The organism is Sulfitobacter sp. R18_1, assembly GCF_017743915.1.
GTDB lineage: Bacteria > Pseudomonadota > Alphaproteobacteria > Rhodobacterales > Rhodobacteraceae > Sulfitobacter > Sulfitobacter faviae.
In genome coordinates, this window is sequence record NZ_JAGHRG010000001.1 from 1 (window position 1) to 54,577 (window position 54,577).

General features: G+C 50.1%; 67 protein-coding genes and 2 tRNA genes. 46 read left to right on the forward strand and 23 right to left on the reverse strand.

Going from position 1 to position 54,577, the window contains the following annotated elements; translation table 11 throughout:
* Both J7392_RS00005 and J7392_RS00010 read right to left on the reverse strand, forming a co-directional pair.
* The coding region (locus J7392_RS00005) for a hypothetical protein (RefSeq protein ID WP_209215476.1) at positions 1-762 on the reverse strand (762 nt) is incomplete at its 3' end.
* Positions 763-978: 216 nt separating this feature from the next.
* Positions 979-1,731: a hypothetical protein gene (locus J7392_RS00010; protein ID WP_209215478.1), complete on the reverse strand. Its 753-nt coding sequence runs from the start codon at positions 1,729-1,731 to the stop codon at positions 979-981.
* A gap of 526 nt (positions 1,732-2,257) precedes the next feature.
* Here J7392_RS00010 and J7392_RS00015 point away from each other — a divergent pair.
* From J7392_RS00015 to J7392_RS00025, 3 genes are read left to right on the forward strand one after another with little or no spacing between them, the layout of a single operon-like run.
* A complete protein-coding gene (locus J7392_RS00015) occupies positions 2,258-2,935 on the forward strand; it encodes a hypothetical protein (protein WP_209215481.1) in 678 nt (225 codons plus the stop codon).
* 11 nt (positions 2,936-2,946) lie between these two features.
* Positions 2,947-3,228: a hypothetical protein gene (locus J7392_RS00020; RefSeq protein WP_209215484.1), complete on the forward strand. Its 282-nt coding sequence runs from the start codon at positions 2,947-2,949 to the stop codon at positions 3,226-3,228.
* A complete protein-coding gene (locus tag J7392_RS00025; protein WP_209215486.1) occupies positions 3,225-3,740 on the forward strand; it encodes a YgjV family protein in 516 nt (171 codons plus the stop codon). Before J7392_RS00020 ends, J7392_RS00025 begins: the two co-directional genes overlap by 4 nt.
* A 51-nt stretch (positions 3,741-3,791) precedes the next feature.
* Here J7392_RS00025 and J7392_RS00030 read toward each other — a convergent pair whose 3' ends face one another.
* The 3 genes from J7392_RS00030 to J7392_RS00040 all read right to left on the reverse strand — a co-directional run bounded on the left by J7392_RS00030 (position 3,792) and on the right by J7392_RS00040 (position 6,264).
* Positions 3,792-4,835 (reverse strand): hypothetical protein, encoded by a 1,044-nt coding sequence (locus J7392_RS00030; RefSeq protein ID WP_209215488.1) that lies wholly within the window; start codon positions 4,833-4,835, stop codon positions 3,792-3,794.
* Between the two features lie 121 nt (positions 4,836-4,956).
* A complete protein-coding gene (locus J7392_RS00035) occupies positions 4,957-5,367 on the reverse strand; it encodes a hypothetical protein (RefSeq protein ID WP_209215489.1) in 411 nt (136 codons plus the stop codon).
* A 36-nt stretch (positions 5,368-5,403) separates the two neighbouring features.
* The gene (locus tag J7392_RS00040) at positions 5,404-6,264 is read right to left on the reverse strand and encodes a hypothetical protein (protein WP_209215490.1); all 861 of its coding nucleotides are present in this window, start codon (positions 6,262-6,264) and stop codon (positions 5,404-5,406) included.
* 115 nt (positions 6,265-6,379) lie between these two features.
* Between J7392_RS00040 and J7392_RS00045 the strand changes: the two genes are divergently transcribed.
* Positions 6,380-6,607, forward strand: coding sequence for a hypothetical protein (locus tag J7392_RS00045; RefSeq protein WP_209215491.1), 228 nt, complete (start codon positions 6,380-6,382; stop codon positions 6,605-6,607).
* A 5-nt stretch (positions 6,608-6,612) separates the two neighbouring features.
* Here the strand turns inward: J7392_RS00045 and J7392_RS00050 are convergent, their stop codons facing one another.
* Positions 6,613-7,017 carry a hypothetical protein gene (locus tag J7392_RS00050; RefSeq protein WP_209215492.1) on the reverse strand — a complete coding sequence of 135 codons (405 nt, stop codon included), beginning with the start codon at positions 7,015-7,017 and terminating at the stop codon, positions 6,613-6,615.
* A gap of 180 nt (positions 7,018-7,197) precedes the next feature.
* On the opposite strand from J7392_RS00050, the gene J7392_RS00055 reads away from it, so the two are divergent.
* The 7 genes from J7392_RS00055 to J7392_RS00080 all read left to right on the forward strand — a co-directional run bounded on the left by J7392_RS00055 (position 7,198) and on the right by J7392_RS00080 (position 15,063).
* A complete protein-coding gene (locus tag J7392_RS00055; RefSeq protein ID WP_209215493.1) occupies positions 7,198-11,634 on the forward strand; it encodes a hypothetical protein in 4,437 nt (1,478 codons plus the stop codon).
* Positions 11,597-12,277 carry a hypothetical protein gene (locus tag J7392_RS00060; RefSeq protein WP_209215494.1) on the forward strand — a complete coding sequence of 227 codons (681 nt, stop codon included), beginning with the start codon at positions 11,597-11,599 and terminating at the stop codon, positions 12,275-12,277. The genes J7392_RS00055 and J7392_RS00060 overlap by 38 nt, the downstream gene beginning before the upstream one ends.
* Positions 12,278-12,550: 273 nt before the next feature.
* On the forward strand, positions 12,551-12,802 hold the full coding sequence (locus tag J7392_RS00065) for a hypothetical protein (protein ID WP_209215497.1): 252 nt from the start codon (positions 12,551-12,553) through the stop codon (positions 12,800-12,802).
* Positions 12,803-12,805: 3 nt separating this feature from the next.
* A complete protein-coding gene (locus J7392_RS00070) occupies positions 12,806-13,603 on the forward strand; it encodes a hypothetical protein (RefSeq protein WP_209215500.1) in 798 nt (265 codons plus the stop codon).
* A gap of 22 nt (positions 13,604-13,625) precedes the next feature.
* Positions 13,626-13,751, forward strand: coding sequence for a hypothetical protein (locus J7392_RS24340; protein WP_280634592.1), 126 nt, complete (start codon positions 13,626-13,628; stop codon positions 13,749-13,751).
* Between the two features lie 78 nt (positions 13,752-13,829).
* A complete protein-coding gene (locus J7392_RS00075; protein ID WP_209215503.1) occupies positions 13,830-14,768 on the forward strand; it encodes a lipid A-modifier LpxR family protein in 939 nt (312 codons plus the stop codon).
* 103 nt (positions 14,769-14,871) lie between these two features.
* Positions 14,872-15,063 (forward strand): hypothetical protein, encoded by a 192-nt coding sequence (locus J7392_RS00080; RefSeq protein WP_209215504.1) that lies wholly within the window; start codon positions 14,872-14,874, stop codon positions 15,061-15,063.
* A 39-nt stretch (positions 15,064-15,102) separates the two neighbouring features.
* Here the strand turns inward: J7392_RS00080 and J7392_RS00085 are convergent, their stop codons facing one another.
* Complete coding sequence (locus tag J7392_RS00085) at positions 15,103-15,555, reverse strand: hypothetical protein (protein WP_209215506.1); 453 nt, start codon at positions 15,553-15,555, stop codon at positions 15,103-15,105.
* A gap of 15 nt (positions 15,556-15,570) precedes the next feature.
* Positions 15,571-15,975: a hypothetical protein gene (locus J7392_RS00090; protein WP_209215508.1), complete on the reverse strand. Its 405-nt coding sequence runs from the start codon at positions 15,973-15,975 to the stop codon at positions 15,571-15,573.
* A gap of 176 nt (positions 15,976-16,151) precedes the next feature.
* On the opposite strand from J7392_RS00090, the gene J7392_RS00095 reads away from it, so the two are divergent.
* On the forward strand, positions 16,152-16,979 hold the full coding sequence (locus J7392_RS00095) for a metallophosphoesterase (protein WP_209215510.1): 828 nt from the start codon (positions 16,152-16,154) through the stop codon (positions 16,977-16,979).
* A 128-nt stretch (positions 16,980-17,107) separates the two neighbouring features.
* Entirely contained in the window at positions 17,108-17,671 is a 564-nt protein-coding gene (locus J7392_RS00100) for a hypothetical protein (RefSeq protein ID WP_209215512.1), read from the forward strand.
* A 14-nt stretch (positions 17,672-17,685) separates the two neighbouring features.
* Here J7392_RS00100 and J7392_RS00105 read toward each other — a convergent pair whose 3' ends face one another.
* Positions 17,686-18,228: a hypothetical protein gene (locus J7392_RS00105; RefSeq protein ID WP_209215513.1), complete on the reverse strand. Its 543-nt coding sequence runs from the start codon at positions 18,226-18,228 to the stop codon at positions 17,686-17,688.
* Positions 18,229-18,494: 266 nt separating this feature from the next.
* Between J7392_RS00105 and J7392_RS24420 the strand changes: the two genes are divergently transcribed.
* Together J7392_RS24420 and J7392_RS00115 are read left to right on the forward strand one after the other, a co-directional pair.
* Positions 18,495-20,042 (forward strand): HAMP domain-containing sensor histidine kinase, encoded by a 1,548-nt coding sequence (locus J7392_RS24420; RefSeq protein WP_209215515.1) that lies wholly within the window; start codon positions 18,495-18,497, stop codon positions 20,040-20,042.
* Positions 20,043-20,226: 184 nt separating this feature from the next.
* Positions 20,227-20,616, forward strand: a complete 390-nt coding sequence (locus J7392_RS00115) for a hypothetical protein (RefSeq protein ID WP_209215517.1) — start codon at positions 20,227-20,229, stop codon at positions 20,614-20,616.
* 84 nt (positions 20,617-20,700) lie between these two features.
* Here J7392_RS00115 and J7392_RS00120 read toward each other — a convergent pair whose 3' ends face one another.
* The gene (locus J7392_RS00120; RefSeq protein WP_209215519.1) at positions 20,701-21,789 is read right to left on the reverse strand and encodes a hypothetical protein; all 1,089 of its coding nucleotides are present in this window, start codon (positions 21,787-21,789) and stop codon (positions 20,701-20,703) included.
* Between the two features lie 150 nt (positions 21,790-21,939).
* On the opposite strand from J7392_RS00120, the gene J7392_RS00125 reads away from it, so the two are divergent.
* The 6 genes from J7392_RS00125 (at position 21,940) to J7392_RS00150 (ending at position 24,105) form a co-directional block, all read left to right on the forward strand.
* The gene (locus tag J7392_RS00125) at positions 21,940-22,446 is read left to right on the forward strand and encodes a hypothetical protein (protein ID WP_209215522.1); all 507 of its coding nucleotides are present in this window, start codon (positions 21,940-21,942) and stop codon (positions 22,444-22,446) included.
* 87 nt (positions 22,447-22,533) lie between these two features.
* Positions 22,534-22,779, forward strand: coding sequence for a hypothetical protein (locus J7392_RS00130; RefSeq protein WP_209215524.1), 246 nt, complete (start codon positions 22,534-22,536; stop codon positions 22,777-22,779).
* 530 nt (positions 22,780-23,309) lie between these two features.
* Positions 23,310-23,386 (forward strand) — tRNA-Ile (locus tag J7392_RS00135).
* Positions 23,387-23,412: 26 nt separating this feature from the next.
* Positions 23,413-23,489 (forward strand) — tRNA-Arg (locus J7392_RS00140).
* 66 nt (positions 23,490-23,555) lie between these two features.
* Complete coding sequence (locus J7392_RS00145; protein ID WP_209215526.1) at positions 23,556-23,852, forward strand: hypothetical protein; 297 nt, start codon at positions 23,556-23,558, stop codon at positions 23,850-23,852.
* A 73-nt stretch (positions 23,853-23,925) separates the two neighbouring features.
* A complete protein-coding gene (locus J7392_RS00150) occupies positions 23,926-24,105 on the forward strand; it encodes a hypothetical protein (RefSeq protein ID WP_209215528.1) in 180 nt (59 codons plus the stop codon).
* A gap of 25 nt (positions 24,106-24,130) precedes the next feature.
* On the opposite strand, the gene J7392_RS00155 is transcribed toward J7392_RS00150, so the two are convergent.
* On the reverse strand, positions 24,131-25,366 hold the full coding sequence (locus J7392_RS00155) for an RNA-guided endonuclease TnpB family protein (RefSeq protein WP_209215529.1): 1,236 nt from the start codon (positions 25,364-25,366) through the stop codon (positions 24,131-24,133).
* Positions 25,367-25,373: 7 nt separating this feature from the next.
* On the opposite strand from J7392_RS00155, the gene tnpA (J7392_RS00160) reads away from it, so the two are divergent.
* Complete coding sequence (gene tnpA / locus J7392_RS00160) at positions 25,374-25,790, forward strand: IS200/IS605 family transposase (protein WP_209215531.1); 417 nt, start codon at positions 25,374-25,376, stop codon at positions 25,788-25,790.
* Between the two features lie 1,201 nt (positions 25,791-26,991).
* Here tnpA (J7392_RS00160) and J7392_RS00165 read toward each other — a convergent pair.
* The 5 genes from J7392_RS00165 to J7392_RS00185 all read right to left on the reverse strand — a co-directional run bounded on the left by J7392_RS00165 (position 26,992) and on the right by J7392_RS00185 (position 31,540).
* Complete coding sequence (locus J7392_RS00165) at positions 26,992-28,683, reverse strand: DEAD/DEAH box helicase (protein ID WP_209215533.1); 1,692 nt, start codon at positions 28,681-28,683, stop codon at positions 26,992-26,994.
* 254 nt (positions 28,684-28,937) lie between these two features.
* Positions 28,938-29,912, reverse strand: coding sequence for a hypothetical protein (locus tag J7392_RS00170; RefSeq protein WP_209215536.1), 975 nt, complete (start codon positions 29,910-29,912; stop codon positions 28,938-28,940).
* A gap of 26 nt (positions 29,913-29,938) precedes the next feature.
* Entirely contained in the window at positions 29,939-30,433 is a 495-nt protein-coding gene (locus J7392_RS00175; RefSeq protein WP_209215539.1) for a type I-E CRISPR-associated protein Cas6/Cse3/CasE, read from the reverse strand.
* Positions 30,423-30,917 (reverse strand): hypothetical protein, encoded by a 495-nt coding sequence (locus J7392_RS00180; protein ID WP_209215542.1) that lies wholly within the window; start codon positions 30,915-30,917, stop codon positions 30,423-30,425. The genes J7392_RS00175 and J7392_RS00180 overlap by 11 nt, the downstream gene beginning before the upstream one ends.
* Entirely contained in the window at positions 30,914-31,540 is a 627-nt protein-coding gene (locus tag J7392_RS00185; protein WP_209215545.1) for a hypothetical protein, read from the reverse strand. The genes J7392_RS00180 and J7392_RS00185 overlap by 4 nt, the downstream gene beginning before the upstream one ends.
* A 171-nt stretch (positions 31,541-31,711) precedes the next feature.
* Here J7392_RS00185 and J7392_RS00190 point away from each other — a divergent pair, with 171 nt between their 5' ends.
* The 3 genes from J7392_RS00190 (at position 31,712) to J7392_RS00200 (ending at position 35,323) form a co-directional block, all read left to right on the forward strand.
* Positions 31,712-32,275 carry a hypothetical protein gene (locus J7392_RS00190; protein ID WP_209215547.1) on the forward strand — a complete coding sequence of 188 codons (564 nt, stop codon included), beginning with the start codon at positions 31,712-31,714 and terminating at the stop codon, positions 32,273-32,275.
* A gap of 67 nt (positions 32,276-32,342) precedes the next feature.
* Complete coding sequence (locus tag J7392_RS00195; protein ID WP_209215548.1) at positions 32,343-34,034, forward strand: type I secretion system permease/ATPase; 1,692 nt, start codon at positions 32,343-32,345, stop codon at positions 34,032-34,034.
* Positions 34,034-35,323, forward strand: coding sequence for an HlyD family type I secretion periplasmic adaptor subunit (locus J7392_RS00200; RefSeq protein WP_209215550.1), 1,290 nt, complete (start codon positions 34,034-34,036; stop codon positions 35,321-35,323). The genes J7392_RS00195 and J7392_RS00200 overlap by 1 nt, the downstream gene beginning before the upstream one ends.
* 553 nt (positions 35,324-35,876) lie before the next feature.
* Here J7392_RS00200 and J7392_RS00205 read toward each other — a convergent pair.
* Positions 35,877-37,112 carry an RNA-guided endonuclease TnpB family protein gene (locus J7392_RS00205; RefSeq protein ID WP_209215552.1) on the reverse strand — a complete coding sequence of 412 codons (1,236 nt, stop codon included), beginning with the start codon at positions 37,110-37,112 and terminating at the stop codon, positions 35,877-35,879.
* A 7-nt stretch (positions 37,113-37,119) separates the two neighbouring features.
* On the opposite strand from J7392_RS00205, the gene tnpA (J7392_RS00210) reads away from it, so the two are divergent.
* The 16 genes from tnpA (J7392_RS00210) to J7392_RS00285 all read left to right on the forward strand — a co-directional run bounded on the left by tnpA (J7392_RS00210) (position 37,120) and on the right by J7392_RS00285 (position 46,847).
* Complete coding sequence (gene tnpA / locus J7392_RS00210) at positions 37,120-37,536, forward strand: IS200/IS605 family transposase (RefSeq protein ID WP_247744440.1); 417 nt, start codon at positions 37,120-37,122, stop codon at positions 37,534-37,536.
* Positions 37,537-37,633: 97 nt separating this feature from the next.
* Positions 37,634-37,861 carry a hypothetical protein gene (locus J7392_RS00215; RefSeq protein WP_209215556.1) on the forward strand — a complete coding sequence of 76 codons (228 nt, stop codon included), beginning with the start codon at positions 37,634-37,636 and terminating at the stop codon, positions 37,859-37,861.
* Positions 37,862-38,189: 328 nt separating this feature from the next.
* The gene (locus tag J7392_RS00220; RefSeq protein ID WP_209215557.1) at positions 38,190-38,669 is read left to right on the forward strand and encodes a hypothetical protein; all 480 of its coding nucleotides are present in this window, start codon (positions 38,190-38,192) and stop codon (positions 38,667-38,669) included.
* A 147-nt stretch (positions 38,670-38,816) separates the two neighbouring features.
* Complete coding sequence (locus J7392_RS00225) at positions 38,817-39,518, forward strand: HNH endonuclease (protein WP_209215558.1); 702 nt, start codon at positions 38,817-38,819, stop codon at positions 39,516-39,518.
* A 52-nt stretch (positions 39,519-39,570) separates the two neighbouring features.
* Positions 39,571-40,077, forward strand: coding sequence for a hypothetical protein (locus tag J7392_RS00230; RefSeq protein ID WP_209215559.1), 507 nt, complete (start codon positions 39,571-39,573; stop codon positions 40,075-40,077).
* Positions 40,078-40,182: 105 nt separating this feature from the next.
* Entirely contained in the window at positions 40,183-40,602 is a 420-nt protein-coding gene (locus J7392_RS00235) for a hypothetical protein (protein WP_209215560.1), read from the forward strand.
* Complete coding sequence (locus tag J7392_RS00240; RefSeq protein ID WP_209215561.1) at positions 40,595-41,101, forward strand: hypothetical protein; 507 nt, start codon at positions 40,595-40,597, stop codon at positions 41,099-41,101. The genes J7392_RS00235 and J7392_RS00240 overlap by 8 nt, the downstream gene beginning before the upstream one ends.
* 92 nt (positions 41,102-41,193) lie before the next feature.
* Positions 41,194-41,826 carry an RNA ligase family protein gene (locus tag J7392_RS00245; protein WP_209215562.1) on the forward strand — a complete coding sequence of 211 codons (633 nt, stop codon included), beginning with the start codon at positions 41,194-41,196 and terminating at the stop codon, positions 41,824-41,826.
* Between the two features lie 18 nt (positions 41,827-41,844).
* The gene (locus J7392_RS00250) at positions 41,845-42,405 is read left to right on the forward strand and encodes a hypothetical protein (protein WP_209215563.1); all 561 of its coding nucleotides are present in this window, start codon (positions 41,845-41,847) and stop codon (positions 42,403-42,405) included.
* 60 nt (positions 42,406-42,465) lie between these two features.
* Positions 42,466-42,855, forward strand: coding sequence for a hypothetical protein (locus tag J7392_RS00255; protein WP_209215565.1), 390 nt, complete (start codon positions 42,466-42,468; stop codon positions 42,853-42,855).
* A gap of 59 nt (positions 42,856-42,914) precedes the next feature.
* On the forward strand, positions 42,915-43,112 hold the full coding sequence (locus J7392_RS00260; RefSeq protein ID WP_209215567.1) for a hypothetical protein: 198 nt from the start codon (positions 42,915-42,917) through the stop codon (positions 43,110-43,112).
* A gap of 459 nt (positions 43,113-43,571) precedes the next feature.
* Positions 43,572-44,459, forward strand: a complete 888-nt coding sequence (locus tag J7392_RS00265) for a hypothetical protein (RefSeq protein WP_209215569.1) — start codon at positions 43,572-43,574, stop codon at positions 44,457-44,459.
* Positions 44,460-44,550: 91 nt separating this feature from the next.
* Complete coding sequence (locus tag J7392_RS00270) at positions 44,551-45,018, forward strand: hypothetical protein (RefSeq protein WP_209215571.1); 468 nt, start codon at positions 44,551-44,553, stop codon at positions 45,016-45,018.
* 61 nt (positions 45,019-45,079) lie between these two features.
* Entirely contained in the window at positions 45,080-45,508 is a 429-nt protein-coding gene (locus J7392_RS00275) for a hypothetical protein (RefSeq protein ID WP_209215573.1), read from the forward strand.
* A 109-nt stretch (positions 45,509-45,617) separates the two neighbouring features.
* A complete protein-coding gene (locus tag J7392_RS00280; protein WP_209215575.1) occupies positions 45,618-45,911 on the forward strand; it encodes a hypothetical protein in 294 nt (97 codons plus the stop codon).
* Between the two features lie 465 nt (positions 45,912-46,376).
* Entirely contained in the window at positions 46,377-46,847 is a 471-nt protein-coding gene (locus tag J7392_RS00285) for a protein-disulfide reductase DsbD domain-containing protein (RefSeq protein ID WP_209215576.1), read from the forward strand.
* Here J7392_RS00285 and J7392_RS00290 read toward each other — a convergent pair.
* Genes J7392_RS00290 through J7392_RS00310 form a run of 5 tightly spaced genes read right to left on the reverse strand, consistent with a single transcriptional unit; the run spans position 46,844 to position 50,455 of the window.
* Positions 46,844-47,131 (reverse strand): hypothetical protein, encoded by a 288-nt coding sequence (locus J7392_RS00290; RefSeq protein ID WP_209215577.1) that lies wholly within the window; start codon positions 47,129-47,131, stop codon positions 46,844-46,846. The genes J7392_RS00285 and J7392_RS00290 overlap by 4 nt on opposite strands.
* Complete coding sequence (locus J7392_RS00295; RefSeq protein ID WP_209215578.1) at positions 47,121-48,164, reverse strand: hypothetical protein; 1,044 nt, start codon at positions 48,162-48,164, stop codon at positions 47,121-47,123. Before J7392_RS00295 ends, J7392_RS00290 begins: the two co-directional genes overlap by 11 nt.
* A complete protein-coding gene (locus J7392_RS00300; RefSeq protein WP_348540681.1) occupies positions 48,161-48,577 on the reverse strand; it encodes a hypothetical protein in 417 nt (138 codons plus the stop codon). The genes J7392_RS00295 and J7392_RS00300 overlap by 4 nt, the downstream gene beginning before the upstream one ends.
* Entirely contained in the window at positions 48,574-50,058 is a 1,485-nt protein-coding gene (locus J7392_RS00305) for an FAD-binding protein (RefSeq protein WP_209215579.1), read from the reverse strand. The genes J7392_RS00300 and J7392_RS00305 overlap by 4 nt, the downstream gene beginning before the upstream one ends.
* A gap of 58 nt (positions 50,059-50,116) precedes the next feature.
* Positions 50,117-50,455, reverse strand: a complete 339-nt coding sequence (locus J7392_RS00310) for a hypothetical protein (RefSeq protein WP_209215580.1) — start codon at positions 50,453-50,455, stop codon at positions 50,117-50,119.
* Positions 50,456-50,656: 201 nt separating this feature from the next.
* Between J7392_RS00310 and J7392_RS00315 the strand changes: the two genes are divergently transcribed.
* Genes J7392_RS00315 through J7392_RS00330 form a run of 4 tightly spaced genes read left to right on the forward strand, consistent with a single transcriptional unit; the run spans position 50,657 to position 51,904 of the window.
* Positions 50,657-51,037 carry a Lar family restriction alleviation protein gene (locus tag J7392_RS00315; protein ID WP_209215581.1) on the forward strand — a complete coding sequence of 127 codons (381 nt, stop codon included), beginning with the start codon at positions 50,657-50,659 and terminating at the stop codon, positions 51,035-51,037.
* Positions 51,038-51,069: 32 nt separating this feature from the next.
* The gene (locus tag J7392_RS00320; protein ID WP_209215582.1) at positions 51,070-51,480 is read left to right on the forward strand and encodes a hypothetical protein; all 411 of its coding nucleotides are present in this window, start codon (positions 51,070-51,072) and stop codon (positions 51,478-51,480) included.
* A complete protein-coding gene (locus tag J7392_RS00325; RefSeq protein ID WP_209215584.1) occupies positions 51,473-51,700 on the forward strand; it encodes a hypothetical protein in 228 nt (75 codons plus the stop codon). Before J7392_RS00320 ends, J7392_RS00325 begins: the two co-directional genes overlap by 8 nt.
* Positions 51,701-51,712: 12 nt before the next feature.
* Positions 51,713-51,904 carry a hypothetical protein gene (locus J7392_RS00330; RefSeq protein WP_209215586.1) on the forward strand — a complete coding sequence of 64 codons (192 nt, stop codon included), beginning with the start codon at positions 51,713-51,715 and terminating at the stop codon, positions 51,902-51,904.
* A gap of 1,224 nt (positions 51,905-53,128) precedes the next feature.
* Here J7392_RS00330 and J7392_RS00335 read toward each other — a convergent pair.
* On the reverse strand, positions 53,129-53,587 hold the full coding sequence (locus tag J7392_RS00335) for a hypothetical protein (RefSeq protein WP_209215588.1): 459 nt from the start codon (positions 53,585-53,587) through the stop codon (positions 53,129-53,131).
* A 116-nt stretch (positions 53,588-53,703) separates the two neighbouring features.
* On the opposite strand from J7392_RS00335, the gene J7392_RS00340 reads away from it, so the two are divergent.
* A complete protein-coding gene (locus J7392_RS00340) occupies positions 53,704-54,549 on the forward strand; it encodes a hypothetical protein (RefSeq protein ID WP_209215589.1) in 846 nt (281 codons plus the stop codon).
* The last annotated feature ends 28 nt before the right edge of the window (positions 54,550-54,577 follow it).

The window sequence follows — 54,577 nt, forward strand, 5'->3', positions numbered from 1 at the left end:
ACCGGTGTTCGGCTTGCTAACGTCTCTTCTGGAAACCGGAGGCTTAACGATTTCTCTTGAAACCGGAGGCTTAACGTAACCGGTGTTCGGCTTGCTAACGTCTCTTCTGGAAACCGGAGGCTTAACGTAACCGGTGTTCGGCTTGCTAACGTCTCTTCTGGAAACCGGAGGCTTAACGATTTCTCTTGAAATCGGAGGCTTAACGTAACCGGTGTGCGGCTTAGTGGGTTTCTTAAACGTCCAAGGCTTCTCTGTACCTGTCTTGTCGTCCTTATAGCGCGGGTTGACATATCTTGTGTCTGACTTCCAGGTATCCACCTTACGAGTGTCTGGTTCGCTTGGTTTTTTGAATGTCCACGGCTTTTCCGTGCCGGTTGGGTCATCCTTATAGAGAGGGTTTACGTATCTCGTATCAGACTTCCAAGTTTCCTGCTCGCGAGAGGTGGCTCCATTCCAGTGGGGATTGACGCCTTCTATACTTCTTCTCCAGGCCTCCCGTTTCTGGGCCACATCTTCAATTTGCTTTCTACTTTCATAGTAATTATTGCTAGCTCTCTCACGCATTTCGGCTGCCTGAATAACGTTTAAGCAGACACGACGCTTTTCTGCAACTTCACGCGGTGAATAGTTTTGTAGGCGTTCTTGGCCATACATCACGCGTTTACAGTAAGAAACATCTTCGGATGAACCGGCGGTCGCTGACCCCGCTATCCATGAAATTGAGGAAATAATCGTGGCCGCAGCCATCACAAATCTATTCATATTTTTCTCCAGGTCTATAAGGTCCGCGAAATGGGGCTCTATTCAATATATGCTGATCTAAGAAAGATATGGTAAATCCGTTTACAAGTAACTTCATTCAGCCTCGTTAGTGGATTTTAATTCCTATTATGAGATATCGAAAGTACTCAAGATAATAAATATAGTGTTTTTGGAGATATGGCGTTAGGACATCAACGCCATATCTCAGCCTACCGATCAGTCGGTATCTGTGCGCTGCCAAGATGGACGGGATCCGTCGTGATTGCCATTGTTACGGCGCCGTTCCCGCATCCTTTGGCCATCCTCATCATGCTCTCTAAAGCCGCCCCATTTTTCTTTGCGGGAACCTGCATTGTCCTGCCACTGCTGCCGACGGTTATCTTTACGATCACCCCAGGATTCTTTCCGCTCAGAGCGGTGATCCTGCCACTTTTGCTTGTGCTCGTCGCGTTTTGCGCCCCAAGCCTCTTTGCGTTGAGATTTGTGTTCTTCCCAGCGCTGCTTGTGCTGTTCTCTATCTTCACGATCCCAGGAACCACCGTTCTGCGCTTTGTGATCCTGCCAGCGCTGTCTATGTTTCTCTCTTTCCTCACTCCAAGATTGCTTTTTATCGGCGCGATTATCCTGCCATTGCTGTTTGTGTTCGGCACGCTTTGCGCTCCATTCATCACGCTTCTGAGACTTCTGCTCTTCCCGGAGCTGTTTGTGCTCCTCACGTCTTTCCTCCCCACCAAGTCGCCCTTTGTGCTTGGCCTCTGCCAATACACTGGCGCAAACACGACGTTTCGCGTCTATTGCTTCAGGTGAGTATTTCTCCTGACCTCTACCGGACATAACCCCTTTGCAGTAAGCAATATCGGCGGCATGGTTTGGTTGCCTCTCTCCTCCGTAGAGCTCTGCCGCCGCCGGGCCAACAAACCAAGCAACAGCCGTTATAATTGTGGCGGTGACCACTACGAATTTTTTCATATTTCCTCTCCCAAAGTGCATCCAATAGACGGATCTGATTGATAAATAGTGTGTGGAAAACTACGCATGCATAAAATGTGGACATCTTGCGCCTGTGTTCATGAAATATTTCTTGGCATTTGATCTTACCGCCTTTCACGCCCTCAGAGGAGCGAGTGCGTAGTCACCCTATTTACCCCTCGTTGACCCGCTGGACCTATCTGGGCAGCATGACGAGAAGAGCTTCAGATACCAGGCTTTTACAGGTCCGGCACGTAGGCCTTGCACGTGGCGGTATAACAAACCAATGGGCGTTCACCCTGCCCTGCCATCCGCGTGAAGAAGTCCTGCCTCCGCCAACCTTGTACAACTTCCAATGTGTGAAGTGTCCAAAGTGCGGTCGCCCTTACTATGTAGACTACAATGAAATTTTGGACACTCTCGGGTGTTGAACTTTGTTGACTTGCAAGCTTAGCAAGTATAATTATGAACAAATTGTGGTCGAAAGACTATTAACCATAAAAATATCAAGAATATCGAGTGCCCTATGTCCGATTCAAAAGTATTACCATCCCCACGTCACACGGTCGTCGACCAGTTCAATAAATTTGAGCAGTTCATCGATAGTGTTCTTGTCAGCGATCCAAACCTGAATGTGCGCGATACCGGTGGTGTCATGGCGCCTGCTTTTCATGCGGTCAACACACCGTTCACCCGAGATTTTGTTGCGGGTCCGTTGAAGCGGAAGGCTGAAGCCCTGCTCGCCGAAGTCGATAGACTTGAAGAGGTGGCCGTGAGCATGGCGGTGACGCCTGATGAAATGTCGCTGCTATCGCCAAAAGTAGCAGTCGACGGAGACCTCAACAAACCGGCTGTGATCATGGCACGGTATATTTCGGTCATGCGTGATTTTATCGAATATACCCTTATCGACAACCCAGGCTTTAAGGCCGGTGTCGACGAGGATGGCAGCCCCGTAGAGGCGGAGCTTTTGTCACTGTATCCGATGACGAACAGCTATCTTCGCGACCTTCTTCCTCGTCAGGCCCAGGAGATCCAGCGGATTGTCGCGAATGCCTGCGGAGTATGCTCAGTGATGGCCTTGTCAGGAGATGAGAGGCTCATCCTGAATGAGATGATCTCCAAACTCGAGGACCTTACAGAGTTCTCTCGGGATCAAGAAGACGAGCATCAGTTCCACGACGCTCCGGCCCCCGGATTCTAAGGACACTAAATATGAGCACGAGTGAACCTAAAGAACGCATTGTTGCGGCCGCCATCCAATGTGAGGGTGTAACAGTGAGCCTTCCTCAACCGGCTCGGCATGCACAGATTATGTGGTGCGCTCACTCCCTCATGGAGGAAGATAGAGTTCACAACGCTGTCCAAGGTTTTCTGACCAGTGAGGGGCGGTTCGTTAACCGGATCGAGGCCAAGTTTATTGCTCACCGAGCAGGCCAGAAGATTATCCGAGAAAACCCTCATGAGATCGAGGCGTTCAGCGAAGATTTCTGGTGAGTTTCACTGAGCTAATCTTAGGGGTCATTCTACTCTTCATGGCGGTTATACGGTTTCAGGTTAAGGGCGTCCGCCCTTTCCTGATCTGCCATGCAGCTACGTCCGCTCTGGTAGGCATAACCTATGCTATTGGTGGTGCCACCACAGGTGCTCTAGTGTCGGCAGGTACTGTCACGACTGTTGGCGTACAGGCGGCTATCGGACATAAGATTGCGCTGCACTGGAGATTGCTGATTGCAGCCCCGGCTGTGGTGCTCGCGCTCATGCTCTCAGAAGGCGGATGGGCATCCGCCCTACCCTTCATTGCCTTTACCCTAGCGAGGGTAGCAGAAGCCCTCCATAAAGACCTGGTGATGCGCCTTCTGTTCCTGATGTGCACTCTGATGTGGCTAGGATATGGGATAGCCTCTGGCTTGATTTTCATCGTTGCCATGGAAGGTCTTGGGTTGATCTCTAATCTTGTTGGGATTTGGCGCCATCATTTAAGGAAAGCCGCTTCGGTCACCAACTGAACCGGTTAAGGTACCCTGCGCTCAGATCGATACCTAAGCACAGGGAGATTGTCACATATTGGGGGTCGCAGTTGGCTCCGCTGACCATTCGTCTTCTTTGGTCGTTCTGTGGAAGGAAACCTTATGCTTCCAGCTGCTCTCAAGTACCTCTTTCCGGATATCGTGATCAAGTGTCTCACAAATCTTGTAGAGGTAAGCCAGATCCTTTTCCGGAAGCCCCATCAACATACGGCGCATGTCTTGTCGGTTCTCAAAAGATGCATCCTCACCGTTGACGCTTTTGAGGATCAGTTCTCCGTCGATGTGGCCCATTTCGTAGCCATCGACATCATCGCCCGGCCAAGTGCTCATATTTTCCGTGAATTCCTCAATGACGTCTTCATAAATCTGACGCGATAGATCGGCTCCCCGGCCTTCTATGTAGCCAGCCCAGCGCCCATCGAAATCCTCTGATAGCTCCGGATCATCTTTTGCAGCAACCTCCAGTGACATGTCGCTCATGATGTCGAAGTTCCATGACAAGTAAACACGGTTGGCGACCTGGACTTGGCGATTAGAGATAACATCAATCGCCGTCATGCGGCCGATCTTGCCGAAGGTGTAAGGGCAGTCCTTCCTATCATCAGCGGCGATCATATCGTCCGTACGGATATCCTTTTCATCATCGATTGTCAGATAGCCAAGATCATACAGGTTTGCCGCACAACCCTCTTCGGGGGCGTCATAATCATCATCGAGATCTTCCACACCAAACTGGTAGGCAATATTTCTGTAGATCTCCTTCAACTTGGTCCAGTCGGCTTCGAGTATCTTCTGGAACGCTGCCTGAGCATCTTCAAGGTTATCAAATGCCTCATGGCGGAAAGCTACGAACATTTCCGGGTAGTCTTCCCGGCCGAGATCAGAGACGGCTACGTGGTAGTAAGGATGTTGCTCTCCTAATTTGTTGTAGTCTACCACTTTTGACAGGATGACCTCGAAGACACGCGGCGTATACTCGGTCTCGAAAGACAACGGCTTCTTGTCCAAGACCTCATGGGTTCCGTTGAAGTAACGGCTCATTGATCGTTTGTATCTTTGCTGAATTTCGCTCATGGTTTTCCCCTTGGTACGCTTACCGGGAACATGCAAAGATCGTCGAAACTATCAATCCGGAACCCAGATGGTGAATGGGTCTGGTATTCCGTGATGGGATAAGCTCTCTCCAGCCCTGGGTTTAATCGCCCGGGGCTGGTTGCGCAGTACCCGCACGGAGGTTTCTGAGGCTATTTGCAGGATCACCTTCTAATCCACTCCATCCCATTCTTTCGCAGGCGAATACCTTGTCCGTGTCATGTTCGATAATAGCATCGCCTACTGAGGTAGAGCGCAGCTGGCCTGCGGACCAAACCGGTGGGTTAACCTCATCCCAGCTTTCGTCGATATGCTGGGTTTTCGAAAACAATTCTTCGGGATCGGCAGCCTCTACAACCGAAGTGGGCTTGTAGAGGCCATGCTCAACGGCTCTGCTTACGTCCTTGCCAAAGGCGGCGTCTAGGTAAGCTTCTTTGACATTCGCCGGGAGTTCATCCCGATTACCGTCAAAGTCTTCCCCCATGCTTAGCGATAGAATGGTGTATTGAGGCATGTCGAACTCCGTTATTTTATTAGCACTTTAGGCAGCTTAGAAACGTGCTGCAATATATCCTTCATCGAGGGCCCCAAGATCCTTATCGCTGGTTGCCCAGTCCTCGAGATCTTCAATGGTGTAGATACCCGCCGCATTTCGGTCTTGGTCCATCGGATTTACCCAGACAACGACAGGATGCTCAGTATCACTATTTTTGGGGGTCCATTGAGGAGTGATTGCAAAAACTTGTTTTCCAGCCTTACGAAGGTTGTCGACAATCCCGGTTTTACGCAGAGCTTCCCCACGCTTCATGACATCAATGTCCTGCTCAAGCCAGTCGCGCTTGAACTCGTCCGAGACCCTTGACGCAATCATCATCGACGGGCCGCTGTAGTAGGACGCATTGCGCATCTTGCCTTCTTCGACGTAGTACACGTCACCATTCTCAAGTGCGCTATGCAGGTCACGCAGGAACTGGCGGCATTGATCGTCATTTCTGGCACGCATCATGAAGCCATTATAATCCCATCGGATCTCCATGGGGCCCGGCTGTGTCATCAGCAGGCTGGAGCTACGAACATCCAGTTCGGCCTCTTTTTCGAATGCCAAAAGACGGGTTTCCTTTTCCATCTCGATCAACTCAAAGATCATCGGCGTATGGCTGGTTTTGAACTGTGCGAGACCAATTTCACTGTCCCGTCCAATGCCGTGTTCACCCACTACGGAATTGTGCAGGTCATCGCTTCGGAAGTGCGGCCGAAACATCTTGTTGAACTCATAGGCGCAGTGACCGTGCTGATCCGATCCCGAACCAAACCGAATGGCGGCAGGCGTATCGCCTTCCTGCATAATTGCCATATCCGAATTTAGAAAACCGTAGGTACCCTCGATGCTGCTCCACAAAAACTTGGTCATAAATTATTCCTTATGTATTGGCAGGCGGCAGGCCCATGCAGCCCAAAATCACAGATAAAAAGTATCTACTCTTATACGTATATTGCTGGATGAATGCAAGCCAAGGCAAGATTATATGAAGGATATCACCCTATCTGTACTTACGGCGCGGAACCGGAGGAAGGCGAACAAGAAGCTTTCTTTGCTGGTTACAGATGTCTTGAATATCGTCTGCCGCCGCACCATCACCAGAGACCAATCGGCCAGTAACGGCCTTCATTCTTCGGTGAAGGCCTTCCATTTTTTCGTTTTCCTCGCGGCTAGCCATGGCTCCCTGCCTATATTTATTTCAGATATCGAGTGATCATATTAGTTGGGAGAGCCTTTTTCTGGGCGTTCGCGTGGCTGGTGCTCACCGACCTTCATAAACTTTCTCACGCTTTCCCATTTGGTCTTATCCTTAGTGTAATCGATAACGAAATAAGCTGGGCAGAGACCCTCATCGACATTCTCTGGCTTTCCTAGGGTCGTCCATACGGTCGCGCCTTCGATGAGACTACGTGTATAGATGCAGCCGGAATCCGGATCTGCCCAACGGTCTCTCTCATAGCCAGCTGGGGGAGTGGCGCCAGTTTTGATGATCCACTCTGGCTCGACTTCTTCTGACATTCCGTTCTTGATGTCAGTGAGGACATTTTCCGCATATATGCCTGCTGAACATGCCCCGACCATAGCGGCCGCCCCTAGAGATAGAATAGCCTTCAATACGTTCATTTTGATACCCTTTATAATCCTATTGTTCCTAATTAGACGCAACTGATTAAAGAGTGTTTTTGCTTTGTATTAAGGTAACGAAATAATAGACGAGTCCGACCTCGCGACAGCCATTTGGTACTTTCAATTTTCCTGCAATATTCGGGATCATATAATGCTAATATTTAATGGAAACCAAATATGTCGAAGCACCTACGCACCAGCACAGACCCCGATGCTTTGTTTGTTGCCCACAACCTGAGTGAGGAAAAGCTTCGGCATGTGATTAAGCTTGGCGGCCTGGCAGCTCCCAGCCTCGCAGTAGTCCGTAACGATGTAGGATTCGACCGTTTTGGGGAAATCACGCTGCTCGCTTCACCCGATATGGCCAATCCCAGAAAACGTGGTGTCCGTGCTTTTGCTTCTGATATCTACTCTCCTAGGCAACCGCGTGCAGAATATGACATTGATCGGAAAGCCTATGCGGACCTTGAAAAGGCTCTCGGCAAGGCGGCCGGTACGCTTGGATGTCAGATAGATGAATGCGTGACGCCTTCTGACTTGGCACGCGAAGGGTTGCAGTCTTTGCTTGATGCCGACCTGGTAAAGATGGCCTACCTTATGGAGATGGGCGACGCTCCACGCATCCGATACCGGGAAGCACAGCGCCCAGATAGTCGTCTTCTGAAGTTCCGTTCAGCTCCCGATAAGCTGGTAAAGACTGACGCCTTCAAAGCTGTCGTATCTGAAATCGTGTCTGATCTTATCGCGAAAGCAAAACCTGAGTCTGGAGAGATCATCAAAAGCAGGCTTTTGGAAGCGGATGAGAATGGCACGCTGAGGCCGTCTGCTAAGACGCTCGCCACCTATGCAAAGCAGCTAGAAAGCTACAGGAAACCTCGGCAGCCGGACGGCATCGAGATGTCACGGGCCATCCGCAAGAAAATGCTGTCCCCAAAGCGGAGGCGCGACTTCCGGGGTTGGGTTTCCCATAAATTTGGACCTGTTCTTAAGAAATCATATTTTCGTACCGAACGCGGTCAGCGTAAAGCCTACCAGTTGGAGCTTCTGGTCCGAGAAATGACCCGAACACTACGGGATGGTGAGGGCTGGCAGTATGGCCTTGGTTCAGTGCGATCAGTCATGGCGCCTGAGTTTGCCAGCGTTTCCGAGATAAAGGAAAGCCGGGATAAGGTCGTTTCAACGAGCGATTTCGAAGGCCTCAAGAAAGATATGGATGCCAAGCTCTTTGAGTTGGCCGACAAGTTCGCCCCTCATCATGGATCCAGCAAAGACTTCGGTTGGCTCGATATATTTTGTGAATTCTTGAAAGAGCTTCATCAAGGAAAGCTGCAAAACTGGCAGAAAAACATCTTTGATACGCCGGTAAGCGATGATCTTGTCGCCGAAGCTAGGAAGTTCAATGATGCCTTGCGGGCTATGCCTACCGAATATTTCGAGATCAAGATGCAGAGGCCTGTTGCCATAGATGAGTTTTCTGCTGCTCTGGTGCCGACCACCACCTCTAAGGACACCATAGATTACCTGAAGAATGCTGGTCTACAGGTGGTACGCTACAAGCATGATCCGGAGACCGATAATCGGAGCGAGGCGCTCAGCAAGATCAAGGATGAGGTATTCTTCCAGCGACCCGTATTCGAGGGCAAGTCCAAGCTTCTGGAGGCCGTGGAGAAGGCCAAGCAGCCTAAGGCAACGGCGGCTGACTGGAAGAGCATTGTCCGCAAGATGGTCCAGAAGTTCCCTGGTGTGACGAATGATGAAGCTGACTTCATTGGTCTCTATGATTGGCTCGATCAAATGGGCAGAGAAAGCCTGACCAGAGAGGATGTCGCCAAATACATCGAAGGCCATAAGATTGAGATAATTGAGAAAACTTACTCTGGAGAAGAGCCTGCTGAAAATTCATACGGCTTAGAGATTGGTGGGTGGATAGAGCCCTCGGATGCATATGTGAATGAGCTTGTTGATGAATTCGAAGACGAGGCAAGGGAGGCTCTCAGATCAGAAGCTGAAGATCTATCCACGGAAGATGAGGTGGATGCAGTAGAGGTAGAGCTGTCAAAAATACGGGAACGCGCTTGGAGTATGGCGTATGATTTCGCTAAGGGTGATGACTATTATGCCAAGCTTGTTGATCATAACGGTGATGGGGATGACATAGATTGTATCTACAACCAAGAAATGGGAACTGTATGGATTGAAGATGAAGGCATGCGGGTTCAAATGGGCGTCACTGACGCACTGGACGAAGACAGCGCCACCCAGATCGCAAACGCGTATGCGGAAGATAATTCCTATCCGGATGGCATAGATGGGCCCGCACAATTCAGCGAGTATACTGAAGATGGGGGTGATGAATACTTAGAGATAGTTCTGACGGTCCCCAATCTCGATAATCGTGGGAAAAACGCTCGAGACATAGAAGACGCGATGAAGGTAGGTGAGAGCAGAAAAAGATTGCAATCCCTAACAGAAGAGTACCATTCGAATCCTAGCGAGGAGCGAAAGTTAGAGTTAACTGAGGAAATGACTGAAGTTCAGGACCTAATGAATCGCTTTCAGCAGAAACACCCTTTCGTGGAAGATGCGCATTTCAGTGAGCCAAATATTGTCGTGCATGCACGCGTAAAAATCAGGCGAGATCTCCACGGTAGAAAGCTGCTCTTCATCGAGGAGGTGCAGTCTGACCTGTCATCTGCACATCGAGAATCCGGAGAGAGTCCGGAAGTGTCCAGGCAACGTCAAACTCTTCATACAGGAATATCATATCTCCAGAACAAGATAGCCGAAACCGCGAGAGGGCTTGTGTTTTCGGACCCAAATAGCCAAGCTGCAATGATATCCCCCATAAATTCCGTATCTGGCGTAAAAAGAGCTTTTGCTTTCTTGAACAATGAGGTGATGGAAAGCGATGTGCATCCTTATCTGAGAATGCTCTCTGTGTCGATATCGAAGCCAGAAAATGAAAGCATAAAGAGCGCTCTAGAGATTGACATGCAAGCTCTTCGCACCCTCGAAGAAGAACTTCTTAGATTGGGGCCTGAGAAGCGCAATGATCCGGATCTTCCAGACACCCCTTGGATGGGCAGGCAAGCCGTGAATCTGATGATGAAGCATTTGGTGCGCATAGCTGATGAGCATGGGTGCGATCAAATGAGCTGGACTACGGCCGCACAGCAGGCAGCTCGCTGGGATGCCGAAGCCGAGAATGTCGTGGAAGAGTTCAGTTGGACGACATCTGATAATGGGATCAAGAAAGTGCAGCTGGCCATGTCCCATGGGGGAGCTTTCGATGTTGATGTCGATGCCCATGGAAAAATTGTATGGGCACAAGATCAGGCTGAGAGGCTGACAGGAAAGTCCTTGTCAAAGCTTCTAGGCGCAAAGGTTGCAACCGAAATATTAAGCTTTGATAACGGTAAGAATGACGGCAGTAAGATCACCTTCTCCGATTCCGGGTACTCAATTGTCTATGATCAGCAAATGCGATCTTTCATGAGCAAGTTGGGTAAGAAATATGACGTTCAGGTCAAGTCAGATACCTCCCTGCCGGATTTCGGAGCGACATATATCGATATGAACCCTGACTTGGATGCAATCTCCTATGATGAAATCCGCAATAAGCTGGTTTCGGCACATGGTGAAAGCACTGTGGTCGAGACCGAACAGATTGCAGGCCGAGATCTTGAGAGAAAGCGCGAGGAGATCGAATACAACATATGGTCTCTGAAAGAAGAAATCAGCAGTGTTAAAACTAATCCGGCCGATTGGGTGAAAGACGCTGATGAGCTGGTTGGGAAATACGAGGTGAAGATAGCAGAATATGAGGAAATTCTGGATTCCTTCGAGGTGCAGGCTGAGAAATCAAAAAAGGCGCGCTTGCTTAAGGGGCTGAGTAAACGCGAAAGGGATACGATGTTCCCAGGCCTTAGACGCATCATTCCCGGTGAAGCCGTATGGACTATCGATCTTCCTAAGGAGATGAAGGCAGATCTTCGTGATAATTTGACTATGTTCAGAGCGCCCGGTCTCTCGGACCTGAAGATAAAGAAGCAGGTTATGGAGGACATCCTCCCTGCCCTAGAAGACCAGCTAAAGGGGCTCAAGATAACTGGTGTGGACCTATCAGTGGATACTGGAGCCAAGAACCAGGGCCAGGTCACCTTCAAGGGTAATGGAGATATCTCAATCCTCATTGGCAACAGCTTGGATCATTCCCACACCCTAAATCATGAGGCCATACACGTTCTGCGACGCAGGAACCTATTCACGGATCAGGAGTGGGATGCTCTACGCCAGGAGGCCGAGAAGGACTGGATCGCTCGCTATCAAATTGAAAAGAGATACCCTGAATTCAGCAGAGAGACCCACATTGAGGAGGCAATTGCTGAGGCTTACGCGGATAAGGCAACAGGTAGGAAGCCCAAGGGGATCATCGTGCAGGCTTTCCTGAAGATCAAGAAGGTCCTCCAAGCCGTGCACGCAGTCCTCACCCAGGAGAACATTACGACACCTGAACAGGTATTTGAGCGCGTGTCCTCTGGTGAGGTTGGCTCACGCTTTGACGACGAGGATGTCGATGAAGCAGACCTGCCGTCTGGCTTGTCTTACGCCTAACATCCAGCAGTATTTTATAAGGAATTTTGAATTGAACTCTATTAGCCTCCCCTCCAACATCGCTATGAACGAATTCGACAAGCATGTTCGTACGCTACTCCTAATGGGTCCGATCATATTTTCGGAACGCCTAGATGTGATGGTACACATGTTCTTAAGTCAGGGAGGTGGCGGATTTAAGTGGAATGAAGATGGCATCCTGTTGAGTAATACTGACATCTCACCAGAAGCTGAGTTGCTATACCGCGAAAAATTCTTCGAAGACATCGATGAAATGGAGAGACTGACAACTCAGAGAGCATCTCGCACATCGTCTTTGTTTGAATGCGGAGAAAACTACTACACGTTAGAGAGAGCAAAGAGGAACTTTAATCTGGTCAACATCGATCTGATAGCGACCACTAGCCCCCCTACACTGAACCTCAATATGAAGGCTGATCGGTTGATCGATAGCTATTGCAGAGATGGATGGAATTGCTTGAACATTCCTGACAATGCAAACATCCATTATCGAAAGGCAGCCCTTGAAATGATCGCACGGGTTATGGTCACTCTTAATGATCATAAGGACACAGAGATGTATTCAGAGATCACTGATGTTCTAAAGGCGCAAGCAGAGCAGAACTCAAATCCCAAGATGTAAGAGGCAGCTTGAGGCGCCTACCCTAGCAGGTAGCACCCCAAGCTGATCAGAACGACGAAAGCTGCCCCTACTGGAGGGATGATATCGTGCAGGTGATAGAAGCGGTTGAAGATGTACATGTCGAATGCCCTTATTATCAGACTGTCCTTGTAAACCTCAGATTTACACGACATCAACCTTTGAATTGTAAGGTTTATTCAGTCACTGTCATTGACAGTCCTTCTGATTTGGTGCAGTTTATAACGATAAATTTAGGAAAATCTTGGTATCGATATGCAGCTTACCCGCGAAGAGAAAAAATGGTTGGAAGACGTGCAAAATCTGCTGGACAAGTGCCCGTCAGATCGCCTTGGCTTCTTCACCATCGGAGATGCCAATCTCACTGTGTACGACCGGCGGAAGGACCTGGAGATCGACGATATCCAAGACACCAAGAGGCGAGATTTCTGCAATGCAGTTGAAGACGTAGATGCGCGCATTACGCAGCTGACGTTCCCTTCAAGCGTTCACTCTACATCGGGCTAAGTTATGAGTTTTCTAGATATCCAGTTTGAGCATTTAAATACGATCATGAACGATGTTCGTGCGCCTTTTTCGCCGGAACGGTTTTCGAAGACCCGGCTGCCGGTCAAAGTGACTGATCTAAGCTCGTTAGGCACGTTTGCAGATCTTCCAAGCTGTCTCGATATGCTTATCTATATGCCTGGACCCAAATCGGGCCTGAAGCTTCCTCAGCCCTATTCGTGCGACCCCCATGTTTTGAGTTTTCTGGCAAACGCCATCAACTTTGAAGACTCCTTGATGCCGAACTGGCGTGAAACCCACTACGCCTATTTGACGGTCGATCAGCGCCATGTGGTGCCAGGTGGGACGCATCGCAATGAGGGCCTTCACTTTGACGGTATGCAAGGTGCGCGGCATCATCCCAAGCTACCCGCCTGCCATCAGTATGTGGTCTCTGATCGTCTTCCTACAGAGTACAGCGACAAACCAGTGAATGCCACGGATCTCGACGAGAACAAGCACAATTGGTTTAAGGAGCTTGGTAGCCAGGTTCCGGATGACCACCCCATGTATCAGGCAAACCCCTTCGAGGTCGTACTAATGAGTGCGTACCAGCTGCATCGCAGTCCAGTCGCCGGGCCCAAAGATGCAGGACGCCGGACTTTTATGCGCTTAGATTTCTCGATGAAGCAACAAGATCGCTTGGGAAACACCATCAACCCCCTCATGCCCGCGCCCTGGGAGTTTGTGGAACGCAACCTTCCGGCCGGTCTTCAGGAGCCTGAGAAGTCGGCCTCTTGGAACAGTGCAAAGAAATTTTGATAATCTATTACAGGAAAGAAACATGCAAATTATTTGGTTCGTACTCGGCGTATTTGTCGGTGTTGCCTCTCAGAACGAGCAGGTAGCTGAAAAAGCATTCGATCTCGGCCGCTCCACACGCTGTGCTGTGATGGATTGCGCAGAGTAAGCCCATAGCGCCGGTCTCAGAAACGTTCCAGTAACCGCGAAGTGCCAGCTGTCTTATCATTAGCATAGGACACAAAGCATGAAACTATCAGGGTTACTATTGGCCGGAGCACTGGCCATGACGTCGTTAACAACAACTGCAAGCGCAGGGATGCTCTCAGGAGCGTTCCTCGGCAAGTCTGCTGGCAGGGCTGATGCCTTTACCAATGACTTCATCGGGGATGGTCAGGACAGATGGTCTACATTCTCAAGTATGAACTCGTCGATGTACCAAGGCGGTCTTATCGGTGGTAAAAGTGAGTTCAGGTTTCGCTCCGAACTCATCACGCCATGGGGTGATGGACGCCAACCCAGAAATGCTGATCGCATTCATGCTCAGGTGATGGGTTTTGGCCTTTTTAATGAACGCGAGGTTGGCAATCTGAACCTTAAGTTCGGCGGCGAAGCCATTATAACAGGTGACATAACTGGATTAGCCGCCACGCAATCTTTCGTTCACAACGTATTCGGCTTCGGTAACGGGTATAACCGCGCTGAGGATAACCCCAGGGAGCTTGATACAGGGTTACATGGTCAAGGCCACTTCGAGGCCTCCTATGACTTCAATGCAGGAGAATACCTGCTAGTGCGCCCCTTTGCAGGCTATAAGCACGGGTTTGAAACCGGCGCCACCGTGGGGGCGGATGTGGTCCTAGGAAACCTCTCTCGAGCAAACCATTGGTCAAGAGATCCTGTATCTGGCTTTCTGATCCCTGCGGAGCGTGCTGCGGCCGATACGCTTAAGTTTGGAAACGTTGCGATCATCGCGGGATATGACATCACCTCGATGTCTAGCTCAGAACTCTTTCCTGAAGATGGCGTCAGCATGACAGATAGCTACACCCGCACTCGCCTGGGCGCGCAGATTGATATTGGTATCGGTCAATGGTTTATCGGGGGATCCCAGATCGGTGAGCAGTTCAATGGTCAGTATGAACCACAAACTGTTGGTGTGATCAGCTTTGACTTCGTTTTCTAAACCTCTAAAGTGGATGCCTAAATAATGGCTATCCTTGCCTTTTATTCTTGCAAGCATCCTTGATTAGTGATCTTGTGAAGGAAAGTATTTTAGGAGATTTAAGGTGGCCAATGAACCAAAAGTAATCGAAGGTGTGGCAAATGCCTTCGTCGCCGTCCTGGGTGAAAATATCATCGCTAATGCGGTTGGCTCGACAGAGCACGAGGCATCCGTAAACTTGGATTGTATTGAGCTTCCCGAGGAGGACGCGATGAAAGTAGTCATCAGGCCCTGCCAGATCATTGTCGAATTCTAATCATCAGGTCAGCAGTCCACTACAAGGCTGCTGACCTGATTACGCTCTAAAGAGAGCCACGTTGGGCCCCATATAGTTCTTGACGGCATCAGCCGCCTGTTCGACGGTCTTCCGCACGTAGTCGACATTACGGTAAACCGCCCTTTCCCTCGCAAACGCAGTTGCCATCGTTGTGTCGAAATTAGCCATTGCTGGGATAAGATCTCCGGCATGGGCGCAATCAAATCTGATCCACCAGTTGCCATCCGCCTTGCCCGTCGCTGGATTCAGGTCTGAAGCGTAGGTCCACCCTTTATGGGCAGGGATTTCCGAGGGGATATCTCCCATATCGAGACCAAACAGAACATGGTTCTTAGGCACCCCCACGTAGCCGGTCAGATGGCCTAGCCCACCAGCCCGTAACACCAAGGCCTGAAGCCCGGAGGCTTCAAACTCGATGTGGTCAGGTTCTGTTTTCCATTCGCTCATTTCGAAAGAATACTGCGATCCCATAAAGAAGGAAAGCTCTTACGGTGCTGGGGCTGCCGTCATCTCCAGCAGTCTATCGCGGACCCTCTCTAGTTCAGCTGTGACGAATTCCATATTGCGATAGCTTTCAGGATCGCCTGCCTCGTCATCCCGGTACGGCTTGTAATCTCCGCTGTGATTGCAATCGAAACCAACCCAGTAGAGCCCCTTCTTAGTGCGCGTGAGGAAATTGTCTGCATCAAAGCGTGTCCAGCCACCATGCACGCCATCAACCTCTTCCCAAACAGACCTGTTTTCGTAAGCCGGATGTCCTTCAGGTACGCCGATATAACCACATAGTCCGCCATACCATGTGCTGCGCATGATCAGAGCCTCGATGCCGTCCTTGGCAGGAAGGAATTTCTCGTTTGGCTCAGCCATCCATTCGCGGGCTTTATCGTTCATGTGAGGGTTCCTTCATCTACGAGTCTTTGGGCGATCAATATTCAAACTAGATACAATCAATTGTTACTTAGATCAATAATAACATTGCATATCCTTGATCGTATGGAAGTTTTGCAAGAATATAATTGCAATCTGGCGGGTAGACTGGCATTCTATCACTAACACAAGGAAACACGATGACGCGCTTTATCCACTGGTCTGATCTCCACACAGAATTCGATCCCGGCAACATGATCCCTTTCGAGATGCCCGATCTTCCGAAGGATATCGACGCGCTTTTGCTGGCCGGGGATACTGGTGTCGGTGACGGCCATCTAGATTTTCTCCAGCGAGCCTGGGAAAAATATGAGATCCCGATCATTTCGGTATGGGGAAATCACGAAGCCTATAAGAACAACTATACCCTACTGAGAAAGCGCGAAGCCGACCGCCTGTTGAATCTACGTGCGTCCGGCATGGATATCCGCGTGCTTCACGGAGAGGCTACGCAGGTCTCTGGTGTGACTGTTATCGGTGCATCTATGTGGACAGACTTCAGTCTCTATGTGGGAATGGAATTCCAGGCCAAACAGATTGCAAACCAACAAATGAATGATTTTCATAAGATCCGCATTGGCGAACGCGCCCGCCATTTGACGCCCAATGACATGGCTGATCTCTATGCCGAAGATAAGGCTAGGGTCACAGGGCTCCTAGAGGAGCACAAAGACGATGTAAGAGTGGTTATGACGCACTACATGCCGTCCGAGGCTTGCATTCACCCCGCCTATAGGGGTGACCTCCTCAATGCGTCATTTGCCACGAACCTAGAGCCTCTCATCTGGGATCAGGGTCCTAACTTTTGGATCTTTGGACACACCCATCAGGGTCTGGAGACGGATATCGATACCCCGCATGGCACGACCAGGCTTCGGCATAATCCGCGTGGATACCCTCACGAAAAATCGGCGTTCAACCCGCATCGAATTATCGATACCGACGACCCAGAACGCAAGTTTTTGTAAGTATTTCTCATTGCTGAGAAAATATGTCGTGCAAACACTGTCAAATCTTACGGGTTTTTAGCTAGCTACCAGCGGCGCCTTAGTTACTGCACTATCTGATTTCTACAGGCACAACGGAAATCAGAAGAATGGAGAATAAGGCGCCGGTAGTTAAGTTTCTAATGATGAGTGGCTGCATTTCCCTGCCTTTCCTGGCAGCTGCGATCATCACGAGAGGAATCTATGTTCCCCTGCAAATTGGGTTCCTTGGAAGCGACATACCGGCGCTCTTAGACTTCAGACTGGCTTTGACAATCTTGTGTCTGTTCGCACTTGGCCGCAAAGCTACCTTAGGTGTGCTTTGCGGCTACGCGACTTCTCTTCTAATTTATTCTCGTGACCTACCCGAAACTTCATCTCTGGTAGAAATATGGATCCCCCTCGTCCCTGCTCTAGCACTGCTAGCATGTCAGTGGATGGCGCCTGCGATCTGCGTTCAGACCGGTGTGCGTTCGACTCTGAGGATGATGCTGGGAGCCGCCGGACTGGCGGGTGTTACGCACGCCGCATTTTTGTTGCCGACCCTTGGAACCTTACTGGCCCTGAGGACTTCTATACTCGTTGCCTTTGGGGAGATGGCCGGGTTCTTCGTGCTCATAGCCTTCGGCGTATTGATCTTAAGGCTTGAGAGGCGTCAGAATGTCTGTACCTGACGCCTCTCACTCTTTTAGATAGCGCGGTAACCCAACACCCGGTTCAGCGGGAAGTAAGAGATCCCTACTTTGCCGTTGTTGTCGGGACCTTCGTTATTACCACCAAGGACACCTACAAAGTAGCGGCCGTTGCGATCCTGGACGAAGCGATGGAAGAAGCCAACGTGTCCGCCCGACCCACGGCTTAGGACGACGAGGTCGCCTTTCTTGGGTTGTGCCACAGGTGTACCCATTTTCAAGAAGTCACGCGCCCACAGGCTGTTCAGAGGCTGTTTGCCCGCTTTAACCAGCATGGCGTCGACAAATCCGGCGCACCATGGCGTCTTAACTGGATCAACTGGGCGACCAATCGTTTGGCGGAATAGCTCAGTTAATTCACGACGGTCGTAATCTTCACTTTTCCCGTAGTAGGTAGCCGCGTGCTCGTAGTGATCATAGGGTGCCTTAATGACGATCCGCTCGCGCCCAGCCTCTGCGGGCATAGCAGACATCAAAAAAGAGATCGAAAGCATCAGTGCCAGTGCGCAATGCCACACCTTACGTGTAAAAATATTCATTAAGTTTATCCTTGTGTGCGTATAAGTACCAAGGACGAACATTAGCCAATACATCTTAATTCTTGATTAATATAAGAGGTAAATTGTATACCAACCTGCACTTATCTAGGCTTATGCATTGAGCATGATGGAAAGGAACCTAGCTGGTTGACAGCACACCTAGATTTGCTAAACGACCTACTAACGAGGGTCGGGCAACATAGCTGACCTTATTGAAAGGCCTCTACGTGGTAGAAATAATATCGAAAACTCCTCAAGCTGGAGATGTGTCGAAGCCGATCATGGGGTTGCTGCGCGCCCGCATTCCCGTCGTCCTTTTTGGAGCGGATGGGGAAATTACGAATTCGAACGTTCACTGGGGCGGACTTCAGGCAGGCTTGGGGGCATCCAACTTTGAGCTGCGCGCCTTGCTGATCGCCCTGTTCAGTGAAAAAGTAGGAGAGCTTGAAGAAGCAGAAGACGCTTCAAGCCACGAAGTGCCCATGCACATCCAAGACATTATGATTCCGCGTTACAATACGATCTTGGTAGCCAGAATGGACGAGCCTGAAGGGCAGCCCGCCGATGGCTTTGCGGTAGCCCTGATGAACACGCATACCAACACGCATGATGAGCAATTCAACAGGGCATGGGAGGCGATGCGCTTCCTGTCACGGCAGGACCAAATGTTCACCGTTTATCATTGGAAAATATACGAGGAGGATGGCGTCAGAAAGTTTTTCGCTACTGAGAACTTCGTAAATGAGAAGCGGGTCCGTAAGGCACACTCTGTTGTAACCGACCTCGAGACTATTGGTGATCAGATCACCATTTATAACCACGACGAATTCCAAAAATACATGGCCGATCTCGCCGGTACCCGTAAGAAGGATAGCATGATTGTGCACCTCCATAGTGTGAAGGGGTACGATAAATACTACAATATTACGGGCCAAGGGGTAGCCACCCCGGGGCGAAATGACCTTTGCGAGGGGTTGGCCGTAGACATCACCGACCGTGTGTTGGCAAAAGAAGCTCAAGAAAGTCGCGCCAGGATGACCCTGTCCCAGTTTACAATGCTGGGCTTGTCGCTGGAGTTCTCCAATATGGTGACCACGATGGAAGGTACCATGGCCATGCTGGAGCCTGAAGACATCAAAGAGATGTCTCGCGAAGAGCTTCTGACTGAGGTTGAAGATCTCAAAAACCAAGTGCAACGCGGCCGCGCCATCTCTAAAGCTCTTCTCAAGCTGACCAAAAACAATGTCGAGACAGAAATGTCTCGAGTCCTCGTTCAGGATGATATATCTGGGGTCCGCCTTACAGATAGCTGCTGTGCGCGCATTGCAGGGACGTTGGATTCAATATCTCCAGGATACGAAGTCGAATTTACCAAGTTGGTTGACGAGCGCACTGTACTGCCAATGACGGAGGTCCAGTTTAATGGCGCCGCACTAAGTATGGTTTCCAACTCTTTCCGAGCCATGAAGGATCGCCGAGAGCAAGAGGGTGATGACTATATCCCTCTTCTGAAGGTTAAAGCAGAAGTGCTGGACCGGAACCCGTTCATTGAGGGTGGTGATCGCAAGAAGCTTGGTGACGGTGAGGGTATCTTCACCTTTACTGTCGAAGACAACGGCGTTGGGATGAGTTCCGATGTCGTGCGTTCGGCCACCCACCCCTATTTTACGACAAGCCCAGAAACAAATATGGGTATGGGACTCACCACACTCCAGCAGCTCGCAAGCTCGTACTTGGGTAATATATCGATCAAATCACGGCCAGGTAAGGGAACTAAAGTAACCTTTTGGCTGCCCATTAGGACAGATTTGTAAATTCATAAAAAAATCACTTCGAGAGAGCTTCGGTAATTCCGTGGCTGCGACTAAGTGTGCCAAAAACTTACAAAATTAGCACTTTCTGAATTCCAGTTTTCGACAACATGTTCCCTACGGTTCCGCTCGTGGGGATGGGTGGAGCCTGTTGTAAGAAAAAATGAAAACTAGGAAAGCAGATTTTATGAAAAATGACATTATCCAAGGGTTGGCTAGAGTGCGAATGCTGATGGCGCAATGGGATGACAAGCTGAAGCTTTCTTCTCGTTTCAATCAGAACCAGATCGACATTCTTCTTGCCATGAAAGCACTAGAGGAAATCTATGCTTCCAATGGTGGCCGCAAGGGCATTCAGAGCGGAGAAGTCAAGAATTCTGCCATCTGCAAAACGATGTCTCAAAGCACCTATAATCGTGCCCTGAAAGGACTTTTAAAGGACGGCTATATGCTTGAGGTTCCGCGCTCCAATGGACGCTACTATCTCAACCCAGATAAGCCGTTGACGGCATCCGCAGATCTTCCCGATGAGGAAACATCAGACTTACTGGCGTTTTCCGGTCGCTTGGGAATGTAACCACCCTACAATCAATCTTATAAAAGAGATAAGGGCGCCAAGCATGTGGAATGTAGGCGCCCTTATTGTTGTGTTAGTGTAACCTTAATTGCCGAGATGTGCGACGTCGCTGTATAGGCGATCAGCGTTCTGCGCCATAACGGCATTATCTCTAAACCCAAGACCATCTTGATTACTCCAGGACAGCTTGACCTCGTTTCCGTATTCATCCTCATACTGGAAGTCAGCTATCACTTCTGATTGGGATCCATCAGAGCAATTTCTCGCAACCCTACATTGCTGCACGGCGGCCTGGACAGTCGGGGCAATATGATGCTCAAAAATTTCCTTCGCATCAGTTTCATCCATGCCATCGAGCTTGGATATCTTCGAGATAATGCGCTCAAGGCTCACTGCATCGACGCCAGGTAGGTCTCCTTCCAAGTCAGTGGATGCGAAAATATAACTTCCGCCATCTGTCCTGATTGCCTCAATCCCACTCAGGGCAAGAAGCTCTCTGGTATTGGGGCCGATCCCGTCCATAGAATTCAGATACTCGGTTGCAGAAGCCTGGTCGTTGCTTGGACTGCTCAAGGCATGCACACCGCTGAAATCGTCGACCAATAGAAGGGCGCCAGCAAACAGTGCTACCTGCGGAGCTACCTTAAATGCCAAAGCCCTCTTAAGGCGTTGCATGGGGCGCTTCTTGCCTTCAGGTGACTTCCCTGCCTGTGCACCGATGCTTCCTCTGCCGAGGAAACGAGATATGATACCGGTTTCGGGGGCCCGGCCGGTCTCTTTCTGAAAGTCAGCGTCGATCTGCTCAACCCAATCATGGACTTCAGCGCGGGCGGCCGTGTACTTAGCTTCAAGCCCCTGCATTCTGACTTCTGATTTTTCGAGTTCCTTCTCAACGCGACTGTACTCTTTATCGTCAGCCCGAAGCTTTGACCTCTCATCGACAATCTCTTTGTTGATCCTATCCCGCGCCTTCAGGAGGCTATTGATGGATTTTTCGCTGTCGAGATTTAGCCTGCGCTTCACTTCGGTCTCGCCATCCAGCAGCTCAGCAATCCTGTCCTTACGTGTTTGAGCCTGCACTTCAATCTCATCACGACGAGCAATAAGAGTGTCATAGCGAGCCCTCTCATTTTGTATGGAGGTTATTACCGATTTTAGTTTATCGCTTTTCATATTATTTCCTGCCGTTCCCTATATCTGAGATAGGCAGAGCTATGAAATTATCGCTTAAATTTGGTAGCCGTGAAGCCCATTACGTACGGTCATCATTATTTAACCATTCACATTGTATGCTTTGCAAAAAGCTATCTATGGAGATGCCAAATGGATCGGAAGACAAGGAATAAGGTGGCGAGAGAGACGCGAATGCTTTTTGCCCCCTACCACGCGATGATTGGAGTTATCATCGCACTTCCGGTTCTGTTTATGACCTCTCTCAGCGCGGGGATCGATCCAGCTCTTATGGAAGGTGCAATCTTTAACGCACTTGGATACTTGGTTGCTTTCAATATCGCATGGCTGGTGCTTTCAATAATCAGGGTCAGAAGATCCATAAAGCAAGCGGCCGAAGACCAACAAGTTGAGCCTCATCTATCGAAAGCCAAAGCCCATTATGGGAAGCACCTCCACATGGATGAAAGCGGCATGATTGTCGTTCATTCAAAGAAAGCGGTCCCGCCCAAGCCGACAGGGAACCTAAAAACAGACTATCTGAACCGCCGAGATTACATGGCCACTCGCTTGGATGAGATGGAGGAAACCGATCCCAGCTTGGCTCGTTCAGGAAGACGCATTTTAGGTCTGGTTAAGAAAGAGGATACAGAAACCTAAAGAAAGGATGTGCGCCACTATGCTTGTAGAGCATTGACAGACTGCCTTACAACAACAATATTATATGTATTACAAGGAGATAATATTATGGGAAGCATTACTGGATCGAAGCGAGCAGAGCGTCGTCATCATCGTGATCGTATGAAAGCGAAAGCCAGGCGAATTGCATCTCAAAGCGCTCACTTGGACCCTGATAACTTCTCAAAACTCCATGATCACCTTGCATATTGCTCTTGCCATATGTGCGGCAATCCCAGAAAACATTGGAATGAGCTAACCATGCAAGAGAGAAGACAAGAAGCCGTTCTTAAGGAAGCCCGCAAGTTTGCCTGATCGGGTAATGGTCTGATTTCTTTTCGTTAAAGCTATACTTGGCAACGTACTGAGGTTCTGTGTAGAATCATCCCACTAGAATGCGGGGGATGCTATGAGATACGATTTGAGGCCGACCTTTAATAGGATACGGGTTCTCCAGTTCCTAGATGGTCAGGATCTATCCAAAGTGCGCGCACTGTCGGCAGCTGACATAGGCGAGCAGGCTTGCCCGCAAAAGATATCGAACGCGAGGGCTTGGGGATCTAGCCAGATACGGTCTCTTCGACAGCACGACTTAGTAGAGCGCGCAGGCCGAAATGCTAGAGGTCATGACACTTGGGTGATTACAGGAAAAGGCGAAGATTACTTGATCAATCATGCCGATATCATAGCGTATAACCACTGGCATTCACCATGGCCAAGATCGCAAACCTGCATGGTCAGAAAAATTGTCAACGAAGCATGATTTGCCCTTGACTATAGAGCATGTATATTCTAGGTTATTCATAACGCAGCGGCTAGTGTCGCAAGGAGAAATATAGAGTTTCGCGCTTGTAGCTCAATTGGTTAGAGCACCCCGCTCATAACGGGTAGGCTGTAGGTTCAAGTCCTACCGGGCGCACCAAGATTGTTGATTGTTTTCAGCAGTTTGGTCCCTTAACTCAGCTGGATAGAGTTCCTGACTTCTAATCAGGATGTCGTAGGTTCGAGTCCTACAGGGATCACCATTTTACGGCGGGGTAGCAAGAATAAATTGCTACCCCGCTTTTCGTTTGAAAGGGAGATATTTATTCATGGGTGTTTCAGAGATATCCACCAAGGGTTTGGTTTTCGATTATATTAGCGGGCATTTTCCGGTTCAGTCCGAAGGAAGCATTGATCGAAATCCGTTCTGCTTTAGAGCAAGAGGAAACCGGTGGAGTATTTCAGTTGGTCGCAAGTCCAATGGCGCCCCTCTCTGGGAGTACGAAGAGCCTTACGGTGCCGAGCCTTACGCAGCAGGTGCGATGGATACACTGGAAGCCCGAGAGTTAGTCCTGATGGCGGCCGAAAAGTTTCGCGAGTACATGATGGCCCATAAATCTGCGTGATTTGGAAATCATATTTTCTTGCGTATCGGAGGCTACTTTTGCCTCAAGCAGTCCATTCATAAGGATCCAAAAAATGTCTGAAGACAACATGCAAAGCTACAAAGTCGTCGTTCGCGAGACGCGTGTGGTTGAAGTCGAATACACCATCGAAGCTGGTAGCGAAGCAGAAGCAGAAGCTATGGATCTGGCGGGGGCCGGTGAGACCATTAGAGAGCAGGATATTCGTACCATGAACTACTCCACCCTAACCTGACGGTTCAGGATGGAGTTTCCGGGACTTACGCCCCGTGGTCGGTTCCCAACCAAGAAACAGGTTTACCCTGCTGCTCTAAGCCCCATCTAAGCATGGTTGCAGCAGCAGCGTGATCTCTTGAGATTACGCTGCCATCTGGCAGCTCATGCGACCGATCTTGAAGCCTCTTCTTCACAGTGGCGCCCGAAACAGGGCAGCGTTGTGAGGGCTTCAAGGATCGAGTGGGCGCTATAATTAACTCACAACCAGCTTCTTCCGCTTTGTATGTGAGGGCTTTCAAAAATGCAGATGGTGATGTGTCGAGAATTTCTCGATTCAAACCAGATTTTTGCGCGACGTTCCTGCCTGGAGCTTCTTCAGTCCCTTTGGCAGAACGAGTCATATTCGAGACAGTCAGACTTTCTGTCACGATCATCTTGTTATGCTTGACCAATTGCGATGTCAGCTGATGAATATGGTTCTTTCGACGATTGGCGAGCTTCCTGTGGCGCTTCGCTAAGACACGCTTATGACGTTGGGCTCGCTTGGATCTTTTACCTCTTAAAGCCTTCGAAAGGTCGCGTTGAGCGTCTTTCAGATCTTCACTGGACTGCTGCCACAGCCGCTCATTCTTAACCTCTTGAGCCTCGCTACTTTCAACACCCCAAGCCAGTGTTGCATATGTCTCAACGCCCCAGTCCAGACCTAAGGCAGGACGAGCATCTGGAGCAATTTCTCGATGTGTTTCACACTCCAGAACCACAGACGCCCACCAGCCGTCAGATTTTCTCGTAATCGAGCAGACTTTCGGTCGGCCAGGAGTTCGTGCCTCACCCCTGATCTTGATTGTTCCGACACCAGATAGGCGCAGTCTACCATGGCGAAAACCCTCACCAGGCTTCAAGGTCCATCCATCGCCGTGACTTTTATAGCCCCATCCGCTAAACCTATCCTTAGATTTGAAGCGCGGAAAGCCTGCCTTGCCGCTACCCTTTTTAACCCTGCGAAAGAAATGCTGATATGCTTCATCAACCCGCTTCAGTGTAACTTGCAAGGATTGAGCATTGATCGACCGATACTCAGGATCATCAGCTCTAATTTGAGTGACAGATTTTTCCTGATCTCCTTTGCGAATGGAAATTTCATGCTTTTTGTAAGCGTCCATTCGTTCTTGCAGAGCAGCATTATATAGCGCCCTGTGATTATCGTGCAGGCGTTCCAACTGCACGATTTGGGCGCTTGTTGGATACAGCTTGTATGTGACGCGTCTTTGGTCCATCATCTTAGTTATGTCACCAGAATCCAAATTTTACAAGCTAAATCATAGTATTTACGCACTACACTATCATTTAGTTCTCACGACAAAATACCGTCGCAAGGTGATTAACGGACCTATTTTGGCTCGCATCGAACAATTGGTGAGGAGAAGAGCAGAAGATTGGGGTGGCGAGCTTTTGGAGATGAATGGCGAAGCTGATCATGTGCATTTGCTTTTATCTTTACCACCAACCATGGATTTGACGAAGTTCATCAACAACGTGAAGACCACGTCTTCACGTGTCATTCGAAATGAATTTTCTGATCATGTGAGTAAGTTTTACTGGAAGTCTGTTTTTTGGTCTCGCACATATTGCCTTGTGAGTTGCGGCGGTGCGCCGCTTTCCATCATCAAGCAGTATATCAAGAGACAAGATCGGCCAGATTAATCGTTACATAATCCGCCTTCACCACCACCCTGAGGCTGCGCCTCTAGGATGGTGCACTAGCGTCGGGTCGGTAGATTTTTTATCTGCGGTCATATTCATCACTCCTGTGCACTATGAGTGATGTGGGAGTCATGGTTTAAATTACCGTTTTCCATTCATCCAAAATTAGCCACCTTTAATCAAATGGCTGAGCCTCTATAGGCCGTTCCGGATTAGTACTCCGTCCTGTAGTAACCACCCAATCTCAAGATGGCTGCATGGACGCGCAACCTCGTACAATCGCCGCTCCAACCTGTAGTAGCCACCCGAAATCAGGGTAGCTGTAATTGCCTCAAAGCCTCGCGCGGACGCGGTGCGTCTTTAGTAGCCACCAATAATCGAGATGGCTTCATGAATACTGGATAAACCCGGCTATATTATTCAATCTGTAGTATCCACCATAATGATGGCTGCATCTGCGTGCGGTCTTTCCTTAAAAAGGCGATAAACCTGTAGTAACCACTCAATACCTGTGTGGCTGCATATGCGGTCGCGCGAGCGAGGGTTAGCGACGGTCCCTGTAGTAGCCACCTACATAAGGTGGCTAGATGCCTTTACGATATCGCTCGTAATCATTGCCTTTAATAACCACCCATAGCCAGGATGGCTGCACCAGTGCGCTGGATGCTTTCTATAATCGACACCTGTAGTAACCACTCAATATCAGTGTGGCTTCATCTTTGCTGTTTGACGATCACACAACGCATGTCCTGTAGTAACCACTCAATATTAGTGTGGCTGCATCTTCGTTCCGCATGGCGCCATGTGTAACGAGCCTGTAGTAACCACCCAATCCTAGGATGGCTGCATCAAGGCTCCTGGGTGGCTCAGGAGGCAGTTCCCTGTAGTAACCACTCAATATCAGTGTGGCTGCATCCGAAAGCCAAGGCTCGCCGCGCACCTCACCCCTGTAGTAACCACTCAATATTAGTGTGGCTGCATCCAGGAGATAAATCATGAGTAAATACATACACCTGTAGTAACCACTCAATATCAGTGTGGCTGCATCCGATAGTTGCTTATAGCAATGAATTCATTGAAGGAAAAGGTATCCTGACCTACTATTTTTGTGTTTTCCATCAGAATTTGTCGCCATCGTTTTCATTTTTAGGACCGAGACCCGACTTTGGTAAAAGCGTAGCACGAATGCGCTGAAAACAGATCAGAAAGTCAGCAGAACCTTGGCCTTTTTATTGATCTCTTCTTTTACGCGGGACTGGAGAGCCTCAATAGAAACGACGTTGTTGCCATCCTTATGAACATAGGCGTGGCAGTTCCGGCAAAGCACAGCGACATCTTCCATCCTGGTTTCGCCAGCACCACGCAGCGCCAGAGGGTTCAAGTGGTGTACCTCGAGCTGACGAATGTGAAATATCGTGCTGTCGCAGTTACCTTGGCATTTAGTGCCGTGATGAAGGAGAGCTTCCCGACGCACATGCGGGCTGCGTTCTGCTTTAGTGGTTTGAGAAGATACCTTGCGCCCTTCGTGATAGCCCGTTTTGAATCTATCGGGGATAAATTTCGTTCCCAGATCTTCGATACGAGGGTCACAAAACACAACCCGGCAGTAAGCGTCAGGAGAGCGAAGACCCCTGCCCTGCCCCTGGATCAGACGACGGATCGCAGCATTCTTGCTATCAGTGTAAGAAGACATGCTTTGGGTCACCATCATGTCAGGCTCATTTTCCAGCCATTCGTCGCCCAGCGCCTTTGGAGCAGCATAGGGAACCTGAGGGAAAATGATGGTGGTGAACGGCTCGGGCACATCGAGACCGGCCCAAGCGCCAGCAGCGATCAGGATCTTGCTGTTGCCCATGCGCTCAGCTGCCTCAGTAGTGGTCTCATCGCGCTCACGCACCACGGCTTCAGGGATCTTTTCGCCGATCTCTTGAGCCAGACGGTGCGAAGGGGTGATGACCAGGGTGCGGCCGTCGTTTGCAGCATCCATGGCTTGCTCAACAACAGTATTCATCCACCCTTCAGTGTTGTGGGCATCATCAAGATAGAAGTCATAGTGAAGGGTGCCGTGCTTCTTCGGAGAAATCATAGTCGAGAGAGGGCTGATGCGATCAATACCCATGGCCCGCTTAAAGTCATTGAAGTTGCCACCAATGCTGAGGGTAGCTGACATGAACACGGTGCTGGAGCGGTTACTGATCTTCTTGAGGATGCGACCAGGAAGACGGCTGTAGACAGCCAGATCGCCACGAGAGGTAACACCGCACTTGCGGAACCAGGACGGCTCTTCGGTGAGCCCTTCCAAGGCAAGACGCGCCTTCGCTTTTGTCTCTGCATCGAGACCTTCCTTGGTGAGCAGAGCGCCCACGATATCCAAGGGTTTGGTTGCTTTGATGTTGAAGGCTTTCAGCTCGTCCCGGGTGATCGTCATTTCAGAGGTTAGGGCTGCGAGATCGGGCAGCATGTCGGCTTCATCAAACAGGATGGCGTCACGCTCGGTTACCCCATTGTACTGGCCCTTGAGGCGTTGGTCGAAGATCACGGAGCTGGAGGTGCAGAGCATGATATCTGCGCGCAGACACTGCTCTTTGTTCTCGAGGTATTCAGTTTCGCTATCGAAGAAAGACTTGGGGCGGAAAGCGGCTACTGTGACACGAGGGTAGATGTCTTGAATGACGGTAAGATCAGAGGAGGCAAGAAGCTGGTCTATGAGAGCGTGGGTGGGGAAGCAGATGGCAATTTTCTGTTCGGAACGGGCAGCGGCATTCAAGTAAGCGCGCGTCTTGCCGACCCCGGTAGTTGCCTCAATCAGAAGAGGGCCGGTTGGGTTTGCGAGGTGGCTCGATATGCGGTCGTTGAATTCGGTTTGTTCTTCGGAACGGAAAAGGGTTTTCATCAAATGTCTCGCGGTATGCAGAAGCAAAAGGCTTCGTCTGTTCTTAAATCTTCCAAGACCAGCAAGGCTTGGCAAGAACAGTAATAGCAAACTCTAAAACAAAGTAAAGTCTATCCTTGATCTATTCATTAATAAAATACGCTATATCAAGGATAGATTTGGTCTGACGAGATTATCCTTAGTTATCCTTGAACGGAAAGTGCCCCGGAGATTTCTCCCCGAGGCACTTCGTTGATCGTTAGTTGGTAGTTGTGTTAGGCGGCGGCCTGCACAACCTCCGAAACCTTGGCAGCATCGAAGTCCGTGGTTTCGATGGTCTCTACGATTTTGCCATCAACTTTGATGGTGGCAACCATTTTCACGTGACCACAGCCACGAGCCTGATTGCCGCCCAGCAGCGGGTACTGGCTCAGGGTTTCCAGCCAGGTGCGGATCACGCCAACATCGGTTTCACGCGGATTGTCAATGATCAGGAAGCCTTTCCATTCAACACCGGCAGGCAGGGCATAGAAGGAAGCCAGGTTCTTGGAAGAGACCTTCATCCCGCCCATTTCGTCTTCATACTTCTTCAACTGAGCCTGAGCGTCAGCCAGAGCCGATTTCAGATCCTTGTTGTCCTTGTCCCTCCACAGCTTGCGCTCGATCTGCGAAACGATAGCGGCAGCAGCAGAACGCTTCTGGTTCGCAGAAGACCGGGCATAGAAAGCCTGCTGGTTTTCGTCATCCAGCAGATCGACAGCACCTTCGGTATCGTCGATATCTTTCTTCACCACACCGAAGGCTTCCGGCAGGACATCGATCTCGGGCATCAGGTTCGACATCTTCAGACGCGATGCCATGTTCAGGCCGCAACCAAACAGGTCTGCAACGGCATTGATCTCTTTCTGACGCTCAGTGCGAGCATCGGCCAGGTTGATCGTTTCCGCAGCGGTCTCAGATGCAGCATCCTGCCCAGTAATCGCTTTATAGGCATCTTGCAGAGTGTATGCTTTACCCTCAGCAGCGGCCTTCTCCATCAGCGGGATGGCCATTGCACGGCGGGCGCTGCCACGCAGGGTGGTTGCTGGGATATAGGCAGTCTGGATCGCCTCACCATCGGCATTCAGGCCACGGGTCATGACGGGAGCACCATCCCACTTGTTTTCGCGCAGGCCCTGCGGTGTTGGGAGCTTGATGCTCAGCGGGCTCTGGGTGGTCAGGGTCAGGTCGACTTTGATGATCTTTTTCATATTTTCAGTTCCTTTGTATGAAGTAGTTAGATTACGATGAGGCCACGGCCGTAGGCCTTGCCAGGAGTGGAGACGCCCTCTCTGAGGACAGCTTTGAAAGCGTCGAGGTCGGTGACCTTCAGAACGCCGGTGAAGTCGGTTTTGTCCATGCTGAAGCCTTTGCCTTTGGCAATCTTCTCCGGCTCGCTTGACACATGACAGGCGATGATCTCGAAACCATTAGCGCGGCGGTCGAGCCACTCTTTGCGGGAGCGCCAGTCTTTGGGAGAGAAGTACTTATGCTTGCCCCGAGTTTTCTTGCCGCAGGAAGCCCGCAATTGAAAGGAAACCACGTCGCCCTCTTTGATGTCGCGAACAGGCACAGCATTGTTGGTCAGATCGGGGCTCTCGCTCCGCACAACGATATGGTCATCGTTCACAACATGCAGAGCGCGGCCGCCATCTGTCATTTGCTCAAGAAGCTGGTGAACAGCATACCCATCGATACCAGCGGGTTTGGGGATAAGGTGATCAAACAGCAACTTTAAGCTCCTTCTCGGCTTTGATTTTGGCTTTCATCATGCGCTTGTGCATGGGGGTGTTGGCTTCTTCGAACATGTTGAAGGTCTCGGTGTCGCCGGGGGAGCAGATGCGCATGACCCGGGGATCGTAGCTCAGGTAGATGTTCGAAAGCGGGAATGCGGCATTGGTGAACGTCAGGAAGCACCAAGGCTTCGGCAGTCGATCAATCGCATAGAGGAATGCCTCATGTGCTTTCATGTCCGGTTCCGTGAGCACATTGTCGTACATGAACTCAGAGTTGGTCATGAAGCCGCCGTTGTAGACCACAACCCACGCACCCTTCATGAAGCGCTTGGTTTTCGGGTTCCCTTTGGCATCAACCTTGTCGACCATCGGGTGCGGCATTGAGAGCGCACGCTCGGTCTTTTTAACAGGGCAGTTGATCGCAGGATCGATATCGAATTGGCCTGCAAAGTGCTCAGCCAGAAATTCAAAGGTGTTCATGCTGCATTCTCCATCGGCATATAGCAGGCAGCCCGGTTCATGGGGTCGTAATAGCGGGGGCGCCAGGCGGCATCGACAAGAGGAAGATCACGGTTGCCTGCAAACCGATCTTCGGGAACTGGACGCAATGGATTGCCCTGATCATCCATGATGCCATCGAAATCGCTTTCTTCGATGGACCAGCCGCCTTCAACGATCTGACCGTAGCCCTGCGACCGCTTTTTGCCGAGGAAGTAAACGTCTTTCAGCAGAGCGTGGATGCCATGCATGTCGCCTTCGCAGTGCCAGCTGACCGTCGCAGTCGTAAAGGTCGGATAGGTGTGAAAGACGTTACCGCAGCCCTTACGACGCTGGATATCATACATCTTGTGGGTGCCACCGTTCTTGTTCTTCTTGATGAGATCGGGGTCCAAACGGTGTTGGCCATGCAGACCGGCAATGAAGCCGACCTTGCCATGAATGGGGGTCTCAAGAATGGCGCTCGATGCGTGAAAGAGACCATCAGTCTGCTTCAGAGGGATGTCAGGATCGCCCTTGAGGCACATAAGGAGAGCGTCAAAGGTCATCTCTCCTTGCTTGATGAGCGGCGAGGCAAGCTGCGCCGTGATCTTGAGTTTGTGCATGTCAGTTCCGATTGTAATTCGTGTTGTTGGCTTCATAGCAAGAACAGTTCATGGTCTGCAAGTATAAATTAACATTTTATTAATGTTTGTTCGTGTAAGGGCCTAAGCAGGCATGGAAAGATGCAGGTTTCTAGCCACTTCATAGGGGTACAGAGAAGGATTTCGATCATCATGGATAGTAAGAGCACTAAAATTTACATCGGCGCCAAAACCGCTCACGTCGGGAATATTGTCAGACTTACCGGCGCTCTCTACCGCGCGTTGGAGGATGAAGGCGTCCTCTTGGACGTCTTGTCTGCATACGAGGGGAAAGACCCTGACGACTGTCAGCAATCGATATTGCGTATGATCCGGGAATCTACCCTGGGAGACGGCAATATTATGCGAGAGGGATCTGAATTCCTGATCCCCCTCACCCTGCCCGAGCACGTTAAGATCGACGGGCCGGTTCATCGCAGTATCGAAAAATGTGCGCTCAAGTGCGAGATGTCAGCCTTAGCTTTCGCTCACACTCTAAAAGATGAAGGCTACGCTATATTTGCTTTCACTTCTGAGCAAAGCCGCATCATCGGAGATTGCAAGCTCACCGCTTTTGGCGACGGCTTCGCAGATATTGCCAAGCACATGGGATTTCATCCTCTTGCTGAAGAAGTTGCGACCATAGAGGCGCTCATCACTCAGCACTACGAAGAGAACCCAACGATGGAATCCGACAATGCGCCCAGCGCACCGTGATCAGGTATCGTTAATCTCTATTTAACTGCCCCCAGATAATGTGCGCGAGCTCTTCAAGAGGATTGATATGGCTCGCGCACCTAAAATTACCGGCTCCCCATTACAGTTGAAGTTACCCGCGTCGACCCTCTGGATCGTCGGTATATTCAGTCTTGCAGTGAACATGCTCCTGCTGGCCGGTCCCATCTATATGCTTCAGGTCTACGACAGAGTGCTTGGAAGCCGCTCAGAGGCCACCTTGGTGGCTCTCACGGCTATTTTGGTTGCCCTCTATGGGTTCATGGCATCATTCGACTACATTCGCGGCCGTCTGCTAGCTCGCATGAGCGCACAGATGCAACAAAAGCTAGATCCAGCGATCTTTCGATCTGATCTTTTGGATTCCATCGGAGACCGAACGGGCCCCAAAGACATCGAGATGGTCCAGAAGATGCTTTCCTCTCCGGTGTTCGTGGCTTTCTTCGATCTTCCTTGGACACCCGTATTTCTGGCTGGCATCGCAATCTTCCATCCGGCGCTGGGCGTGCTTGCCCTAGTAGGTGGTGCCATCATTGTCGCGCTCTCTGTTCTGAACCAAGCCTCCTCACAAAGCGCAGCAATGGCTCAGATGACCGCATCTTCTAAAGCAAATATGATTGCCATGCAGTCGATCAGATCCTCAGAAGACATTCAGGCGCTGGGCATGCGCGGTAGTGTGGCGGCTCGCTGGACGAAGTTCCGTGAAGAAGCCTTGGCCGAAAATATGAAATCAGGTGATCGTCAAGGAGGATTCCTGTCAACAACCAAAGCTCTCCGGCTGTTCTTGCAATCTGCCATGCTTGGTTTGGGCGCCTATCTGGTACTCTTGGGAGAGCTGACACCCGGTGCCATGATTGCTGGCTCCATTCTTCTTGGCCGTGCTCTCCAGCCTGTAGAGCAAATTATGGGTCAGTGGCAAAACGTACAGCAAGCACGCACGGCTTGGACCAACATCAAGTCAAAGCTCAGCGCCCTGCCTGTCGAGACCCCAAAGACTGACATTTCGAAGCCCACTGGGCAACTTAAGGTGGCGAGCATGACCATTGTGCCACCTGGCAATGTCAAAGCCACCTTGGCGATGATAGATTTCGAGATCCCTGCTGGCACTGCGCTGGGCGTCATCGGCACATCAGGATCAGGGAAATCAACTCTGGCTCGTGCAATCACAGGCGTTTGGAAACCTGCTGGAGGCCGCATTAGTATGGATGGATGGCCCATTAATCACTTTGATGGCGACGTCCTCGGCCGCCATATCGGGTACCTATCACAACAGGTGGTTCTTTTTGACGGTACGATTGCTCAGAATATCGCACGCATGGAGGAAGACCCGGATCCTGAAGCTGTTTTGGAAGCCGCCAGGAAGGCAGGCGCCACGGATCTCATCCAGTCCCTGCCGCAAGGGTTCGACACCCCTATTACAAGCACATCTACAGCGCTTTCTGGCGGCCAGATGCAAAGGATTGCGCTTGCCCGGGCCCTTTATGGAAACCCGTCCATACTGGTTCTGGATGAACCCAACTCCAATTTAGATCAGGCCGGTATCGTTGCTCTAAACAAGGCAGTCGCCGAAACCAAGAAGGCAGGAGGCTCCATCATAATTATGGCTCACCGACCTTCGGCAATTGAGGAGTGCGACCTTCTTCTAGTGCTCGACAAGGGGCGTAAGACCGCCTTTGGGCCTCGAGATGAGGTACTCAAGAGCGTGCTGAAATCAGCACCACGGACACAGGGATCTGCGTGATGCAAAAATATGGACAACGAAAACTCATTCTTACCGGAGTCTTCCTGCTTGCCGCTTTGGTCGCCGTTATGGGCGGATGGGCTGGTACGGCACAGATCAGTGGCGCAATCATCGCTCCCGGCAGAGTTCAGGTCGACGACAATCGGGTAATCGTACAGCACCTAGATGGGGGAGTGATCGAAACTCTTCATGTGGATGAAGGTGACCTCGTGGAACAAGGCCAGCTGCTGCTGACCCTCGACCCGGCCGAACTGCGCTCCCAGTACAATATTATTGAAAGCAAGCTGAACGAAATCACAGCACGCCGTGCCAGGCTTGAGGCCGAACGCGATAATATGAATACGCTTTCCTTTGATCCCATGTTGGAGCTGAAGGCCGACCGACAAGAGGTTAAAGAGCTGATGGATGGCCAGCAAAGGCTTTTTGAAGCCCGTAATGTATCTCTGAAAACCGAACGCGAGCAACTCGGTCGCCGTCAAAAACAGATCGAGGAGCAGATCATTGGCATTGAGGCCCAACAGGATGCGATGAGTGAGCAGCTGGAACTGCTTAAAGGTGAATTGGACAACCAACAGACACTGTTGGATCGGGGGCTCGCTCAATCATCAAGGGTGACTTCCCTTAGAAGGGAGCAATCTCGTCTGCGTGGATCTCTCGGGGAGCTACAAGCTTCGAAGGCGCAAGCTAGTGGCCGTATCATCGAACTGGGTATCGAAATTGAGAAGCTTGATACATCCCGGCGCGAGAGGGCTGTCACCGAACTTAGAGATCAGCAATACAGAGAGCTTGAACTGCTGGAGCAAGAGCGGGTTCTGCGGATGCAGCTGGGTCGCCAGCATGTAACAGCACCCGTAAATGGGGTGGTCTATAATATGGCGCCGGTGAACCCTGGTGCGGTTCTGCGACCTGCGGACCCCCTGCTCTACTTGGTTCCCCAAAACCGTCCGATGGTGGTTGCAGCCGAGATCGAGGCCAAGGACATCCACCGTATCGCCTTCAATCAGGAAGTCCTGGTGCGGTTTTCATCCTTGGATCAGAAGAATGCCCCAGAAGTCACCGGGAGCGTCATAAAAATATCTGCGGATGCTTTCCAGGTGGAGAACCGGGCACCATTCTACAAAGTAGAGATTGAGCTATCTCCTGAGCAACTGGCTGAAGCCATCAAGAACGTGGATCTGATCCCGGGCATGCCTGTTGAGGCCTTCATTCAGACGGGGGCGAGGACACCACTCGCGTACCTCACAGAGCCTTTGACGGATTACTTCATGGCTGCCTTCCGAGAAGGGTAAGATTTATTCATTTTTATGCTTGCAAAGACAGCCCATATCATGCATAAGATAAATCATTCATCGGGGTGTGTTTTATTTCCTTTCTGGCCCTGATGATGGTTCACCTCCGGTAGATGACAACTGGAAGCTTTAAGCCTCGACCTTGTTGCTGGGTCGGGGCTTTTTGTTTTAGAGCATCACGTTTTCCAGAGTATCGGGAAATTTGTGCTTCACGGCGGCCCGGATGTCGTCTCCGCTGAAGCCATCAAAACCTGGATCTGATCCCGGGTATGCCTGTTGAGGCTATCAACTTCTACTGAAGTTCGTTGACATTTTTGGACGATGTTGTAGATATCATTCTATCTTTCAAACCATATCCTTACTAGGGAGCCCCGGTCATCTTGATCGGGGCTTCTGGTTTTAAGCGGCAGCGACCTGGATTAGGGTTTCTTCTAAGTGATGCTTCACAGCACTCCGAATGTCGTCCTCACTATCAGGGTCGAGCGGGTTCTTCTTATGCGCATTATGAACTACTCCACCCTAACCTGACGGTTCAGGATGGAGTTTCCGGGACTTACGCCCCGTGGTCGGTTCCCAACCAAGAAACAGGCATACCCTGCTGCTCTAAACCCCATCTAAGCATAGTTGCAGCCGCAGCGTGATCTCTTGAGATTACGCTGCCATCTGGCAGCTCATGCGACCGATCCTGAAGCCTCTTCTTCACAGTGGCGCCCGAAACTGGGCAGCGTTGTGAAGGCTTCAAGGATCGCGTGGGCGCGATAATTAACTCACAACCAGCTTCTTCCGCTTTGTATGTGAGTGCTTTCAAAAACGCAGATGGCGATGTATCGAGAATTTCTCTGTTCAAGCCAGCCTTCTGCGCGACGTTCTTACCAGGTGCTTCTTCTGTGCCTTTGACAGAACGAGTCATATTCGAGACAGTCAGTTCTTCTGTCACGATCATCTTGTTTTCTCTCACCAGCTTATTGCTCAGCTGATGGATGTGGTTTTTTCGACGATTTGCCAGCTGTCTGTGGCGCTTCGCCAAGATGCGCTTGTGGCGCAACGCTCGCTTAGATCTTTTACCTCTCAAAGCCTTTGAGAGGTGTCGCTGAGCGTCTTTCAGATCGTCACTCGCCTGCTGCCACAGTCGCTCGTTCTTAAATTCTTGGGCATCGCTGCTGTCGACACCCCAAGCCAATGTAGCGTATGTCTCAACGCCCCAGTCCAGACCTGCGGCAGGACGAGCATCTGGAGCTACTTCACGATGCGCCTCACATTCCAGAACCACTGACGCCCACCAGCCGTCAGATTTCCTCGTAATCGAGCAGACTTTCGGTCGGCCAGGCGTTCGCGCCTCGCCTCTAATCTTGATTGTTCCGACACCGGATAAGCGCAGTCTGCCATGGCGGAAACCTTCGCCGGGCTTCAAGGTCCATCCATCGCCGTGGCTTTTATATCCCCAACCGCTAAATCTATCCTTTGATTTGAAGCGTGGAAATCCTGCCTTGCCACTAACCTTTTTAACCCTGCGAAAGAAATACTGATATGCGTCATCAACTCGCTTCAGCGTCACTTGCAAGGATTGAGCATTGATCGACCGATACTCAGTATCATCCGCTCTAATCTGAGTGACAGATTTTTCCTGATCTCCTTTACGAATGGAAATTTTATGCTTTTTGTAAGCGTCCATTCGTTCTTGCAGGGCAGCATTATATAGCGCCCTGTGATTATCGTGAAGGCGTTCTAGTTGCACGATTTGGGCGCTTGTTGGATACAGCTTGTATGTGACGCGTCTTTTGTCCATCATCTTAATTATGCCATTAGAACCGAAATTTTACAAGCTAAATCATAGTATTTACGCATCGCACTATCATTTAGTTCTTACGGCGAAGTACCGTCGTAAAGTGATTAACGGACCTATTTTGGCTCGCATCGAGCAACTGGTGAGGAAAAGATCAGAAGATTGGGGTGGCGAGCTTTTGGAGATGAATGGCGAAGCTGATCATGTGCACTTTCTTTCATCGCTACCACCAACCATGGATTTGACGAAGTTCATCAACAACGTGAAGACCACGTATTCACGTGTCATTCGGAATGAGTTTTCTGATCATGTGAGTAAGTTTTACTGGAAGTCTGTTTTTTGGTCTCGCACATATTGCCTTGTGAGTTGCGGCGGTGCGCCGTTTTCCATCATCAAGCAGTATATCGAGAATCAGGATCAGCCAGATTAATCGTTACATAATCCGCCTTCACCACCACCCTGAGGCTGCGCCTCTAGGATGGAGCACTAGCGGCGGGTCGGTAGATGGCCCTCAGAGAGATGCTCTGATGAATATGGTCACACTCGTTGAGTTTCAGATATTCGGCCTTCGACATCACATAGAGAGGCTTTCCGTCACCAAGATTGGACACGTTGAGAACGATGATATTTCCGTCGATGTCTCTTTCGATCCAAGCGTGGTCAACAACCCCACCCCCGTCGGATTCCGGAATAACAAACCTGCCGGTTACAAGATGAGTGGTATTCAGCAATCGGCGCTGGTCCTTTGTCCGTAAACCCTCAGAGTATTTAATAATGGAAGCACTCGCGCACATGGTTGAGTGAAAGCAATTACCACCTCCTCCGATACCCTTCCAGGAGGAAAGAAGTCCGGGGTCAGCGAAACTCGTGAACCAACGCAAGAGTTCTGCGCCGTTATCTCCAGCGTAGTTTTCCACGGTGATTTTTCGCATAAAGTTACCTCAAAACAGACACTTAGTGAGTTTACCATCGTTTTTATGATAGTGCAAGGTTGGGTGTAAGGACCTGCTTTGCACCCGCTCTAAAGCCTTTGCCACTTTCAAAGTAAGGTCAACTTTACCATCAATCATAAGGAAAAAGTTCATGGCCAATATTGATAGAGTTCTACAGAACCGTTTTCACCTTCTTTATAAGAAATCAGTCGAAAAACTCGGAAAAGATTATCTTGAGGCATGGGCGGATGCGCTACATGAGTACAATGACGTTATTGAAAATTCTTTGGACCGTAGTTGCTATGATTGGTTCGTATCAAATACCGTTTTGCGTCAGCTTTCAAAAGAAGAGCGTGAGGAGATTCTAGGACGGGATTGGGAATCCATTAAATTCCAGCTTAGCGACCTTTGTGGTGGCGCCGATGCGATGTATCGTGAGGTCATGGTACCAGTTGGAACAGACGCCGACCTTGATGACACTGATGCGCTGGTGCGCGACATCGTGATACCAGAAGGCTCAAACCCTATTGCCATCCTTGATTGCGAAGATGGCTCCTCGGTAGAAGTTTCGTTGGATGAAATCTTGGCGCAGGTCAGAGACAGTACATTCATGTATGGCAGTTTAGGATAAAAACCTCGATGCCAAACAAACGATCACACTATGAGGTAAATATATAGGCTTTCACCTAGAATTATCTTGAATGAGATATCTATATGTGTAGTGTGCGATTATTCTTGCGGATCAACAATAATAGATGGAAAGAAATGGATTAGATAGATGACACCCCTACCCGCTGTACACCGCAGCAAGCCAGTAAACCTGGACCACTACCGTACCCTTGTTTTGAACGCCAACGCGCTTCCTCTCTCAACGACACCTTTGTCGCTATGGGGTTGGAAGGATGCAGTCGAGGCAGTCTACAAAAAACGTGTGCAGGTTCTAGAAAACTGGGATGGACCGGTAATTCGCTCGCAAAAGATGAGCATTCCGGTTCCGAAGGTCGTAATGTGCCACGAGTTCGTACCTGTCGCAAAGAAGGGCATCCCTGCCCTGTCGCGCTTGAACTGTGCTCTGCGTGATGCCTTCACCTGCGGATACTGCGGTAATAGGTTTGCTGTCAAAGATCTGACTTTCGATCACGTGGTTCCACGCTCCAAGGGCGGCCTGTCCACCTGGGATAACCTTATGATGTCTTGCCGTAAGTGCAACTGCATGAAGGGCAGCGAACCGGCGAACTACAACGGTATCCGTGGCGTCGTGCGCAAAGGTAACTTCGTGCCATTGTGGAAGCCTCGCACCCCCAGCTGGGATGAGCTCTACAAGATCGGTCTGCGCAACGTGCCTGCTGAGGTGCGAGGTGTCTTCGGTAACTGGCTCCCAGAGGCCAAAGGAGGCCGTCCAGCGCCTCTAGGTATGCGGGTCGATGCGACCCAAGGCTGGGATGACGACGGTTACTGGACTGCCGAACTAGAGCCATGAAAATCATGTCCTGTCCCAGAAGGGGCAGGACATCCGCCAGTGAGTAAAAAATATGACTATAAAAGCCATCAATCGATCCCTTAAAAATAGCGCCTTCAACGAGATGGATCACGCCCTCGGCCGTCCGGTAAACCCGCTGACAAGTAGCTATAGAAACTTCTTCTGTGTTGGGTTTGACAGCCCCAGAGGAAAAGAGATGGACGCTTCTCCATATTGGGATCGAGTAAGCTCATCGGATGGATCGGTCACCGGGTTCACTGTCAATGAAGACGGGCGCCAAGCCCTGAGCGACCATCTCATTGAGATCGGCGACAAGCATAAAGTCTATGATATCCACTTAAACGCCAGAAAGCTGGGCTTGGATCCAGACCCGGATAACCGCCCTATTCAAGTGATTGCAGAGACAAAGTCGAAGGCCAAAGCCGCAGTGTGGCGCGAGATTTCCGATGTGTTTGAGGATATCACCTTCAAAGACCTCATGCAGGCAATTACTTCGGTTGATGTGGCCATAGAGAATGGGATGGAACCCGAGGCGCCTGCTCCGGCACCGGCGCCTTAATAGAACACATCAATATCTAAACGAATTACAGATCACTTAATGCTTGTCATCATTAGGTATATGCTTTATTAATCTTGTAAATGTATTGCTTATCTGGAGATGATTATGCGTTTTTTGACAAATGATGAGAGAGAAATCCTTCTCAAGCTGAATACCGTCAACAAAGACGCTATGTACTTCCGGGAAGACAGTGAGAAGGAAGCAATTCTTAGCCTCTGCGAACTCCGACTGTTGTGCGATCCTCACCAAGAAGACGATACTTCCGCTTACCTGACGAAGATCACCGACAAGGGCGTAAAAGTGGCCAAGCTCGGAGGGTATCTATCCAGTCCGCATTTTGCTGAAATCGACATGGTGCACTACAAATGGGCTGCTGATGCTGGTCGTGAAAGCCGCGACGCCACCGCAAGCTTTGAAGATTACTCTGAGGCTGCAAAAGTTATCGTAGCGATGAATGCAAAAATTAAGCAGCTAGAAAAACAGGTCTCTGTAGCGAAACGTAATGCGGAGAAATCCCATGCCTGAGAGCAAGTGCCCAACATGTGGTCACGAACCCGATGGTGCTGTAGCCTCCACAGGCTCCAATTCAGATCGCTATCTGGACATGCGGATCCCCGAGCATCACTGGCCGGTCTTCAAAATGATGTTCCGACAGATGAACACCAAGTTTGGAATGATGGGGCTCGGGGATTTCGCAAACCTGCTACCGGGATATGAAGACAAGCTTCCGCTGGACCAATCCAAACTGCGCTATGTCGATGATGTCACCTTTGCCTACGCGCTTCTCGCGATGGAACGCGGGTATCGCATTGAAACGGTAATCGAGCCTGGTGGGCGTGCTGACTATAACGGTGTTGAACGTGTGAAAGTGCATGCCGAACTCACGCATCCAGACAAAGAGAAGCCTATTCATCTGACGATTTCAGATTGCGCCTATGAAGATGCAGCTAAATACATCTGCGAATATCTGGAAGAAGCTAGCGAAAGATATGCACCTTTGGATGATCCGCAAACCGGACTCTGAACCGGCACGAAGACATTAAGATTGCATCGGAAGTGTATGATTTCCGGTAAAAATATATATTAGGGAACCGGACATTTAACCGGCACAAAATTATGAGCAAGAAGTACGGGCGCACATATCATCTACCAGGCTCACCTGGTGCCACGAGTGATGACAAGATTCTCAAGTCCCTGTCTGCTTTCGAGCAGGACGGCGGCGTTGATGTGGTGGCTACCGAAAAAATGGATGGCGAAAACACCACTATTTATGACGGTGGCACCCATGCGCGGAGTGTCGACGGACGCTATCACCCCTCTCGGGATCGCATGAAGGCCTTCGCAGCGGGCATCTCCCCTATGTTGGCGGCCAATGAGCGCATTGTGGGCGAGTACCTCTATGCGAAGCACTCCATTGCCTATGATGGGCTGCCTCACTTCTTCATGGGGTTTGCCTGGATCAAAGATGAGGTGATCCAATCCTGGGATGATACCATGCAGCGGTTTAGTGAGCTTGGCATCGTGCCGGTTCCGGTTCTCTGGCGCGGAAAGTTTGATATCCGTCAGATTGATGCGCTTGTCAGCGGACTGGATCTTGAACAGCAAGAAGGCTTCGTTGTCCGGGTGATGGATGCTTTCCATGAGGACCAAATGGTAACCTCCATGGGCAAGTATGTCCGCGAAGGTCATGTTCAGACGGAAACTCACTGGATGCATCAAGAGATCATCCCAAACACATTCAAGATGTGAGCTGATAAGGATAGTAAGATGTTAGATTGTCATGACCTGGATGGCGAGTGGCTCGCAACCGTTACAGGTGGGTTCAGAACCCGTGGCAAGACCATGGATGAAGCAGTGCGCAAAATGCGTGACTTCCTGCAAGACGAGCGCCCCGAAGTCTATGAAGCCCATATGGATGCACTCGAAACCTACTCGCATCCTATGGAACCATCTGGGACTGTTATGGACCTAGTGAAGATGATCAAGGAGCGGCATCGCAAAGAGGCCCACGAGGAACTGTGCGAGATTTCAAAATCGATTGATGAGCAGGTCGCGATCAACGATACTGAAGCCCTCAGTAAGCTGACAGGCCTGAACCTCGACCAAGGCAAGGCGATTACTAAGCTTCAGGCTGAGGACTTTACCCTCAATAAGGTGGACGAAGTGATTGCCGAAAATGGGATCGTAAATGATTTATTGGATGCTATTGCGCTGCACCTAACGGAAGTTACGGCTGCACCAGAAAAATATAATATCGACTACAAGCAGGAGATCTCGCTGATCTACGAAGACCTCGAGGAATACCTGCCGCCGGAACCAAAGTTCTAGCGGACCACCCCCCAGGTGCCATTGGCGCTCTGGCTACTAATATTATGAAAGGATAAGATCGTGAACGTAACTGATTATTTGGCTTCCCTGAAAGAGCATCGCGAAACCGCATACAATAGCCTTTGTCACACATCGGAGATGTTCAGTGAAAAAGTAGCGGCGGGTGATGCCGTGTCTATGAGCATGCTCCATCACCTTCATGTCGAACAAGGTAAGGGAGTCTGGAAGATTAAGGCTCAAGATCTAGTGATTGAAAAAGCAAACGACGTGATCTCAAAAGGTGGATCCATGTCTGATCTAGAGAAGAAGATGTCCATGCTCCTGAAAGATGTTGTATGCTCACCGGATGGATTTGATCCCGAGTACATGAAGGAGATTGCGTGGATTTGCCGTGAGCTCGAAGAATTTCTGGACTCCGAAACCTTACCACTTCTCCGGTCCAGATTTTGACACGTAATCTCGGTAAGAAGATAAACTCACAGAACGTGCAATAAGAGGGAGCGAAGCCGATGATAGCAAATGTACGCCGTGGAGCAACAATTGAGCGAGTCGAATATCACATCACAGTAAACCGATTGCCGGGCAGTGATGCGGGCGTGGTCGCTTACAATTGGCGCAGCGGCAAGCTGTCTGTTGCAGACGGGACATCGCAGCACATGAACGTACATGCGGCAATTAATGGTCTGCGTGAAACGAACAATTCATAAATGAGTGAGAGGCATGATGTGGCGCGTCAAGAAGTGGTATTTGCAGAGGCTGGCGGATGAAGCCCGAAGAATGTCTAGGGCGCACTACAATATCGCTCGCAATGCTTTAAGCGACCATGAAGCAAAAAAGGAGGGTTGGAGTGTCTGATATATTGAAAAGAGATTGGGATCGCCTCATGGCTTGCCCTTGGGGTGATTGTCCATGGCGGCAGTGCCCTTGGAGCCAGTGTCCATGGAAAGATGACGAGGGAACTATGCGGTCTCTCTGAGGCCCTCAACGACGACATCTCCGCAGGTCGCACGGCGAACCTGACCTCTTATCCGCCCAAGCTCGGCCGGGTGATCGAAATTATGAAAGACCAGGATTTCGTTATCAAGCTTGCGAAGAACTGCAATGATCCCGAGTACTTTGCTTGGGTTGACGGTATATAGCCATCATGACAAACAAGGAAGCCTCCGATGAGCATCAAGATATACTCAGGTTTTAAGTTCAACACCTCGAACTTCGGTGATGTTCAGGCCTACGTGAACAACTGGCGATCTCGTATTGGTGCGCTGGCTCTGGAGAAGGCAAATAAACGTCTTGCACTAAGGGTAGTAACGGCTATCGATAAAGCAGATGTGCGGTCAGCGCTTACGCCTGATCTGCCTATTGAGACCCTCAAGGATAGTGTCAGCCCCCTTTTCGTCATCCGCAAAGAGATGCGTGATCAGGCACGGGAAGATCAGAAGAATGGTTACAGAAACATCGAAATGGATTTCGATTTTGAAGTCGATCTGATCTATAATGACGGTGCGTTCTACGGGGTTATCAGAACCGATCAGAGTGATTGGAGAGAAGCGTGGGTTTCCTCTGAGCGCGATGTCTCCGACTACTCATACTGGGATAATTGCGATCATCCTGATGATGTAAGTGATGATGAGTGGCGCGAGCGCGGAGAAACCTGGGAAAAGCTTTTGAAGGATTCCAAGTGGCGACCTGCGTACGCTGGGTTTACCTGCGTCATTCATAATTCGATGGATACGAGCTATAAGATGGGGCAACCGGATGAAGTGGTTTTCTTCCAACCTGATTTCGAAGCTCGCCTTTCCACAGTTGTCGAGATGGCATTTGCGGATCGCCACATGACGCTTCCCGAAACAGCCAATTTTGATGCTTCTTGGTTTATGAAAGAGCGCTCGAGGGTCATGAAGATGCTGCGATCAGAAGATCACGCTGAGGAAGTTGCAGAACTCACGGAGGCTTGCAGAGGAATTCTTCGACCCCGGATTTCAGAAAAAGACCTTAAGTCTAATTATGAGCCAAATCCGTACGAAACAGGAGCGCAAGGACCGTCCGGCCCCTGATTCAAAGCCAAAATGAAGACTTATTTCGAATAAGTCTTTGCCACCTATGAATACCCATGATATGTTCATGTATAAATCATGGAGCCAAATAATGTCTGAGACCGTTTCCAGTAAATCCAGTGCTATTGGGCCCTGCACTCGACAGGCCGTTCAGATGCAGACGCTTCATAATCTGATGATCGGGGTTGCATCCATGTCGGCCGATCTGATCCCCGGTGAAGTCATGAAAGAATGGACTGAGCGCATTCACAAACTTCAAGACGAGGCGGCCGCAACGTACAGCCATCCGTCTGCTGAAACGAATGTGACATCCACTCTCTCTAAGCCCATCGAATGGCGGAAGGGCTGGATGTCGGAGCTTCCAAACTGGAAGCATGAGCACTGGGGTGGGCTGACGTCGTTTGGCACGTACATCGTACAGAAATCATGGCACGACAGATATCTGGCAACCGCTTTATCAGGATCCTTCATTGTGGGCTCTTCTATTGAGACGCCTGAGGAAGCTTTTCAGTTGTGTCAGGATGATCTCGATAGCCGCATTAAAGAGATGCTCCTCTGACCGCTTGAAGTGTGCAGATTTCGCTCGCATCTAGCCAGAGAACAAAGAAGGATATTTGAGTATGCCATTAGAAGACATGACATGGGGTCAACTCCAAGATGACGCGTCCCTACTCCACTGCATGGAGCCTGAGCAGGCCCATGATTACCTAGCTCGTAAGGTCTTTATGGACTTTGATGCGACGAAGGGAAAAGCCCACGACAAAAGCCTGGATGAGTTTCGTGACAAAACACTGATCCCTGCTATTTTTGCAGTGGCCTCACTTTATGTTCCTGAGCTTCGCTCTGATGTAGAGCTGCGAAATAAGGCACTGCCGGAGATCTGGAAGACTGTCATGTACCAGCTCGTACTCAGCGATGATCTACCTGCCTTGGATGACCCTGAGCGCGACAAGAAGGCCTTGTTGATGATGACGGACATGATCAAGGACATGGTGAAGCCATCAGCTGAAGTGAGCGATGAGCCCGAAGCACCGGCTCCAGGCTTCTAAGTCAGACAAGATTGCAAAGATTGGAGACAGGTCATCCTATTTTGGTGGCCTGTTTTCTTTTTGCAAGGAAGGATCGTAGATTGCTTCTTGAACTCTAGAGGCAAGAAATATGACACTTGAACAGATCAGATACGAAAAGGCGAATGAAGCAGTATGCGAAAACTATGATTTCGATGGTGAAGTCGTGGCTGCTATCGATTGGCAGGTCTATGAGAACGAAGGCCGCGAGCGCATCGCCAATGTCTACTTTGAAGACGAAGAGAACAGCGAACGATCAAAACTCGGCCACGCCATCGTAAGGTTTGAGCCCGGAAGCGACGAGATTACTGAAGTCTATGCGCACGTGGATGGACACGACATCGGTTCTTACACCCCGCCTGTCAGCCCGGCGCCAGGGCGCTAAACGCCATCGATCCAGTAATGCTTTGGATGGGAATCTGTGCATTTGATGGCGTCCTGCTCACACAAAAACGTCAGCGATCTATACAGGGTGGCTGACGATAATGACACGCATCTGGGATGTTCAGAAACCATTTGCGCTGTGATGGCCCTACCATCAACCTCTTTCGATAACTCAAATAACGCGTAGTAGATCCAAAGATCACGGTCAGAAGCCTTATCCAAATTCAAAGACTTGGACATTTCATATAGCACTTCTTTTAGTCGATAAAAGCGTTCGATTGTTTGTCGCTTATTAGAGCGGTGCTGGTCTGACATCGTGAAATTTGGGGTACCGGATCGCCATAGTGCCCTCTCTCCTGGAGTGTGGGTTAAACATGATGTGATCGTACTCTCACGTTCTGGTTACTTTAAACTGTTCTGCTTGGAAGGAGTGCTATCTTACAACAAAGAGAACAGGAAATTCCAAATGAATGCTATCATAAAACGACTATTTTCTTGGATATTTTTCACTTCTGCTGTTTTTTTTGCCACAGTGTGCAGTGCGAATACAGTCCACAATGTGAACGCGGGGGTTGTTTCGGTTTCCTCTCTTGGCGCCTCTGACGGCATCGCGTCTTTGTTCATAGATGTCAGGCTGAAGTCAGAATGGCAGACTTACTATAAGTCATCAGAAAAATATGACACTCACATGAAACTTCTGTGGCCGGAAGAACTGGAAGACAAAGTTTCCTTCTATGATATCGATTGGCCTCCGTACATTGAGCGGGACTACTATGGCGAACAGATCAAGGTATATCGAGATCAAGTTCTAATTCCTGTTTCGGTGACCTTTGAAAATTATGATGACGTCCCAGAGGAGTTGGAGTTCGAACTAGAGATATTCTTTTGCTCCAATGTCTGTATGAAAGAGAACCTACCTGTAAAAGTGGAACTCTAGTCAAGGAACGCAAAGCACCCGGCCAACCCGGCGGGGAGAACGAGTAAGGTGCCCGCCTTGTAAGCCTCCAAAGCGACACCGGTCTCTTCGCTTTTTACTGTCATCCAGAACTTCCCTTTGTCTGTTACCGCAACACCTTCGGGAAGTTCTCTAAGTACGCTTTGTGCAGGAAATATGAAGAGAAGATCTTCTTGTTGATCAGACATGATCGTGACGGTCGCCAGAAGGGCAATCCAGGAAAAGATCACCAAAGCTAGACCACCAAGCCATCCCCTAATAGTCATGGATGTGTTCCAGGGTGAGGCCCTTAGCTTCCAAGCCACGCAGCAAGTCCGAAAGGTCAGGCACTTTTGTTAGTACTAGGTGTCGGTAATCCTCAAAGCCTTGTCGACGAACACTGACAACAGATCCCTCTAGGTCTGCCCCTTCAGAAAGCACCGTCAGGAGTATGTCGTCATTCCCTGCGATCTCGATGAAATCTACACCTTGGTCGGCCATATTCTTCAAAAGGTGGGTTAGTGCGCGATACCTCGGTGTTTCGATCTCGATCCCTGATTGGTGGCTTTCAATGAAACCTGTTTCAGGGAAGTCGACCAGATCCTGCTCACTGATACCGGTCACCACCATATTCAGACGCAACGCATCCGGCGCCATGGTTCCGACCGCGCTTTCGATGACCTTTGCATAGCCAGCTTTCACTCCGTATTCGATGCACAGCGCAAAACGACGCTCTCGATCTCTGAAGCTATCGGTGGAGGCTGCCTTCAGCTCTGATTTGTCTTTATCGAAGTCCCATTGGTACCAAGGCACCTGCCTAAGAAACTGACTGTATTCTAAAGCCTGGCGTGCGGAGACCCTATCCAGCACTGAAGGTCCCTCACCCCGAATGATCGTGGCTACCCTCCCCACGGTCTCTTCATAGGCAGCCTTCGCCAGCATCTCTGCTGTGAAGCTTACCCCAATCGTGTAGATCGTTGTTTTAATGTCCCCGGAGAAACCTCCATGGGACCCTGAGGCTTCCGATAAGCCGCATAGGGAGCCCCAAAACCCTGATATGGCAGACAGGTAGGAGAAATCGTGCGGATCGCCCGTACGGACCACCTCAGCGTATTCTTCATAAGCATGCACGATGTGCCATTCAGGATAGGTCATCAGTGTCCGACCCTCATCCCGATGTTTGTCATCAGGCAGGATGGATTTGTAGTCATCCTTATCAATCGAAGGACGACATGAGGTCTCCACATAACCAAGTGGCGCCAAGAGGGCTAACACCATAGCGGTGCTGCCCAGCGCGGCCCATTTCAGGAACCTCTTCATTCATCACTGCCGAAGCGAAGACCGGTATAGAACGCGACGACCCCAAGAGCTATGTGAGGCAGGTTGGCAAGTGCTCTGAAAACGGTGAAGGACAGGCCTTCCATTTTGTTCGTGAAGACTCCGAGATCCAGGTAGCCGTATCCAGTGATGTATCCGATCACGCCGTCACCCAGATAAAGTGCACCGAAGACGATCAAGAAGAATTTGGAAGCCCTTACTCCCAGCAGACCGGCTGCCAAAGCCCATAGGGCAGAAGCCAAGTGAAGTGCGTCATCATATGGATCGAGAGCAAATATTCCGAAAGCCAAACCCTCAGCGTCTGTGATGCCCGGGATGTAATTCAGCAGCGCTGCACCCAAAAGTATGATGAAGTATACTAAAGCTATCTTCTGTATCGTTTTCATATTTTTCATAGCTTATCCAAATAATTATTCCAGAACCCGTTTTGGTAAATCAACTTGGGATCTAACTGTCTCTTCTTTAAAACGAACTCCTCCGCACGCGGATAGGCTAATAACAATTGCTCCAAAGTGGCATGGGGACGATACGGCAGGTAGTAGCTTCCTCCAATACTTAAGACGCCATCTATGAGTTCCCGGGTCATGCGTGTCATGTCCGCTTCACCTCTAGAGGTCATCTCTTGGCTAAACGACATAACGGCAGCGATGCGCGGTACCGGGGCATAGGACAGCAAGCTTTCGGGATCCCTATCCACAAACCGCAGGGTCACATTCAGAAATTCTTGGTAGGACGCAGGGATGACCTGGCGGCAGACATCCACAAAGTCAGCAAAGCGATTTGGTGCCACGAAATACTCATGCAGGATATCGGTTCTAAGCGGATCGCGATCATCAAGTGTTGCGACCGGCTCGTTAATCAAACTGTTGCGGGTAGATGCCCCTGCAAGCATGGGGTTGAGGTCAGCTTCCATTTTCCAACGCAGCTTCTTCATCCTCTCATTACCGAGCTGGGCACGATAGATGTGGCTTGAAAGATGAGACATCATGCCGGAGCCGCTGGCAGCCGGAATATTGCTTTGGTCAGCACTCGGCCGATATGTGATGACGAGAGCATCCTTCATGAAGTTCCCTCTATCCACATTGGCACGGCCGTAGGCCATGGTGACCCCCTCTTCATTGAGAGCTTCCACGAACCGGTTGCCGAAGTCCTTCGATGATACCTTCTCAAAGGTAGGCTCAAGCATCTGGTTTTTGGCTAAGTCGACTTCCAGCTCGGTGATGATGCCGATCAGGCCGTAGCCACCCATCGCCATTTGGAAGAGATCAAAGTTTTTATCGCGGGAGCACGTGATCAGGTCACCGCTTGGCATCATAATTTCACAGGATCGAACTGTGCTTCCCATGGGGCCCTTCTTTACTGGCCATCCATGCGCGTTCACACAAAAGGTAGCCCCTACTCCAAAGTCGTTGTTTGACTGCATGACCATCGGGCTAAGCCCTAGGGGATCCACACGACTGATGACCTGGGCCCAAGTGACCCCAGAAGACACCCTCATTCGGGATTGCGCGGTATCGACGGCGATGTCGTCACTAGAGATCGTGATCGCGGTCCCGTCCCGGGGAATGGCATGACCGCCCATAGAGTGTCGAGCGGCTCCCACGTTCATAGGTCTGCCCTCAAACCTTGCCTCTGTCATCTCTTGTCGAAGCCTAGAGACCAGCCGCTCTTTGGTGTTGGCTTCTACGATAATATGTTTGGATACAGGAGTGTGGCTGAGACCACTGGCATCATTCAGGAAGGAAGGCGACGTTTTTTGGGAGAGCGTACCTGCCCCGGTCATATCCGGAGCAGGATTAGGTAGCTTGAAGACGCCCCATGCGCCGAGAGCGGCTCCACCACCGAACAATGCTGTTCGTCTTGTGATCTTTCCCATGCCCGTAACCTCCCAGCGCTATACCAGGATAATTTAAGGCGACGATATTAAAAGCGCTTTAGGGGGCGTAAGCGGCATCAGGAGCGAACTCGTTGTCACGCACCGCGATGAAGACCCGGTCGGAGATGATCGTGGCGATAGCCTCTGACTTCTGGAAGTCTTCGATGGTGTATTCTTCGAACAAAAGGTCAGCCGAGTATCCCAGGTTCAGGTTGAAATCGAACTGGAATTTCTGGCTATCCTCATCGAACTGAGCGCTCTCCAGCTCGATCCCCATGATCTCTGCGCTGGGCATGCGCATGGCTGCCTTGGCCAGTCCTGCGTGGATGGCGCGTGTGGCTGCTGCTTTGTGGTCCAGCGAGCGCATTGCGATGTTCGCGACTTCCGTTGTATCCATGAGTAAACCTCTACCTGAAAATTATAGCTAAGAATATATGTTCTATAGTGCATGTATATATTGGCTTGCGCAAGCACAAACACACTGCTAGAAAGATCTCATGAATAATATCATTGGATTTATCTTTATGGCCGCTGATAGCAAGGGTATGGACGTTCCGTACCGTACAAAATGTGGCCCTTGGACGCGAGCGGCAGCAGTATGACGAAAAACCTTCTTGATCGATCCCTTAAGGCGCTTTCTTCCCTGACTAGCTATGCGAAATGGCAGATTTCTGAAGGTGACACCCATCACCCGACATTGCCAAGTGCGCTGGCGCAGGCGGAGAGCGTGTTGTTCGACGCCAAAGAGCCAGAGGTGAAGTCGACCACGACTGTGATGATCGACGACCAGGAATATGAAATCGAGGGATGCCCTTTCTGCGGCTCGGCGCCTGAGTTTGTTGAGCGTGCAGGCGACGCCTTTGGCTTCCGGTGCACCTGTGCCAGCAAGCGGTACATTCAGACCTACTACGATACCAGCATCAATGACCGGACCGGCCGCATCGAAAGCGCCGTTGCCTCATGGAATAATCGATCCTGAACCACAATTGATTTCTAGAAGGAATTCGACGAATGGAACCAAGATACAGAAATGGTCTGGATGCGGTAAACCAGCGTTTATCTATTGAAAGCCTCATCGGCAAGACAGTCGAGATCGTCAACCATGAGGACTGCATCGATTCCAACATCGGTTATGGAAAGACGGGGATGAAAGCTCGCATCTGTAATGCAATCACATTCTTGCAGCCTGACGTCAAAGCTGGCGATTACAGTCGACCCATCTCAATGGTAGAGCTCGACTACACTTCGTTTGGGGATCATAATCGAAAATTAGAAGATAGCGGATGGTGCGATACAAATGGTGAAGGCGACTTCACTTGCAGAAGCCTAGGTCTCTATACTGGCCGAGACATGTGCGTAGTTGACCCCAGAGATCCACTCGCAGGAATGAAAGTCATTGAAGGAGATCGCAAGAATGGTTGAAGTCGTCACATCATGGAAAACCCTGTTTCAGCTTGCAGCCAAAAGCGGCAAAGCCAAGATGGCGTGGCTGAAGACCCCGACCGAGGAAAATAAAGCTGCCTACGACGCGGCCGTGAAGGAGCACGATGACTACCGCGATGTTTGCCTCGAAGCAGATCGCATGATCCACCTTGCCGGTGTGTTCGATCCAACTTGTAGAAGTCGTTTAGAACAAAGGTGAAGGGAACCATTTATGGCCAGTAAGTCGCCAGACGTACTTCCGACCACGAAGGACAAGGCTTTAGACGCCGAGATCAGAGCTTCTCAGTGGCTTGCTTCGGCTAATGAGCTATCAGAACGCGGCAGTACGGAGAAGGCCGAAGAACACTATCGGAAGGCTCAGTTCTGGCTTGATCGCTACAACAAGCTTGCGGGAAACCTTTAGTGCCGGTTGTGAGAAAACCAGTTTTGTCATGAAAGATGACTGCTATGCGGACTAATTTTGAAGGATCATTGTGCGAATTTAATATTTGGATTCAAAGCGATAGAGAATGATCGGATGCAGCCACCATGAATATGGGTGGCTACTACAGGGGGGAAGCCCGATATGCAGTGAGTTACGGCGGTGCAGCCATCCCTATGGGTGGCTACTACAGGTAGGACTGCCGACCGAAGCATTATAGATGCAAGTGCAGCTAACCAGATATTCGGTGGCTACTAGAGAAACGTGATGATGCCGCTTACACAAACACTATGTGCAGCTACCAGGATTATGGGTGGTTACTACAGAGGAGCAGCTGCGCTGCGCCTGCGGTGGGTATATTCAGCTACCACAATATTGGTAGCTACTACAGGTCTATTACTTTGAATGACGTGCAAGGACTTGGATGCAGCCACTCTGATTGTGGGTGGCTACTAAAGGAGAAAGTTGATTATACTGCGCATGGCTGGTGATGCAGCCATCCTGAATAAGGGTGGTTACTACAGGTTGGAAGGAAAGACGCCCTAGTATTGAGAGAGATGCAGCCATCCTTGGGGTGGTTACTAAAGGTATCGGCGCTTGGCTTCTGCCTTCGTGAATGAAACAGCCACCCTAGGAATGGATGGCTACTACAGTTGGGAACAGCTACGCATGCTGATGCGTCGTGATCAGCCATCAAAATAGTTGGTGGCTACTAAAGGAAGGGTGCCATTGCTGTTCCGTATTCGTCGAGTTCCAGCCATCCAAACTATGGGTGGCTACTACAGATCCCAAACGGCCTCCGCTTCGCCAAGCCAACAGACAGCTATCCCGATTTGGGTGGCTACTACAGACTGCGAGGGCCACACGATGAGCTTGCAAAGGACGCAGCTATCCTGAGAGTGGGTGGTTACTAAAGGACGCAGGCGCTTAGAGCGTGTACGCGGGCAGATGCAGCCATCCTGAATATGGGTGGCTACTAAGGTTGGGAAGCGATGGTGCTATTTTCCTACGCGGTGCAGTCACCCAATATATGGGTGGCTACTACAGGAGAGAACCTTCAGAGGTCTGCTGATCGCATATATGCAGCAGACCTGAGTTTGGGTGGCTACTACAGGCACATCCATTTGAGATAGTAGCCCCGGCCACTGGTGCAGCCATCCAAAATATGGGTGGCTACGAATACAATGAGAACTTCCCGCTGGGGCCTTACAAAGAAGGCCCGCTTGACGGGTTTTCTCCCACAGGTCTGACAGAGCACAAGATCGGCTCAAAGTTACCATCAGCATTCTTAGCCATGGCAATCTGTGCCTCGACGTCTTGGAATTCAGGCTCTGTCAGATAGTAGTCACCAGCCCCGACGAAGCGAGAGACATCCTTCACATAGCTCAAGATTGCTTTCTCAATGGCAGTAGGGTCATCCCCTGATAGATCGGCATAGTGACAGCCATGATTCATCTGGGTTTCCATAAACATGCCGCCTTCAGGAGCAAACACTATCTCCATGAAGATCATGCCCACATCACGCGTATGCATGGTAACCGCTGCCATGCGGCAAACAGCTTCGCCTTTTACATAAAGATCTTGGGAGGCATTGAAGTCCTTGAACTTCTCCTTGTGCTCTAGGAATTCCTGCGCAATTTTATCCGCAACTGCTCGATCAATCATATTTATCTCCTGTTGAGAGCAACATGCCTAATTCTCGGAAACAATCAAGGGTCGGCCCGATAGGTTTGCAACATTCATATTTCTTCGGCATATGACCCAACAAAGAGGAGAGCAACATGTCTAATTACAAGGTTTTCACCAAAGAATATGATCGGGTGATGCATGTGTCTGAGTATAAGGAAGACTTCCATAAGCAGGATCCTGAGATGCTCAATCGACTTAAAGTCATGCTCGATCCCTTTATGACCAACATTGATATCGAGATCAGCGATCCTGAGGAGCCACGGACCTTCCTTCTCGATTGCTCAGGATCAATGCGAGGTAAGACGATTGCAACCCTTATTGCCGGAATGGTCGAGACGGGGAACGCGCTACACAAGGCTGGCACTCCCTTTGAGATATTGGGTCACACCACAGCAAAGTGGAAAGGCGGCCGCCCCTACCAGGAATGGATGAATGTAGGAAGACCAGAGAAGCCAGGTCGCCTCAATGAGCTACTTCTTTATGTCATCAAAGAGCGTGACGAACCATGGCCAGAGGCACGTGAAAACCTTCTTGGACTACTGCATGATAAGGCTTTGAAAGAGAATATTGATGGTGAAGCTATTGAGTGGGCGAGTGAACGCATGCGTGCGCACGAGCAGCCTGGTAAACTCGTGATCGTATCGGATGGCAAACCAATGGACGATGCCACGATTGCATACAATAATATTGATCTGCTGAAAAATCACCTTCGGGAAGTGATAGAACACCAAAAGTCCATTGGTCTCGATTTTGATGTTGTAGCGATCAATAATGGCTACGGATTCCCCGATTCCGCTTATCCTGAATATCATTCGGTGGACATGCGCGACACCGGCAAGCAACATGAAAATACTGTGAGTATGATCACTCAGATCCAGGCCGCCATGTCGAACCCAAAATCAGACCTTAGCGCTGACTCTGCCGGAATGGGCATGTAACCTATAAGGCTATACGGTAACCTTCAGG

Coding starts and splice junctions, on each gene's coding strand:
- J7392_RS00040 (WP_209215490.1), bottom strand. CDS start 6,264: ATGACCAAGTTTTTGTGGAGCAGCATCGAGGGTACCTACGGTTTTCTA.
- J7392_RS00085 (WP_209215506.1), bottom strand. CDS start 15,555: ATGGGATCGCAGTATTCTTTCGAAATGAGCGAATGGAAAACAGAACCT.
- J7392_RS00295 (WP_209215578.1), bottom strand. CDS start 48,164: ATGAAGAGGTTCCTGAAATGGGCCGCGCTGGGCAGCACCGCTATGGTG.
- J7392_RS00205 (WP_209215552.1), bottom strand. CDS start 37,112: ATGATGGACAAAAGACGCGTCACATACAAGCTGTATCCAACAAGCGCC.
- J7392_RS00090 (WP_209215508.1), bottom strand. CDS start 15,975: ATGAACGATAAAGCCCGCGAATGGATGGCTGAGCCAAACGAGAAATTC.
- J7392_RS00020 (WP_209215484.1), top strand. CDS start 2,947: ATGAGCACGAGTGAACCTAAAGAACGCATTGTTGCGGCCGCCATCCAA.
- J7392_RS00285 (WP_209215576.1), top strand. CDS start 46,377: ATGAATGCTATCATAAAACGACTATTTTCTTGGATATTTTTCACTTCT.
- J7392_RS00305 (WP_209215579.1), bottom strand. CDS start 50,058: ATGGGAAAGATCACAAGACGAACAGCATTGTTCGGTGGTGGAGCCGCT.
- J7392_RS00045 (WP_209215491.1), top strand. CDS start 6,380: ATGAAGGATATCACCCTATCTGTACTTACGGCGCGGAACCGGAGGAAG.
- J7392_RS00015 (WP_209215481.1), top strand. CDS start 2,258: ATGTCCGATTCAAAAGTATTACCATCCCCACGTCACACGGTCGTCGAC.
- J7392_RS00315 (WP_209215581.1), top strand. CDS start 50,657: ATGACGAAAAACCTTCTTGATCGATCCCTTAAGGCGCTTTCTTCCCTG.
- J7392_RS00120 (WP_209215519.1), bottom strand. CDS start 21,789: ATGAAAAGCGATAAACTAAAATCGGTAATAACCTCCATACAAAATGAG.
- J7392_RS00325 (WP_209215584.1), top strand. CDS start 51,473: ATGGTTGAAGTCGTCACATCATGGAAAACCCTGTTTCAGCTTGCAGCC.
- J7392_RS00100 (WP_209215512.1), top strand. CDS start 17,108: ATGGAGAATAAGGCGCCGGTAGTTAAGTTTCTAATGATGAGTGGCTGC.
- J7392_RS00035 (WP_209215489.1), bottom strand. CDS start 5,367: ATGCCTCAATACACCATTCTATCGCTAAGCATGGGGGAAGACTTTGAC.
- J7392_RS00155 (WP_209215529.1), bottom strand. CDS start 25,366: ATGATGGACCAAAGACGCGTCACATACAAGCTGTATCCAACAAGCGCC.
- J7392_RS00180 (WP_209215542.1), bottom strand. CDS start 30,917: ATGAACACCTTTGAATTTCTGGCTGAGCACTTTGCAGGCCAATTCGAT.
- J7392_RS00200 (WP_209215550.1), top strand. CDS start 34,034: ATGCAAAAATATGGACAACGAAAACTCATTCTTACCGGAGTCTTCCTG.
- J7392_RS00130 (WP_209215524.1), top strand. CDS start 22,534: ATGGGAAGCATTACTGGATCGAAGCGAGCAGAGCGTCGTCATCATCGT.
- J7392_RS00320 (WP_209215582.1), top strand. CDS start 51,070: ATGGAACCAAGATACAGAAATGGTCTGGATGCGGTAAACCAGCGTTTA.
- J7392_RS00340 (WP_209215589.1), top strand. CDS start 53,704: ATGTCTAATTACAAGGTTTTCACCAAAGAATATGATCGGGTGATGCAT.
- J7392_RS00050 (WP_209215492.1), bottom strand. CDS start 7,017: ATGAACGTATTGAAGGCTATTCTATCTCTAGGGGCGGCCGCTATGGTC.
- J7392_RS00275 (WP_209215573.1), top strand. CDS start 45,080: ATGCCATTAGAAGACATGACATGGGGTCAACTCCAAGATGACGCGTCC.
- J7392_RS00125 (WP_209215522.1), top strand. CDS start 21,940: ATGGATCGGAAGACAAGGAATAAGGTGGCGAGAGAGACGCGAATGCTT.
- J7392_RS00095 (WP_209215510.1), top strand. CDS start 16,152: ATGACGCGCTTTATCCACTGGTCTGATCTCCACACAGAATTCGATCCC.
- J7392_RS00220 (WP_209215557.1), top strand. CDS start 38,190: ATGGCCAATATTGATAGAGTTCTACAGAACCGTTTTCACCTTCTTTAT.
- J7392_RS00310 (WP_209215580.1), bottom strand. CDS start 50,455: ATGGATACAACGGAAGTCGCGAACATCGCAATGCGCTCGCTGGACCAC.
- tnpA (WP_247744440.1), top strand. CDS start 37,120: ATGCCATTAGAACCGAAATTTTACAAGCTAAATCATAGTATTTACGCA.
- J7392_RS00225 (WP_209215558.1), top strand. CDS start 38,817: ATGACACCCCTACCCGCTGTACACCGCAGCAAGCCAGTAAACCTGGAC.
- J7392_RS24340 (WP_280634592.1), top strand. CDS start 13,626: ATGCAAATTATTTGGTTCGTACTCGGCGTATTTGTCGGTGTTGCCTCT.
- J7392_RS00190 (WP_209215547.1), top strand. CDS start 31,712: ATGGATAGTAAGAGCACTAAAATTTACATCGGCGCCAAAACCGCTCAC.
- J7392_RS00185 (WP_209215545.1), bottom strand. CDS start 31,540: ATGCACAAACTCAAGATCACGGCGCAGCTTGCCTCGCCGCTCATCAAG.
- J7392_RS00195 (WP_209215548.1), top strand. CDS start 32,343: ATGGCTCGCGCACCTAAAATTACCGGCTCCCCATTACAGTTGAAGTTA.
- J7392_RS00245 (WP_209215562.1), top strand. CDS start 41,194: ATGAGCAAGAAGTACGGGCGCACATATCATCTACCAGGCTCACCTGGT.
- J7392_RS00270 (WP_209215571.1), top strand. CDS start 44,551: ATGTCTGAGACCGTTTCCAGTAAATCCAGTGCTATTGGGCCCTGCACT.
- J7392_RS00265 (WP_209215569.1), top strand. CDS start 43,572: ATGAGCATCAAGATATACTCAGGTTTTAAGTTCAACACCTCGAACTTC.
- J7392_RS00240 (WP_209215561.1), top strand. CDS start 40,595: ATGCCTGAGAGCAAGTGCCCAACATGTGGTCACGAACCCGATGGTGCT.
- J7392_RS00145 (WP_209215526.1), top strand. CDS start 23,556: ATGGGTGTTTCAGAGATATCCACCAAGGGTTTGGTTTTCGATTATATT.
- J7392_RS00030 (WP_209215488.1), bottom strand. CDS start 4,835: ATGAGCGAAATTCAGCAAAGATACAAACGATCAATGAGCCGTTACTTC.
- J7392_RS00010 (WP_209215478.1), bottom strand. CDS start 1,731: ATGAAAAAATTCGTAGTGGTCACCGCCACAATTATAACGGCTGTTGCT.
- tnpA (WP_209215531.1), top strand. CDS start 25,374: ATGTCACCAGAATCCAAATTTTACAAGCTAAATCATAGTATTTACGCA.
- J7392_RS00330 (WP_209215586.1), top strand. CDS start 51,713: ATGGCCAGTAAGTCGCCAGACGTACTTCCGACCACGAAGGACAAGGCT.
- J7392_RS00215 (WP_209215556.1), top strand. CDS start 37,634: ATGAATATGGTCACACTCGTTGAGTTTCAGATATTCGGCCTTCGACAT.
- J7392_RS00230 (WP_209215559.1), top strand. CDS start 39,571: ATGACTATAAAAGCCATCAATCGATCCCTTAAAAATAGCGCCTTCAAC.
- J7392_RS00055 (WP_209215493.1), top strand. CDS start 7,198: ATGTCGAAGCACCTACGCACCAGCACAGACCCCGATGCTTTGTTTGTT.
- J7392_RS00250 (WP_209215563.1), top strand. CDS start 41,845: ATGTTAGATTGTCATGACCTGGATGGCGAGTGGCTCGCAACCGTTACA.
- J7392_RS00335 (WP_209215588.1), bottom strand. CDS start 53,587: ATGATTGATCGAGCAGTTGCGGATAAAATTGCGCAGGAATTCCTAGAG.
- J7392_RS00235 (WP_209215560.1), top strand. CDS start 40,183: ATGCGTTTTTTGACAAATGATGAGAGAGAAATCCTTCTCAAGCTGAAT.
- J7392_RS00165 (WP_209215533.1), bottom strand. CDS start 28,683: ATGAAAACCCTTTTCCGTTCCGAAGAACAAACCGAATTCAACGACCGC.
- J7392_RS00065 (WP_209215497.1), top strand. CDS start 12,551: ATGCAGCTTACCCGCGAAGAGAAAAAATGGTTGGAAGACGTGCAAAAT.
- J7392_RS00170 (WP_209215536.1), bottom strand. CDS start 29,912: ATGAAAAAGATCATCAAAGTCGACCTGACCCTGACCACCCAGAGCCCG.
- J7392_RS00280 (WP_209215575.1), top strand. CDS start 45,618: ATGACACTTGAACAGATCAGATACGAAAAGGCGAATGAAGCAGTATGC.
- J7392_RS00105 (WP_209215513.1), bottom strand. CDS start 18,228: ATGAATATTTTTACACGTAAGGTGTGGCATTGCGCACTGGCACTGATG.
- J7392_RS00075 (WP_209215503.1), top strand. CDS start 13,830: ATGAAACTATCAGGGTTACTATTGGCCGGAGCACTGGCCATGACGTCG.
- J7392_RS00070 (WP_209215500.1), top strand. CDS start 12,806: ATGAGTTTTCTAGATATCCAGTTTGAGCATTTAAATACGATCATGAAC.
- J7392_RS00115 (WP_209215517.1), top strand. CDS start 20,227: ATGAAAAATGACATTATCCAAGGGTTGGCTAGAGTGCGAATGCTGATG.
- J7392_RS00060 (WP_209215494.1), top strand. CDS start 11,597: ATGAAGCAGACCTGCCGTCTGGCTTGTCTTACGCCTAACATCCAGCAG.
- J7392_RS00260 (WP_209215567.1), top strand. CDS start 42,915: ATGATAGCAAATGTACGCCGTGGAGCAACAATTGAGCGAGTCGAATAT.
- J7392_RS00150 (WP_209215528.1), top strand. CDS start 23,926: ATGTCTGAAGACAACATGCAAAGCTACAAAGTCGTCGTTCGCGAGACG.
- J7392_RS00300 (WP_348540681.1), bottom strand. CDS start 48,577: ATGAAAAATATGAAAACGATACAGAAGATAGCTTTAGTATACTTCATC.
- J7392_RS00290 (WP_209215577.1), bottom strand. CDS start 47,131: ATGACTATTAGGGGATGGCTTGGTGGTCTAGCTTTGGTGATCTTTTCC.